Below are 57,671 nucleotides of genomic sequence, written 5' to 3'. Positions count from 1 at the left end.
CCGCACTTGCTGCGACGACTGAACAGCCCGCCGGCCTTGACCTCGCCGCTGCCCGCACAGTTGGGGCACTCCACGGCCTCCCGCCCGTCGGGCTCGGTCCCGCTGCCCTCGCAGCTCTCGCACGCGCCCCGGCCTTCAAAGCTGATCGTGTGGCTGGAGCCGAGCACCGCGTCGGTCAGCTCGACGCTGAGGGTGTAGCGGATGTCGCGGCCCTTGCGTCGATCGCTGCGTCGGTTGCCGAACACGTCGCCAAAGATGTTGGCGAACAGCTCGCGCGCGGTCGCCACGTTGGGTGGTCGGGTGAGGTCGAGGCCCTCGGGCAGCAACCGCGAGCTGTCGTAGCGGGCGCGCTTGAGCGGATCGCTGAGCACCTCGTAGGCCTCGGACGCCTCGCGGAACCGCTCGTGGGCCTGCTCGTCATCGGGGAAGCGATCGGGGTGGCTCTCGAGCGCGACCCTGCGATAGGCCCGCTTGATCTCACCCTCGTCGGCGCCACGGGTGACCCCCAAGATCGCGTAGTAATCAGGACGCGCCATGAGCTTGAATGAGTATCAGGAGCCAGCCCACGTGGGGGGAGCTCAGGACTCGGGGTCCTCGGCGGCCGCGAGCATCGCCTCGTAGATCTGGTGAGACGAGGTCTCGAGCGCGCTGAGGTGGTCGCGGATCGCCATGGAGTCGACCTGCGCGAGATCGAGCGCCGACCGAAGCTGGATCAGGTCTTTCTCGATGTCGCCGCGGTCGGTCGCGCTGAGCCCCCCACCGAACGCCTCGAGCGAGCGCTCGCACGTGTAGATCAGGGTCTCGGCGCGGTTGCGCAGGTCCGCGAGCTCGCGGCGGGCGACGTCCTCGGTCTTCTTGTGCTCGGCCTCGTCGGACAGCTCTTCGAGCTGGGCCTGGGTCAGGCCGGAGGTCGGCTGGACGTTCATGCCCGCCGACTTGCCCGTGCCGAGATCCTGCGCTGAGACCGCGAGGATCCCGTCGGCGTTGATGTCGAAGCTGACGCGGATCTGTGGGACGCCACGCGGCGCGGGCGGAATGTCGGTCAGCTGCAGCCGGGCGAGGCTACGGTTGTCCTCGGCCATCTCGCGCAGGCCCTGCAGCACGTGGACGGGCACGACCGGCTGATTGTCGACGCTGGTGCTGAACACTTCGGACTTGCGCGTGGGGATCGTGGTGCCCTTGGGGATCAAGGTGGTGAACACGCCCCCCGCGGTCTCGACCCCGATGTTGAGGGGCACGACGTCGAGCAGCACCACGCCCTCGACCCCGCCCTCGAGGATCCCGCCCTGGATCGCCGCGCCGCAGGCGACGACCTCGTCGGGGTTGACCCCGGTGTTGGGCTCGGTCCCGAAGAACTCACCGACGAGCTTGGCGACCAGCGGCATGCGGGTCTGACCGCCCACGAGCAGCAGCTCGTCGATGTCCGACGCGTCGAGCTCGGCGTCGTCGAGCGCGGTCTGGCAGGGGCCGAGCGTGCGCGCGACCAGGCTGCGGGTCAGCTCCTCGAGCTTGCGCCGGGTCAGCGAGAGCTCGAGGTGGACCGGCTGCCCGCCGACGGCGGCGATGAAGGGCAGGTTGAGGTCGGTGTCGAGCGCCCACGAGAGCTCGTGCTTGGCCTTCTCGGCCGCCTCTTTGAGGCGCTGCTTGGCGAGCTTGTCGTCGCGCAGATCGACGCCGTGCACGGCCTTGAAGCTGGCCGCGGCCCAGTCGACGATCGCGTTGTCGAAGTCCTCGCCGCCGAGGAAGGTGTCGCCCGAGGTCGAGAGCACCTCGAACGCGCCCTCGCGCAGCTCGAGGATCGAGATGTCGAAGGTGCCGCCGCCGAGGTCGTAGACCGCGACGGTCACGGTCTCGTCGCTCTCGCGCCCGATCCCGTAGGCCAAGGTCGCGGCCGTGGGCTCGTTGATGATGCGCTCGACCTCGAGCCCGGCGATCTTGCCGGCGTCCTTGGTCGCTTGCCGCTGCGCGTCGTCGAAGTAGGCGGGAACGGTGATCACGGCGCGGGTGATCGGCTCGCCGACAAAGTCCTCGGCGCACTCCTTGAGCATCCGCAGCACGGCCGCCCCGATCTCGCTGGGCGAGTAGCTGCGGCCCTCGACCTCGATCCACGCGTCGCCGTTGTCCGACGCGACGATGTCGTAAGGCAGGAACCTGGCGAGCTCGCTGACCTCGGCGTCCCCGAACTTGCGGCCGATCAGCCGCTTGGCGGCGTAGACCGTGTTGGACGGGTTCGTGATCGCCTGGCGCTTGGCGATCTGGCCGACGAGCTGCTCGCCCTTGTCGCTGACCGCGACGACCGAGGGGGTGGTACGCGCGCCCTCGGCGTTGGGGACGACCCTGGCCTCGCCGTCGTCGAGGACCGCGACGCAAGAGTTCGTGGTCCCGAGATCAATGCCGATGATTCGCTCGCCCATCCGTGTCTCCGCGCTCACGCCGTCGCTGCTCGCGCCTGACTGAAGCGCCAGATTCTAACCTCAGATTCTAACCTCAGTTGGGCCCGTTGTCGCCAGTCGCGCCCGGACCCGAAGCCGAACCCGAAGCCGGACCCGAAGCAGGCCCAGAAGCTGGACCAGATGCAGGTTCTGCCGACCCGGCGCCGGCATCATCTGCGCCCGCGGCGTCGCTGTCGGGAGCGGGGACGCCGGTCGAGCCGGGCCCGGCGACGATGACCCGGGCCGGACGCAGCAGCTTGTCGCCGCGCGCGTAGCCCTTTTCGTACTCGATCATGACGGTGCCCGGGGCGTAATCGGGCGAGTCCATCTGTTGCAGCGCGTCGTGAACGCTGGGGTCGAAGGGCTGACCCACGCTCTCGATCGGGGTGATCCCGTGCTTGGTCAGGGCGCTGAAGAACTCCTGGCGGACCATCTCGAGCCCCTTGATCAGCGGCACGAGCGACTCGCCTGCGTCGGCTGGTGCGACGCTCAACGCCCGCTCGAGGTTGTCACCGACCGGCAAGAAGTTGCCGAGCAAGCCCTGGACCGCGCGATGGATCGCGTCGTCGATGTCCCGCTTGACCCGCTTCTTGTAGTTCTCGTGGTCAGCGACGGCGCGCAGCCACTTGTCTTTGAGCGCGGCGGCCTCGGCCTCGGCCTCGGCGAGCTTGGCCTCGAGCTCGCCATAGTCGTCGACGACCTCGATGCCATCGTCGCTGTCGTCGGCTTCAGCGATGTCGTAGACGCCACTTTGCGACTCGCTGCGGACCTTGTCGACGGCCTCTTCGGCCTCGCGCATGGCCTGTTTGACCGCGTCGTCCTGGTCTCGGGAATCCTGATCTGGGCTCATTTGGGGTTCCGTGGTGGTGCGCTGGGTGCTGGCTGCGCCTCGTGTTGCGAGGGTCGACGGTGTCGTGGTCGTCGTCGCACGAGCGCAGCGCGGAAATTAGCCGCGAGCGGCCATCGCTCGCGCGGCGTACTCTACCAGAGGAATCACGGCCTCGTAATCCATCCGGGGGCTGCCGAGCAGCGCCACCGCCCCGGTCGTCCGCGACGTCGAGTCGTGGCCAGAGTCTGAGCCGGGCCACCGCAGCCGACAACCCACCAACGTGAGCCCGCTGGCCCTGGACTCCCGTTCACGATCCGAGACGACATGAACGAGCGGCGTCCCCACGCCAGCGCCCACCCCGGATCCCACTCGGCCCGGCTCGGCGCCCGAAACGGCCCCCAAGCGCTCGAGCGCGAGATCCACCCGCACCGAGACCCGCGGATCGGCGTGGGCGTCGGGCAGCAGCTGACACAGGATCTCCGCGACGCGCTGGTAGTCCTCGAGCAGCGTGAGCACCTCCGCGACCGACTCGCCCTCACCGCTGCCGTGGGGCGACAGCAGGCTGCCGCGGCCCGCGACCTGCATCCACAGCGGATCGAAGGCGGTCACACACAGCAACAGTCCGATCCGCAGCGCCTCGGCGACCAGCCGATCGACCCGCTGCGCCTGCGCGTCGAGCAGCTCGCGCAAGACCTGCCGGGCCCGCTCCAGCGTGTGCCCGAGGGTCAGCTCACGCAGGAGATCCTGCAGCCGGCGCATGCCCCCGTCCTGCGTGAACAACTCCGCGTCGATCTCGATCGTGCGGACCGAGCTCGAGCCATCTTCGAGCCCCATCAACACCAGCGCGCGCCGGCGTGGCACACCGGGCCGGCCGACGTCGGTGCCGCCCGCGAGCGGCACCAGCTCGAGCGCGCGCACGACCCCCGGCCGGGCCTCGCCCAGGAAGCCGATCGCCACACAGCCCGAGATCTCCGACAGCACCCGCGCGGTCGAGCGCAGCCCCAGGCGTGGATCGCTGCCGCTGTCGCCCAGGCTCACGTCGACCAGGCGTTGATGCTCGGGCCGCGGTGCCGAGCGCGGCAGCGACTCGACGTAGATCCGCCAGCCCTCCGCGGTCGGCACCCGCCCGCTCGCCGCGTGCGGCTTGTGGACCAACCCCGCCCGCTCGATCGCCGCGAGCTCGTTGCGAACCGTCGCCGAAGACCACTCGAGCCCGGCGCTGCACAGCGCCGCCGATGCCACCGGCCGGCCCCCGAGCACGTACTCGCGGCACAGCGCGATCAGGATGCGTCGCTGTCGCGCGCTGATGGTGTCGTCGGACACTGCGACACTATTTATACCCTCATCGACGTCGTGCACGTCGCCAAAGCGCACGGTTGACGCACGCTCGACCCGCGATCGATCCCCGCCCACCGCGGCCAGCGCGAGGTCGCAGCGAGGCCGCAGCGAGGATTCACCCGAGCAAGTCCACGCCGATGCTGTCGTGCCACAGCCATCGCCCGTCCCCGACCCGGAGCACCCTCCCCTGCTGGTCCCAGACCAAATTCCCCAGCTCGACCTGCCGAGCAACCCGCGCGTCCACCCACGCGCGCGCGACCAAAAACCGCCGACACAGGCGCTCGACGTCCAGCCCCGTCAGCCGCCGCAACCCCAGCCACAGGCCCTCGGCCGCGGCGTGGTCCCGCTCGAGCCGCTCGTGCGCTGGGGCCCCACCGTCGAGCCAGGTCTCGATCCCGCGGGCGTTGACGCGGCGCTCGACCGCGCCATCTGCGTGGCGCACGGACGCGGCCGAGGGCCCCAGCCCGACGACGTCGGCCCAGCTCCAGTACTTGCCGTTGTGGATCGCCTCGGCGCCCGGGCGAGCGTAGGACGCGACCTCATAGTGAACGAAGCCACGCGCGAGCAGCTCGCGCTCGACGAGCACCAGCAGATCGGCCTGCAGCTCGTCGCTGGGCAGGACCCGGAGCCCGCGGCGCACGAGCTTGGGCCACGGCGTGTCCGGCTCGATCGTCAGCCCGTAGATCGACAGGTGCTCGACCCCGGCGTCGACCAGCTCACCCAGCTCGCGCTCGAGCAGCGCGGGGGTGTGACCGGGCCAGCCAACGATTAAATCTGCGCTGGTCCGCAGGCCCCGGGCCACGCTGTGGGCCACGCTGGCGAGCGCCTGATCGGGGGTGTGGGCGCGACCGAGCTGGCGCAGGCCCTCGGCGCTCCGGCTCTGGATCCCAAGCGAGACGCGATCGATGCCGATCTCGGCGATCACGTCGAGCAGCGCGGGCGTGGCGTGCTCGGGGTTGAGCTCCATGGTCCGCTCGCGCAGCTGGGTGGGCGCGACGCCCAGCCCCTGCTCGAGCCACATGAACAGCGCGCGCAGACGGTCGGGCGAGAGCGCGCTCGGGGTCCCCCCACCGATGTAGAGGGTGTCGAACGACTGGCCCTCGAGCTGCGCGGCCCGGGCCTCGCGCTCGCGGTCGAGCCCCGCGAGCCACTGCCCTGCCCGCTCATCGAGCTTGGGCCCGCGCCCGACCTCGAAGTCGAAGTCACAGTAGGGGCACGCGCGGGCACAAAACGGCACGTGGATGTAGAGCCCGGCTGCGCTGCTCGACTCAGGCAATCAACGCGCTCAGCTGTTCGCTGCTCGGCAGCTGCGACCAGATCTCGACCTGATTGGGATCGTGGACGCTGGCCGCTCGCGCCGCGACGCCGCGCCACCACCACGAGGGCAGGCCATCGACGTCGATGCCGCCGTCGCGCAGCAGGTGGGACTGCTCTTCGAGGGTCTCGACCATGGACGTGTGGAACGGCTCGCCCCGGCCCCGCAGCTGCGCGCCGAGCCGCCGGGCCGAGCGCTGCATCGTCTGCTCTTCGTGGCTGTCCATCGCGCTGCGGACCGCCTTGCGGACGACGCCCATGTCGGGGAATTCGTAGACGCGCCCGCTGATCGGCAGCGATGCGCCGCTGATCAGCGCCATCCGTGCGGACCAGCTCGAGATCAGGTGATCGTGGACCTCGAGTGACTGCCCGACCTCGTGGACCGACTCGCGCCGCAGCACCACGATGGTCTCGTCGGGGTTGGCGTAGATGAACGACACCGACGGCGAGAGGATCAACCCGAGCCCGGCCCGCAGCATCATGACCGCCAGCTCGGGATCGAGGGCTGCTTGCGCGGGGGCCCGCTCGGCGAGCATCTGCTCGACGGCTGAAGGGTCGGCGGAGATCCGTACGACGAGCGAGAAGCCGTCCATCGGAACATGGTCACCGAACACCTGAAATGCCGAGAATGCGTTCCAGGACGACTGCACGAACATGAAAGGTACCCCGTCGCTCACTTGGCGGTCAAAATCGTGTAGCCGAAGTAGGCCAGCGCGCCGAGGATCACGATGACCGCGATCCACACGAGCGGGTTGCCACGCTTGGTCTGTTCACTGACGACCCCCTGGCCAAACGAACCGGTGACCCCGGCCTCGAGCGCGTTGGTCGAGAGCGTGTGGCGCGTGGTCGCTGCTGGCCGAACGACCGGCCGCGACGACGAGCCGGCCGCGAGGCCCCGCGGCGCGCGACTGGATCCGGACCGTGCCGCGCGCGGGCTCTTGGACGAGCCCGGTTTCGCCGCCGCCGACTGGGCTGGCGCCTCGGCGCGAGCGGGCGAGCGAGCCCCAGATCCCGTTCCAGCTCCTGCGCCAGTCCCAGGCGACTCGGCTGAGCGCCCACCGTCCGAGGCCGCCGCGTCGTCCGGCTCCTCTTTCTTCATCGTGGCAACCAGCTCTTCGAGGTTGCCGATCGTCATCGAGCGGCGGCGCTTGGGGGTGCCGGCGTCGTCCGAGCTGCCCTGCAGATCCAAGCTCTTGGCCCAGTCGGGCTGATCATCGTGGCCGCCGCCCTGGTCGAGCTGATCGAGCTGATCGAACTGGTCGAAGTCCAGCGCCTCGTCCTCGAGGTCGTCGTACTGATCGTCGTAGTTGACCTCGGCCGGCGCGCCCTCGCCGAACATCTCGTTCATGAACGCGCTGATGCGGCGTGGCGTGGCCGCGAGCCCGTACTCCTGCATGAAGGTGTCGAGCTCGCGGTACATGTGATCGCAATTTTGGTAGCGATCATTGCTGTCGATCTCGAGCGCCCGCATGATGATGGCCTCGAGCTCGGGCGGGAACTCGGGGTCGACGAAGGTCGGCGCGGGCACGTCACCGGACAAGATCCGATCGCGGACCTCGGCCGGCTTTCCGCGAAACAGGCGCCGGCCCACGCACATCTCGTAGAGGATCACGCCGACCGCGAAGATGTCGGCGCGACCGTCCAGGTTCTCGCCGTGGATCTGCTCCGGCGCCATGTACGACAGCTTGCCGGCGAACTGCCCGGGGCCCTTGGACACCGCCGTGGCGCGCGTGGCCGCGATCCCAAAGTCGACGATCTTGCACAGCCCGTCATAGCCGACATGGATGTTGGTGGGGTTGATGTCGCGGTGGACGAGGCCGAGCGGCTGGCCGGTTTGATCGGTCTGCGCGTGGGCATAGTGCAGGCCCTCGAGCGCCTGCATGATGATCCCGATCGCGAGGTCCATCGGGATCATGTGCCCGGTCGTGACCGCCCGGCGCAGGACCGCGACGAGCTCCTCGCCGACGAGCAGCTCCATGGCGATGAAGTACTCGCCGTAGAGCTCGCCGAGGTCGTAGGTATGGACGACGTTGTTGTGGGTCAGCGTGGCCGCGACGCGGGCCTCGTCGAGGAACATCTGAACGATCTCGGGGCGCTCGACGAATTCCTCGCGTAGCCGCTTGACGACCAGCTCTTTGGCAAAGCCCTCGATGCCCGTGTACTGGGCTCGATAGACTTCGGCCATACCGCCGGTGGCGATGTGCTCGACAAGCAGATACTTGTCGCCGAAGGGCGTCGGCTCGATGTTGCTCAAGACGGGCAAAGCTTAGACGATCCACGGAACGGGCGACAAGGGCACGGGCGCGCGGATGCGCGGGTCCAGCCCACCCATCTGGCCGCCAGCCTGGGCGCCGGGACCGTCGGCCGGGACCCCAGATCCGACGCTGATGGCCGTCGGAGCCCGATTCCGCCCCCGAACCACGCCGCGCTCTCCGCTCGCTCACGCCACCCAGCGAGGGTCTGACGCGCGATCCATCCCGCGATCATCGGTTGAATCCCCGCCCAGGGTCGCAAATTGCTAGATTTGGCGCGACTCGGAGAAGCTCGATGAACAACAGCGTACGATCTTGGTTTAGTGGTCCGCCATGGGCCTTCTCATGTCTCGAAGCTGGGCTGCTGCTCGCGGTTGGGATCGCTTCGGCGGCGCCGGGCTGTGCCAAAGACCAGGTCAATGTCGACACTGCCGGCGAGGAAGACGACGACACGACCGGCGACGGAGACCCCAGCGCCGAGTCTGCCGACTCGAACATGAGCACGGGCGACGGCGACGGCGACCCCGGGACCACGACGGGCTTCGTGCCCATGACCGACGGCGTCTCGACCAACACCTGCGATCCGGCCCAGCAGGACTGCCCGGAGGGCGAGAAATGCACGGGCTACGTGGTCGAGCCCGGCTACTGCTGCGTCGACGCCAACAAGTGCGTGGACGTGATCGGCAACGGTCAGCTCGGCGACCCGTGCGTGCGCACCGAGGACAACGACGACTGCGCGGTGGGACTATTTTGCATGACCGTGACCTCGGGCTCGACCGGCGACGGCGTGTGCCTGGCATTCTGTGACGTCGGGGCTCAAGACTGCAGCGAGGACGGCCTGCCGGACGCGACCTGCATCGCGTTCAACGACGGGATCTTGCCGCTGTGCCAGGACAGCTGCGACCCGCTCACGCAAGACTGCGACGGTCAGCTCGGCTGCTACGGCGTCGGCGCCCAGGGCTTCGTGTGCTCGGTGCCCGGGTACGAGGACGGGCTCGGCAACGACGGCGACGCGTGCTTCACGATCCAAAGCTGCAAGCCCGGGCTGGGCTGCACGGCCGCCGAGGTGCTCGATGATTGTGGGGGGTCGCGCTGCTGCACCCCATACTGCGATCTCTCCGATCCGGATCCCTGCACGGCGCCCGAGCAGTGTGTGGGCTACTATGAGGACGGCACCGCGCCGCCCGGCTACGAGACCGTCGGGTTGTGCGCGATCCCTGCCTGATCCCTGCCTGATCACAGCATGAGTCAGACAGGGCCGCCAAGACTCGGTCCGCTGAGAGCCACAGACCTCGTGTCACGCAAGCCTGCAGTCGGAGCGCACGCCGGGTTGGTCGCGTGCTTGCTACTCGCGCCAACCGGCTGTCAGCGCGACGGCGAGTCGACCGACGCGTCGCCGCGCGCGGACCAGTCGACCCTCGCCAGCGATCGTCTCGCAACTGGATCCGCCGACGATCGTGCCGGGCCTGATCCAAGCGGTGATCCCTTCGCCAGCATCGAGCCGCTGCGGGCCCGGCCATGGGCCACCTGGCCGCTCGAGAACATCGACCTCGCGGGCTACGACGGCTGGCGCATCGACCCGGTCCACGGCGGCTTCGAGCTCGAGCATGGGGTGGTGTTCGCGAGCGATCCCGACGCGTTCGTGCTGGCGATCGCCGACGCGCGCGTGGTCGAGATCACACCGATCGACCCCTCGAGCGCCGCGCAGCCGGAGTTCGAGCTGCACCTCGATCACGGCCAGGGGATCGAGAGCCACGTCGGGCCGGTCTCGGACACGCTCGTGCACGCGGGCCTGCCCGTCACGCGGGGCGCCGCGATCGCCCTGGCCGCGGGCCGCTCGCTGCGCCTGCGGGTGACCGTCGACGGGCTCGACATCGATCCGCTGTTGGCCCTGCGCCAGCCGCTGCACCGCTGGCCGGGGCAGCTGCGGCGGCTTCCAGCTCCACCGGCAGCTCCACCGGCAGCTCCACCGGCAGCTCCACCGCCCCCCGGGTAGCTCAGCGCCAGCGCAGCATCCGGCTGATCGGCGTGCGACCGCCGGCGCGGAGATACCGGAGCCGCGCGCGGCGAAGATCCTGCAATCCTGGCCACGGCGTGGGCTCGAACCGGCGCGGGAACTCGTGCTCGAGCGCGTCGAGCAGCTCGATCGGGTAGTCGATCGGCGCGCGGGCGACGTAGAAGCCGCCCGCCTGATCCGGGACCAGCCGCAGCTCCCACAGCCCCGCCGGCTGGTCCGGCTCGGCCGGCGCAAACGGCCCGACCGCGTCGAGCAAGCGGACGACCACCCCCGAGATTCGATCGCGGGCCCAGGTTGGCTCGCCCGGGTAGATCTCGAACAGCCCGACGATCGACCGGGCCGCGGCGGTGCGCAGCGGCGACGGGACAAAGCTGTGATCGGCGACCTCCCCCCGCAGGGTTCGCCATGCCCAGGTGTCTCCCGGCGCCGCGTCGGGGGTGGCTGGCACGTCGCACAGCGCCCAGTCCATCCGCGTGACCTGCAGCAGCTCGAAGTCCGGATCGTCGGGACCGAGCACGCCGACCTCGCGATCGAAGCGATCGAGCAGCGGCGCGACCCGAGCTCGGCCCCGCGCGGTCGAGAACGCCGCCGCCGCGAGCACGTCGATCGCCTCGCCAGCCGCGCTGACGCGCTCGGTCGTGACCCGAGCCAAGACCGGGGCGCGGCGCGGCGGATCGGGATCGGGCTGCCGCTCCGCTCGCGGGCGGGGGACCACCGGCCGGACCCGTCGCAGCGATCGCCAGAACCCCACGGGGTCTAGGCCCCCGCGCTCGACGCCTGACGGTGCTCGCGGACCGCGTCGACGAACCGCTGAAACAGCGCGTCGGAGTCCTGAGGACCGGGGCAGGCCTCGGGGTGGTACTGCACGCCGAACACCGGACGACCCTCGAGCTCGACGCCGGCCACGGTGCGGTCGAACAGGTTGATGTGGGTCAGCTTCACGCCGTCGCCGAGGCTGTCGACGTCGACCGCGAAGCCATGGTTTTGCGAGGTGATCGCGATGGACTTGTCCCGCTCGTCACGCACGGGGTGGTTGCCGCCGTGGTGACCAAACTCGAGCTTGTAGGTGCGCCCGCCGAGGGCCAGACACAGCAGCTGATGGCCCAGGCAGATCCCGAAGATCGGCAGCTGTCGCCTGCGGGCATCGGCGCCACCCACGAGCTCGCGCAGCTGGGCGATCACGTGCTCGACCGCGGCCGGATCGCCGGGTCCGTTGGACAGGAACACGCCATCGGGCTCACGCCCGAGCACCTCGGCGATCGGCGTCGAGGCCGGGACGACGGTGGTCTCGATGCCCCGATCCCGCAGCTTGCGCAGGATGTTGCGCTTGATCCCGAAGTCGTAGGCGACGACCCGAGCGTCGATCGGCGCGGGCGCCTGCTTGCCCCAGCTCGGCGTGGTCCAGGTGTAGGGCTGGTCGGTGGTGACCGCGTCGACCAGGTTGCGACCCTGCATCGGCGGCGCCCCAGCGGCGAGCTCGCGCAGGCTCGCGATCGAGCTGGGGCTCGCGTCGGTCACGTGGGCCGGATCGGTCGTCAGCGCCGCCATCACCGAGCCGTGGTCGCGCAGGTGCCGGGTCAACGCGCGGGTGTCGACCTCGGCGAGACCGATAACCCCCCGGCCCACGAGCCAGTCGTGCAGACTCGTGGTCGCCCGGTAGTTGGACACGACCGGGGACAGCGAGCGGATCACCAGCCCGCGGGCGGCCGGCTGCTCGGACTCGTCGTCGTCGGGGTTGGTGCCGACGTTGCCGATCTCGACCGCCGTCAGGCACACGATCTGCTCCGCGTAAGAAGGATCGCTGACGATCTCTTGGTAGCCGTAGAGCGCCGTGTTGAACACCAGCTCGGCGACGACCGTGCCCTTGGCGCCAAAGCTCTGGCCACGAAACACCCGACCATCAGCCAGCACCAGCAGCCCCGGACCGTAGTAGCGGCTCACGGTCGACCGCATATCACGATCACAACAGTCCGACTACGGGCCAAAACCAGCTACCATCGCGCCGCATGTCCGACAGCCGAGCCAAGGCCGCGATCCTGCTGATCGGCAACGAGCTCTTGTCGGGCAAGATCCGCGACGAGAACGGCTGGTACCTGACCCAGGTGTGTCGTCGACGCGGTCTGGCGGTGCGTGAGATCGCCGTCGTGCCCGACGAGCACGAGGCGATCGGCGCGGCGCTGCTGCGGCTGCTTCAGGAGGTGCCGCTGGTGTTCACCTCGGGCGGGGTCGGCCCGACCCACGACGACGTCACGATGGAGGCGATCGCGCGAGCGACGAACCGGGCCTTGGTCCGCGATCCCCAGATGGAGGCGCTGCTGCGCGACCACTACAAGGAACGGGCGACCCAGACCGCGCTGCGCATGGCCGATGTGCCCAACGGCACCCAGCTGCGCGCGCTGCCTGGCTGGCCGGTCATGCGCTTGGACCTCGCCCGCGGCGAGCGGTTCGAGCCCCACCCGCCCCTGGCCCACGACGCGCGGCTGTACATCCTGCCCGGGATCCCCGCGCTGCTGCGGGCCAAGATCGAGGCGCTCGAGGGCCTCGCCGACGAGCTCCCACCCGGCCGAGACTGGGCGCTGGTCGCCCTCCACACCCGCCTGGACGAGAGCCGGCTCGCGCCCTCGCTCGACGCGACCGTCGCCGCCTTCCCCGACATCGAGATCGGCTCCTACCCCAGCTGGAACCCCGATGAGAACGGCCGGCTCCAGGTCCTGGTCAAGGTGACCTTCGAGGGCAGCGACGCGGCCCGAGCCCAGGCGGCCCGCGACGCGCTCGCGCTGGCCCTCGACCCCGCGGATCTGCTCGCGGAGCCGCCGAGCTCCGATCCTGCATGATCATGCATGATCATGCGGACCCCGCTCGGGTCTGGCTCGATCGCGCCGGTTCGCGACCCGTGATAGGGTGCCGCCCATGCGAGCGACCAGTGCTCTGGTGCTGACCGCGGCCGTCGCCTTCGGGCTCGCGGCCTGCCTGCCCAAAGATCACCCTGACGTGGAGTGGATGAAACCACCCAAGAGCTACGACCCGGTCGAGACCGAAGGGCTGACCTTCAACAAGGCGGGGATCGACGCGCTCACGCTCACCGACGGCGATGAGCGCGACGCTCACATCACGGCGCTGCAGGCGGACGGCACGTTCAAGGGTCAAGCGAAGTGCCAGAGCGGCGCGGGCACCGGCGACCTCGAGCACTCGGCCTGGGGTGACTACGAGCTGACCTGCGACGCCGGTACGATCCTGTTCGACATCGAGTTGAAGTACCACCTGTTCACCAGCCGCGAGGTTGGCAAGCCGCTGAGCGCGAACGCCTATGTCGAATTCGGTGGCACCTTGGTAGAATTCGACTATCACGACGAGTCCAAGCCGCGCTCGATCACCGCGAAGGTCAAGGTCGGTGACGATCTGAAGCGGCTCGAGTAGCCGGCCGACTCGGGGTCCCACGGTTCCACAGATCTCAGGCATTCGGCGTCCGGCATCCCCCACGCGTCTCAGGACTTCACCACTTGGGCTTTGAAAGCGTCGGATCACCTCTGCTCTGGGGCGCCTTCCTAGTCGGCGTCCTGTTCATGCTCGCCCTCGATCTCGGGGTCTTCCACAGCGACACCCACCAGGTGTCCTCGCGGGAGGCCCTGATCTGGTCGTGTGTCTGGGTCACGCTGTCGCTGTGCTTTTGCGGCTTCATCTGGTGGCACTTCGACAGCAAGCACGCGCTCGAGTGGCTGTCGGCCTACGTGATCGAGAAGTCGCTGAGCGTCGACAACATCTTCGTCTTCATCGTCATCTTCCGCTACATGAAGGTCCCCCGCGACCACCTGCATCGGGTGTTGTTCGCGGGCATTCTGGGCGCGCTGATCCTGCGCGCGGCGTTCATCTTGGTCGGCCTCGGCCTGATCGAGATGTTCACCTGGTCGCTGTACCTGTTCGGCGGGTTCTTGATCTACACCGGCCTCAAGCTGCTGATCTCCGGCGACGGCGAGCCCGACGAGGGCGCCGGCGACTCCTGGGTCAAGCGCAAGGCCGAGCAGTGGCTGCGGGTCACCAGGGACTTCGAGGGCCCCAAATTCTTCGTCAAGAACAACGGCAAGTGGTTCGTGACGACGCTGTTCGTGTGCCTCTTGATGATCGAGACCGCCGACGTGATCTTCGCGCTGGACTCGATCCCGGCGATCTTCGGCATCTCGCGCGACCCCTTCATCGTGTTCACGAGCAACGTGTGCGCGGTCCTGGGCCTGCGGGCGATGTTCTTCCTGCTCGAGAACGTGATCGATCGGTTCCGCTTCCTGCCCTACGGGCTCGGGATCGTGCTCGCGTTCATCGGCGTGAAGATGGTGCTCGCAGAGGGGATCGGCGGCATGGGGCTGTACGCGCTCGGGGTCGCGCATCAGGCCTGGCTCGACCCGTTCGAGGTGCCGATCGGGCTGTCGCTGGGGCTGGTCGCCGTCGTGCTGGTCGTCTCCGTGCTCGCGAGCCTGCTGATCCCGGCCCCCGCTGGCGACCCGAACGACGAGTAGTCGGCGCGCGGGTTTGCGACGACCAAGCGGCCGCAACCACGATATGCTGCGGGCCCGTGGCTGATCTCGATCGCTACCTGCGGTACCTCCAACGTGACGATGTCACGGAGTTCGTACTCCAGACCGACAAGGTCGCGGCGCTCAAGCTCAGCTCGGGCCAGCTGCACCCCGTCACCAAGACGGCGCTGGGTAGCGAGCACATCGTCACCCTGCTCGAGGGCGTCGGCTGGGGTCCCCTGGTCCCGCGCGAGGACACGGGCGGCAAGGAGCAGGCGGCGTCGAGCAACAGCGTCGACTATGTGGTCCGAATCGCGCGCCGTGCTGACCAGCTGCAGGTGCGCGTGGTCCAAGCTCCCCAAGCGCCGCGCCGCGTCACACCCGATCCCGCGCCCGCGGCTGCGCCCAGGCCAACCCCGAGGCCAACTCCCAAGCCAGCTCCCAAGCCAACTCCGAGGCCATCCGCAACCCCATCCCCGACCCCGTCGCCGACGGAGGCGCTCATCGCCAACGCGGTGGCGTCGATCGACGCCATGCGGGGATCGGCCCCCGCGACTACGCCGTCGTCGTCCGTTCGTCACAGCCCGCGCACCCAGGCGAGCCCGTCGTCTGGGTCCTCGTCTGGTCCCTCGTCCGGTCCCGGCGGCGTCGACTTCACGACCCGCCCGCCCCGATGCACGTGGGACAAAGGCGGACCCGAAGCCCGGATCCGTGCGTTGCTGCGCGAGGCTCGTGAGAGCGGCTGCACCGACGTCCACGTGATCGGAGGCCAGCCCGCGCGCCTGCGTCGGCTGGCCGAGCTCGAGCCGGTCGGTCCGGTGCTCGATGCCGCCAACGTCGAGCGCATGCTGATGTCGCTGCTCGAGCAAGCTGGCGAGCTTGCTGCCGCCCAGCTGCATGAGCTTGGCTACACGGACTTCGCCGTCGAGCTGCCCAACACCGGTCGCCTGCGAGTCAACTTTGCCAAGGGCCAGTCCGGGCTCAAGGGCTGCTTTCGGCTGATCGTGCTGCGCCCGCCCAGCCTCGACGCGCTCGGCCTGCCGATCGAGCTGCACAAGGTCGCCCAGCACCATCAGGGCCTGGCGGTGGTCTCGGGTCCCAGCGGGCAAGGCAAGACCACGACGATGTCGGCGCTCGTGGATCTGGTCAACCGCACCAAGCCGCACCACATCATCACGGTCGAGGATCCGATCGAGGTCGTGCACCCAATCCGCAAGGCCGTGATCAGCCAGCGACAGGTCGGGCTCCACACCCAGAGCTTTCACCACGCGCTCAAGGGGGCGCTGCGTGAAGACCCCGACGTGATCATCATTGGCGAGCTGCGCGATCGCGAGACCGTCGAGATGGCGCTGCAGGCGGCCGAGACCGGGCACCTGGTCATTGCGAGCATGAGCACCCCCTCGGGCGCCAAGACGATCGAGCGGCTGATCGACATGTTCCCGCCGGAGGACCAGGCCCAGGTCCGCTCGACGCTGGCGGGCGCGCTCAAGGTCGTGGTCTCGCAGCGCCTGGTCCCGACCGCGGACCGCTCGAAGCTGGTCGCCGCCGCCGAGCTGATCACGGGCAACGTCCCGCTGTGGAGCCTGATCCGCGAGAACAAGCTGTTCCAGATGTCCAGCCTGCTGCAGCGCGGGCGCAACTACGGGATGATCAGCGCCGAGACCTCGCTCAACGAGCTGCTCGCGCAGGGCGTGATTACGGAGGAGACCGCGCGCAGGCACGCCGACGATCCGCGCGCGATCAACCCCGGCGGCGTCAAGCCAGCCGCCACCCCAGAGGCCGCCGGCCCAGACATTGGCAAGGCGGCGCTGGGAGCGATGCGCAACATGTTCGGTCGCGGTCGCAAGGAGGACGGATAGCGCATGCCAGCCCTCGACAGCTACTTTGGCGTCATGCTCGACACTGGCGCTTCGGATCTGCACCTGAGCGTGGGCTACCCACCGATGCTGCGGCTCAAGGGCGACCTCGTGCCCCACGGCCACCAGCCGATCGACGCGCCGACCATGCACAGGCTGCTCGACGAGCTGCTCGACGAGCCGACCCGCGCGCGCTTCCACAAAGAGCGCGATCTCGACTTTGCGTACTCGCTGCCGGGGCCGGGCGCGGAGGTCCGGGCCCGGTTTCGCTGCAACTATCTGTACAAGCACACCGGCCCCGGGGCGGTGTTTCGGACCATCCCCTCGAAGATCCTCAGCGCCGAGCAGCTCGGCCTGCCCACCCAGGTGCTCGAGCTCGCCAAGCGACGATCGGGGCTGGTGATGGTCACCGGGCCGACCGGCAGCGGCAAGAGCACGACCCTGGCCGCGATGATCTCGTGGATCAACCATGAGCGGGCCGGCCACATCCTCACGATCGAAGATCCGGTCGAGTTCGTGCATCAGCCGGTCAATTGCCTGATCACCCACCGCGAGGTCGGCTCGGACTCACCGAGCTTCGCCGACGCGATCCGCTCGGCCGGCCGCGAGAACGCCGACGTGATCCTGGTCGGCGAGCTGCGTGGGCCCGAGACGATGCGCCTGGCCTTGCAGCTGGCCAGCTACGGCGTGTTGATCTTCGCTACGGTCCACACCAACTCGGCCGCCGCGACGATCGATCGCTTCATCAACGTGTTCCCGGCCGGGCAGCAGCCGGCGATCCGCGGGATGCTCGGCGAGTCGCTCGCGGGCATCGTCGCCCAGCAGCTGCTCAAGCGCGCCGACGGCAGCGGTCGGATCGCCGCCCACGAGATCTTGATCGGCACCAACGCGGTCTCGACCTGCATCCGAGAGAACCGCACCTCGATGATCGACAGCATCATTCAAGCAGGGGCCCGCGACGGCATGCAAGGCATGGACGCGACCCTCGATCGGCTGGTCCGCGAGGGCACGATCACCGCGCAAGACGGCCTCGACAAGGCGCTCGACAAGGCGACCTTCGCCAAGCAACCGCACGTCAGCAGCCAGCTCGACATGCCGATCGAGTGAGGAGCGGCGCATGTGCGGTCGCATGAGCCTCAGCGCGCCCAACCACCGGGCCGCGGCGCTGCTGCTCGCCGACGCGGTCCCGGGCTTCGAGGCGGACGGCCTCTCGCAGTGGCTCGCGCAGTCCGAGTACCGGCCGCGCTACAACATTGGGCCGGGTCAGGATCACTTCATCGTGCGCGGGCGAGCGGGCCGACCGATCCTCGATCGCGGCAGCTGGGGGCTGCGCGGCCCCGAGCGGGCGGGCAAGCGTGGCAAGCTGGTGATCAACGCCCGGGCCGAGACGGTGATGGGCCAGCCGCTGTTTCGCGGCCCGTTCGCGACCGGGCGCTGCTTGATCCCGGCGGATGGGTTCTTCGAGTGGGCGCGCCGCGACAGCCAGCGGCTGCCGTGGTGGTTTCACCGACGTGACGACAAGGCGCTGCTGTTCGCGGCCGTGCTCGGGCCCGAGGGGTTCTCGATCATCACGGTCCCGGCCGCCCCGCAGCTACAGTGGATCCACGCGCGGATGCCCGCGATCCTCGAGGCTGACGAGGTCGCCGACTGGCTCGGTGGCGATCAGCGTCGCGCGCACGCGCTGCTGCGCAGCAGCGAGGTCGCCCTGGCGTCGATGCGCGTGTCACCGAGCTTCAACTCGGTCGCGCACGACCAACCGATCGAGCCGCTGCCCGAGCTCACGCCCGGCGGTTGAGGCTGCGGTGGATCGGGGCGTTCTTGGCGTAGATCTGCAGGTACGCCGCGAACTGCCGATCGAGGATCTCGCGGTGCTCGGGGTTGGGCGTGAACGAGCTCGCCACGCCGACGCGGCTGGGGATGTCCTCGACCTGCAGGTGCCCAAGCCCGATCGAGGCCAGCAGCGCGACCCCCCGCGCGTTGCAGGCCCGCGGCTCGACGACCTGGTGGATCTCGCGCTCGAGCACGTCAGCCATGACCTGACACCACAGCTGCGACATCGCGCCGCCGCCGATGAACCGGATCGGATCACAGCGCGCGCCGACAAATCGCTCGAGGTACTTCAGCAGCCACTTGGTGTTGAACGCGACGCCCTCGTAGATCGAGCGGATCAGCTCGGCGCGACCGGTCCGCAGCGACATGTTGTGAAAGCCCGCGCGCAGGGTGTCATCGGCGACGGGGCAGCGCTCGCCGTACAGCCAGGGCGTGAAGATCAGCCCGCCGCTGCCAGCCGGCGCGGTCTGGCCGACCTGCTCGAGCCGCTGCCAAAAATCTTCGGGCGCCGGGCCGGTCCCGAGCGCGTCGTCGGCGAACAAGAAGTGATCGCGCAGGTACTCGAGGCACACCCCCGCGCTCTCTTGCGCGGCCGCGACGAAGTAGCGGCCCGGCAGCGGCGAGGGCAGCGAGGCCATGTTGTGGAGCACGTCGGTCTTCTTGTAGCGGACGTGGCAGGTCGCCCACGACGAGGTCCCGACGTAGATGTGCGCGTGACGATCGTCGACGGCGCCGGATCCAACCGCGGCCGACTGTACGTCTGGGGTCCCGCCGATCACCTGGATGCCGTCGGCCCCGACCGCACCGAGCCCGAGCGCGGCCGCGGCTGATTCGGTGAGCGTGCCGATGACCTCGGTCGCGCCGCACAGATCTGGCAGCTTGGCCCGCGGGACCCCGATCCAGTCGAGCAGCTCGGGGTCGTAGCGGATCTCGTCGATCTCGCGGTTGTCGGTCACCCAGTGAGCGGTGATCGAGTCATGCGTGGCCGCGAACACCCCGGTGAGCTTGAAGTTGAGCCAGTCCTTGGGCTCGAGGAACATGGCGGCCTTGGCGTAGAGCTCGGGCTCGTTGTGGCGAAGCCACAGCATGTGCGCGACCGGCTCCTTGCCCGCGAGGCTGGGGACCCCGCCGGTCAGCCGAACCCACTTGGCCAGCTTTCGAACCCCGTAGCCCTCGACGCGGATCAGGCCGTCGCAGATCTCCGGCACATATCGGGACCCGCGCGAGTCCAGCCAGATGATCGCCGGCCGCAGCGGCGCGCCCTCGCCGTCGACGGCCACGGTTCCACACCAGTGGCAGGTCACGGCGACCGCGACGATCCGCCCGGCCGCGCCGGTCTGCTCGAGCACCGCGGTCGCCGCCTCGCTGATCGCCCGCCACCAGTCGGCCGGATCTTGCTCGGCGCCGCCGCCCGCGAGCAGCGACAGCTGGACCGGCCGCGTCTGCCAGCCCACGACCTCCGCGTCGAGGGTCACGACGGCGACCTTGGGGCCCGAGGTGCCCAGATCGATCGCCAGCACGCAGTCGCGTGAGCCCGTCACCCCCGCAGTGTCGCGCAAGCGCCGGGCGACCACCACCGCAGCATGGGTGGAGTATCAACCCCTCATGCCACGCTACCGCTGCGGTGTCCTCGATCAGTCCCCCGTCGCCGAAGGGCGCGGCCCCGCCCAGGCCGTCGCCGAGACCGTGGACCTGGCGATCCGAGCCGAGCAGCTGGGCTACGCGCGCTACTGGCTGGCCGAGCACCACGCGACCGACAGCTTCGCGGGTCCCTGCCCCGAGATCCTCATGGCCCACGTGGCCGCCAAGACGCGGTCGATTCGGGTCGGATCCGGCGGGGTCATGATGATGCACTACAGCGCGCTGAAGGTGGCCGAGCAGTTCAACATGCTCGCGACCTTGCACCCCGGGCGCATCGATCTGGGCGTCGGCCGAGCCCCGGGGACCGACAGCCAGGGCGCCCGCGCCCTGTGCCCCAACGCCGCCCCGCCCGACCTGCAGCAGAAGCTGTTCGAGACCAAGCTGCGCGACCTCGGGACCTACCTGCACCCGGCCGACGGAGGCGGGGCTCAAAAGTGGCTGCTCGGGTCCGGGACCGAGAGCGCGACGCTCGCGGCCAGGCTCGGCTGGGGGTTTTGCTTCGCCCAGTTCATCAGCGGCGCGTCGGGGGCGACCGTGGTCGACGCCTACCGCGAGGCCTTCGTCCCCTCGCCATGGCTGGCGCGACCCCGGGTCGCCGTCGGTGCCTTCATCTTGGTCGCCGAAGATGACGCGGAGGCCAACCGCCTGATCAGCAGCACCGAGCTTTGGTACCTGAGCCTGCAGCAGGGCCGGCACGTCCCGTTTCCGGCCCCCGAGCAGGCGCTGGCCTACGAGTGGGGGCCCGCCGCTGCCGCGATGCGTCGGCAGCTCCGCGCTCTGCGGCTCCACGGCGGGCCCCAGACCGTCTCGCGCGGGCTCGATCGCCTGGCGCTGCTCTATGACACCGACGAGTTCCTGGTCGTGACGATCACCCACGATCACGCGGCACGGGTGCGCAGCTACGAGTTGCTGGCCGAGATCGCCCAGCTCGACCCACCAGGCGCGTGAGCTGACTCTAGATCCAGGCCTGGGGCGAAGCGCGCACACTTGTCCTGAAGGCCAGCTCGCTCGGGTTGACGGCCCTTCGGCCGACCCGACCTGTCCCTGGGCCCAGCAACGTGATAGCCGCCGAATGCGGTTGGTTTTCAAGCCCTCCTGCAGTCGTGCTAACCTCGCGTCCACGATTAGCTGCCTGGTGTTTTCATGTCTTTACCCCGTCGCCTAATCCCCGTGTTCGTCCTGCCCCTCGCATTCGCATGTGGTTCGTCCACAGATGATCGCGAGGATCCAATGTTCTCCAATGGCGAAGCGGGCACCAACGCCGAGGGCGGCACCTTCGACGAGAGCGGCGGCGACATGGGAACCGGCGACGGCGACGGACCCACGACCGGCGACGGCGATCCCAGCACGGGCGATGGCGATGGCGATCCCGGCACCACCGGCGATGGCGATGGCGACCCCGGCACCACCGGCGACGGTGATGGCGACTGCGCGACCGATCCCGCCACGGTCGGGTCGAGCTGCGGGCAAGGCAGCGCCTACCACGGCGCGTACCCGATCGGTGAGGTCAGCGCGGACATGCCACTCGGCGCGATCCTCGAGACTGACAACGGCCAGGGCAACGGCGCCGAAGACTGGTATCAGGTCGACTTCCCGCTCGATCCCGGCACCCGCCCGATGGCCGGCACCGCGATGATCCAGTTCCTGACCAACGAGAATGACGACTATCGGTTCGAGGTCTACCGCGACTGCGGTGCCCAGGCTTACGGCCAGGGCCTGGCGGCCGAGTTCGGCGCCAGCGCGCCGCCGCTGACGGAGTGGAGCTTCAGCGACCTCAACCCCGACATGGAGCAGCTCGAGTACATGGACAACTTCCCGTGGCCAACCACGGTGTGGGTCCGCGTGTTCAGGTTCAAGGACAGCCCGACCTGCACGGGCTACCAGCTGCAAGTCCAGCGCGAGTAGCTGATGGTCGGTTGATGGTCAGCCCGGATGGGCGGCCAAATAGCTGTTGATCCACTTCGCGCTGTTGTCCCAGCCGTCGAGGGTGTTCTTGGCCGCGGTCTTCTCGACCAGCGTGCCGATCCCAAACATGTTGGCGTCGACCTCGAACTGCACGACGCGCCGACAGTGCCCGACGCCGTGGGGGACCAGGCGCATGGTCCCCGTCACCCGCAGCTTGTCGCCGAACGCGGCCAGGACCAGCCGCCACCGATACACGCCCTCGCTGCGGACCCAGTCGCCGATCTCTTCGTAGCCAACCCGATCGCCGACGATCTTGGCCACGGCCCTGGGCATCTCGAGCTTGGGGGTCATCGCCATCCGGCGAACCAATTTTTCACCGTCATCGCGGCGCTCGAGGATCTGGCACGAGGGGAAGCCCAGACCCCGCTCGTACATCTCGATGTTGAACGCGTCGTCGAAGTACAGCGGCCACATGCGCTCGGGCGTGCAGCTCAGCTCGTGGTCCATGTCGTGGCGTTGCATGCGGCGAACCTCAGGGGGGGCCCATGGACCCGTCGGGATCGACGAAGCTCTGCATCGGCGCGCTGTCGTCGAGCACCAGCTCGATGAAGTCGCCGAGCTGCCAGTCGCCGACGTCGGTCAGGCCGAAGTCGATGATCGACGCGCAGTGGCTGTCATTGATGTTGCGGAAGTACGGCAAGAAGTACGCGAGGTTGTCCCGATCGTCGTACTGGTCCATGAGCAGGATCGTGTCTTCCCAGAATTTCTGGTGAATCCCCTCCTGGTCAATGCCCTCGTAGAAGCGCTCGTAGGAGTAGCGCGAGTAGTTGTAGTCGCGGATGAAGTAGGTGATCGCCAGGCGATCCTCGGGGAACAGGTCGGCCATCTCGGCGTTGATCGAGCCGAAGTCCTCGGTCAGCGCGGCGGCGATCGGGGTCTCGTCGATCACCGTATCGAGCCCCCACGCCGACTGGATCAGCTCGTGCAGCGGGGCCGAGTTGACCGAGTCGGGGAACAGCGGACCCGAGTCATTGACGAGGTAGCCGAAGTTGGGGGCGATCGCCTCGCGCAAGAAGAAGTAGTTGACGTTGGAGCCGGCCCCGCCCGCCGAACAACCGCCCGCGTACAGCTTGTCCGTGTCCTGGAACTGCCAGCCCAGCCACTCGCTGACCGCCATCATGTTGTCGTGGCCGACGTGCTTGTAGGCGAGCTGCTTGGTGCCGTCTTCGCTCTCGTAGGTGGCCGAGCGGCTGCCAGTGTGGACGTCGCCCGTGCAGTACGACACGAACACCATGTTCCAGTCACGCATCGGGTTTTGGCTGCTGTCACGACGCACCAGCGGCGAGTGGACCGCCCACGCGTCCATGTGGTTGTCGGAGATCCCGTTGGGGTTGGCGGCCCCGAGCTTGCCGAGCTCACCCGAGCAGCTCTCATAGTCCCAGCACGCGCCGCCGGGCTCGAAGATCACCATGAGATCGTCGGCGCCCTCATGCCAGTTGACGAAGAATTTGTACTGGCTGCCGTCGCTGCAATAGGTGTCCGGCAGCTCGATCGGGACCCACTCGTCGTAGGCCGGAGGCGGCGGGGCGGGCTCTCGTTCGTCGCCGGTCTCGCCCGTCTCACCGGTCTCGCCCGTGTCACCGAGCTCGGTCCCGCTGGTCTCCGGCTCGCCAGAGCCGTTGTCATCGGCGGCGTCGATGGGGTCACCGCAGCCAAGCGGGGCGGTGACGAGGCAGATCAGGAGTGACGAACAGAACAAACGACGTACGGACATCAGGCTTCGACTCATGTGGTTGAGCGCGATCAAACGACTCGCGGACAGCTTGTCTCATCGTATGCGGGTGGACGGCAACAGACAACGCAGCGCCGGCCGCTAAACGGCCGCCAAACGGCCGCCTCCGGCCGCAATATCGACCCCGCGCGGAGCTTGTGGCCGCCGCGTGCAGCGCCGCCGTCACGCCTGGCATCATCCGCCACATGAAGGACTCGTTCGCATCGCCCGCCTTCACCCACCTCGCCAGCGCGTTCACCCGCCGGCGTCAATACGGCGATCGCAAGCTCCCGCCCGGGCCCGATGGCCTGCCCTTGCTCGGCAGCATCGTCGACGTTCGGACCGACGCGCTCGAGATGTTCGAGCGAGGCCGCCGCGAGCACGGAGACACGGTCCGCTATCGATTCGGACCGTTCGACATGGTGGCGATCCACCGACCCGAGGACATCCGCACGGTGTTGCTCGAGCGCGCCGACGACTTTCACAAGAGCCCATCCTACACCGGCCTCGAGCTGGTGATCGGCAAGGGCCTGCTGACCAGCGAGGGCCCGTTCTGGAGGCGCCAGCGCAAGCTGATGACGCCCGCGTTTCACCACAAGCGCCTGCTCGGGTTTTGCGACCACATGGTCCGCTGCTCGAGCGATCTCGCCGACGAGTGGGAGCGGCTCGCCGGCCAGCGCGGTGACACCCTGCCGGTCGTCGATCTCCACGCACAGCTGTTGTCGCTGACCTTCCGCATCGTCGGGCTCACGCTGTTCTCGACCGAGCTGTCCGACAAGGCCGGCGGGATGGGCCCGGCCCTGGCCGTGGTGCTCGAGCACGCCAACCACCTGGCGGTCTCGATGTTGCTGGTCCCGCCGCCGTGGCTCCCGACTCCCCGCAACCTTCGCTTCAAGGCCGCGATGAAGGTCGTCGATGACGTGGTCATGGGCATCATCACCGAGCGCCGCCGCGGCCACGAGGACACGGGCGACCTGTTGAGCATGCTGATGGCCGCGACCGACGAGACCGGTGATGTCCGGATGAGCGACCGCGAGCTACGTGACGAGGTCGCGACGCTGGTCCTGGCCGGACACGAGACCACCGCGCAGGCGCTGACGTGGACCTTCATGTTGCTCTCGCGCCACCCCGAGGTCGAGCGTCGGGTCGTCGCCGAGATCCGCGAGGTCTGTGGCGATCGGCCACCGAGCATGGGCGACCTCGCGCGCCTCGAGTACACGGGGCGCGTGATCGACGAGGCCATGCGCCTGTACCCGCCTGCGTGGTTGATCGAGCGCCAAGCCCTGGTCGACGTCGAGCTCGACGGCTACAGCATCCCGGCCGGCACCCTGATCGCGATCTCGCCGTGGACGCTGCATCGCCACCCCAGCTACTGGCGCAACCCCGAGGGCTTCGATCCCGATCGCTTCCTGCCCGAGCACGTTGGCACGCGGCCGCGCTACAGCTACCTGCCGTTCGGCGGCGGGCCGCGCCAGTGCATCGGCGTCAACTTCGCCCTGTATGAGGCCAAGCTGGTGCTCGCAACCTTGTTGCAGCGGTTCAGCGCCGAGCTGGTCCCCGGTCAGGATCACAGCCTCGAGGCCGCTGTGACCCTGCGGCCCGCAAACGGCATGAAGATGTGGCTGCGGCCGCGCGCGTGAGGGATACCCAGGCCATGCCCCCTCGCCTGTTTTGCTTTGGACTCGGCTACAGCGCCGAGCGACTGGCCCGGCGCCTGGCCGCCCAGGGGTTCGAGATCGCCGGCACCACCCGAGACGTCGACGCGAAGGCTGCGGCGCTCGCTCAGCCCAGCTGGACCCTCCACCAGTTCGACGGCACGGCGCCGCTCGCCGATCCCGAGCGAGCCCTGGCTGGGACCACCCACCTGTTGCACTCGATCATGCCGTCCGTGGACGGCGACCCGGTCCTGCGCTGGCACGCCGCCCTGATCGACGCCCTGCCCCGCTCGCAGCTGCGCTGGATCGGCTACCTCTCGACCACCGGGGTCTACGGCGATCACGGCGGCGCGTGGGTCGACGAGCACAGCCCCAGGCGTCCGACCAAGCCCCGAACCCAGCGCCGGCTCGTCGCCGAGGACGCGTGGCTCGAGCGCGGCGCCCGGGTGTTCCGACTCGCGGGGATCTACGGCCCCGGTCGCAGCGCGCTCGAGCGCGTCGTGGCCGGCACGGCGACCCGCGTGATCAAGCCCGGCAAGCTGTTCAACCGGATTCACGTCGACGACATCGCCGCCGTGCTCGCCGCCTCGATCGAGCGCACCACCGAGCCCCAGCGCCCGCTCGAGGGCCGCGCCTACAACGTCTCCGATGGCCACCCGGCCAGCAGCGCCGACGTGCTGGCCTACGCCGCGGAGCTGCTCGGCGTCGAGCCACCCCCGGCGGTCGCGTTCGAGGCCGCCGAGATGTCCGCGATCGCCCGCAGCTTCTGGCAAGACGATGTGCGCGTGGCCAACGAGCGGATCAGGACCGAGCTCGGCGTCGAGCTGCGCTACCCCGACCACCGCGCCGGCCTCGAGGCGCTGGCCCGCGAGAGGTAGCGTTCAGACCGCCAAGAAGCCCAGCGCCATCATCAGCAAGCCAGCCACGAACATGATCCCGAGGTAGGTGATCAGCGTGGTTGCGATGCCGATCCCCCAGGCCCAGTTGGCCGACGAGCAGGGATGGTGTCCGAGCGCGCGATACTTGCCGCGGATCTGGCTGCCAAAGTACCAGCCCAGCGGTCCCGTGATGAAGCCAAAGCCGAACCAGAACCCGCCGGCCGCGACCATCAGCCACAGCTGGCTGTCGTCGGCCAGCTTGCTCAGCTCGTTGGCCTGATGAACCCCGGGCGCCGGGTGGTACGCGTTGGGCGGGGCGGCGCCCTGGCCATAGCTGACGTATCCGGGCTGCTCGTAGTGGGGCGGCGGCGCCTGCCTGGGCGGCGGTGGATACGAGTAGCCCGGCTGTGCGTACTGCGGTGTCGGCTGCGGATAGCCGGGCTGTCCGTTGCCCGACCCCTGGTTCAAGTTGCCGTATGGGTTGTTCATGGCGCCCTCAGATTGTACGCGATGACAGCGGCGCCGGTCACAGCTGTCAGCTCGGGCCAGGCTCCTGGCCCGCTTGCAGGCCCCTCTCGTAGACCGAACCGCTCGTCGGCAGCGGGACAGCTGGGCAGGACCGCTGGTAGCATGGCCATGACGCGGGTGCGTCCAGATGTTCGCGCTGACCTTCCTCGGGCATCAAGGCTGGCTGATCGAGACCGCCTCGACCAACGTGCTGCTCGATCCACTGCTCGGCGATCGCTTCGGGCATGGCGGCCTGCTCGGCGAGATCTACCCGCCCCGCGCGCTCGACTTCGGTCGATTCCCGCGGATCGACGCGGTGATCCTCAGCCACGAGCACGACGATCACTTCGACATCCCCTCGCTCGCGCGCCTCGATCGCGCGACCCCGATCTACCTGTCGAGTCGGGCGTCGGTCGCCGCCCGCGAGCTGCTCGCACACATGGGGTTTTCGGCCGTGGAGTTGCTCGAGCCAGAGGCGGTGGTCGAGCTCGGCGAGCTGCGCGTTCACAGCTTCTCGACCGATCACCGAGGCGGCAAGCAAGCCGACGAGTGGGACGTCGTCCCGCTGCTGATCCAAGATCGGGGCGGACACGGCAGCGTGTTCACGTCGATCGACGTGCGCCCGCGCGACGGCGATCTCTCGCGGCTGCGCGAGCTGGTCTCGGGTCGGCTCGGGATCTGGGTGGTCGCCAACAACTGCTCGCGCGCGGCGTTTCAAGATCTGGCTCGACCGCGTGATCCAGTGACTCGGGATCCTGCGGATCCCTCGCTGGACGACACACCCGCGCTCGCCCGGGCGCTCGAGCGCCGCCACGTCCAGCTCGCGGCCAGCTGCGGCGCCCCGCTCGCGACCTGGATCTGCGGCGGCGGCTGGAGCTTCGATCGCGAGCGCGCGTGGATGAACCACCACCTGTTTCCGATCGACTCGCAGCGGCTCGCCAGTGCCCTCGGTCAGCTCACGGGGGGGCCACACGTGCGCGCCCCCAACCCGGGAGCGGCGCTGGTCATGCGTGACGGCGCGATCGTCTCGACCCTCACCGAGCGTGCCTTCATCCGCGCGCGCCCGCCCGAGCGCTGGCCCAAGCGGGACTACCGAGGCGACGGCCCCCGGCTGTTGGACTATGCCCCGGCCTGCGCACGGACCCGGATCGGCGCAGACGGATCCGAGCGGCTCGCGACCGAGCTGGTCGACCTCGCCCGCTACCTGTACGGCGGACCGCTGTTTTGCGAGATCCATTCGCTGCCGACCAAGCTCGACAGCGGCGCGTGGGCGCGGCCGTGTCTGTCGCTGCGAGATGACGACGGGCCGTCCGTCTTGGCCTACGAGCCGAGCGCGTGCGCGTTCGTTCGCCACGCCTGCACCGACCCCACCGTGGAATTCGCCGCGGGGATCGAGTGCTGGGCCAGCGACTTGCTCGCGCTGCTCGAGGGTGAGCTCAGCCCGAGCGCGCTGTGCTATGCGGGCCGGCTGCGGTTCTGGAACCACGAGCCGCATCGCCTGCGAGTCTCTCCGCGCGAGCTGTGGGACTTTGGCCACCCGCTGCGCCGACCCGACCGGACCGCGCGCCTGTATCGGCGCCTGCTCGCCGCCACAATTCACCCGTGAGCCACCCCTGAACCCAGGACCCGGCAGGTTTGGCGGGCCCGTCGGGTGGATTTGGCCCAGGCCACGCCTACCCAAGCTCGCCGCCGCCCGATATTCTCAAAGGTGCCCGAACGAGCCGACCTGAGTGTCCGCCTGCGTCAGATCGTTGGCTTGTTTGGCGACGAGGCGGGCGTCGCCGACGTCGACGCCGAGTCCCGACCGCTCGCCGACGTGGTCGCCGGGGCGCTGAGCGCGACGCTGGAGCGCTGGAGTCGGAGCCCGACCCTGCGCAGCGTCATCGGTGGGATCGAACGCGACGTGCTGACCAGCCCCGGCGAGTGGGTCGAGCTGCAGGCGACCCTCGGCGTCGCCGCCAAGCTCGGCACGGTGGTCCGCTTCTACCTCGACAAGCAGCTCGTCGCCGAGCACCCGATCGAGGATCGCAGCGAGGTCCGGGCGATGATCCGCGCGCCCGCGCCCGGGCGCTATCGGGTCGGGGTCGAGCTCGCAACCGCGACCGGGCGCGTGGGCCCGAGCGCCGAGCTGACGGGCAGCCGCACGCTGCAGGTCGCCGACGGCCGCCCGCTCGCGCTGGTTCACGCCGAGCTGCTGCTCCCGAGTCCGGCGCCGCGCGAGCGCCTGGGCCCCGACCTCGCGCTGCTCGACGCGCTGGCCGAGGCCGGGTTCGAGGTCGCGTTCTTCGACATCCACGAGAAGAGCCGCGCGCTCGCGATCCACGAGGCGATGGTCACCCACCAGATCCCCGCGACCGCGACGCTGATCTACGGCGGCCAGGAGCAAGAGCTGACCAGCCTCGGGGTCGACTTCGCCCAGATGTTCGGGCTGACCGCGGTTCGCAAGCTCCGCGCCAAGGGGGTGCCGGTCACCGCGATCATCAGCGAGCAGCTCCCGCCCACCGACCGCGACACCACCGAGCCGATCGAGCTGCTGTCACCCGACGAGGCGATCCGGCGGGCCAGGGCGGGCGAGCTGCAGCACATGCCCGCCCGCGCCCTCGCGTTTCGTGAGGCCTGGGCGCGCGCCGATCGAGACACCTGGCGGCTCGACCACGCGACCGGCTCGACCCTGGTCGAGGGCAATGAATTCCACGCCGAGCTCGACAACCTGAAGGCCCGCCAGCGCGTGTTCGAGCTGATCGACAGCGCGACGCACTCGCTGCACCTGCAGTTCTACATCGTCCGGCCCAGCGAGTTCACCGAGCAGCTGATCGTCGCGTTGATCCGCCGGGCCCGGGTCGGCGTCCGGGTTCGCCTGATGCTCGACGCGCTGTACTCGGAGGAGGAGCTGCTCGGCCGGGTCAACCCCTTGCTCAGCTCGCTCCGCGCCGAACCCAACATCTCCGTGCTCGCGGTCGAGCGGATCGAGTCGCGCCACGACGTCGAGGTCACCAAGCTCAAGCGCCGCGACCATCGAAAGCTCATCATCATCGACGGGCGCCGGGCGATCGTGTCGGGTCGCAACGCCAGCGACGAGTACTACACGGGCTTCGCCGAGATCCCGATCCACGACAACACCCGCCACGAGCGGATCCCCTGGCTCGACGCCCACGTCGAGGTCGCCGGGCCGCTGGTCCGCGAGGTCCAGCAGTCGTTCCTGCGGACCTGGCACGAGCAGGGCGGCGCGCTCACGCCCGAGAACGAGCCTGGCTTGCTGCCCGAGCTGCCCACGGCCGGGTCGGCGGCTGGCAGGCTGGTGGTCCATCACGGCCTCGCCGACGCCAACGGCCTGGCGATGTACGAGTCGATGCTCGAGCTCGCCAACGACCACGTGTACATCGTCAACGACTTCCCGATCGTCAGCGCGCTCGAGCGCTCGATCCGACGGCTGCTCGCTCGCGGGGTGCGGGTGGAGTTGCTGACCGGCAGCGCGGCCGCGCGCCGGGCCGACGGCAGCTTCTTCCCCGCGCCCATGCACCGGACCTTGTTCGAGCTGATGGTCAAAGCCCGGCTCGAGCCGCTGCTGCTCGCTGGCGTCCACGTCTACGAGTTCGAGCCGCCGCAGTCCGAGCAGGTCGTCGCCCGCGGCGGTCGATTTCGGCCCTACGTGCACGCCAAGCTGGTCACCGTCGATGGGCGCCTGGCCAGCATTGGATCGGCGAACCTGGACGCGACCGCGAGCTTCTGGGAGAGCGAGGCCAACGTCGTCGTGCAGGACGCCAGCTTTACCTCGGAGCTCGAGGAGCAGCTGCGCGTGCTGATCGCCGGGAGCGCGCCGCTCGATCCCGAGTCGGACTACTGGCGCAGCGAGCGAGCCAAGCGGGCGGTCGTGCTCAAGCTGTGGCCAGGGTCGCTGTACTCGTGACCGCGTGAAGCTCCCCCACCCCGCCGCGCAGACCAACTACCATCGGGGCATGCGATCGGTGACCGGCCCTCGTCTGTTGCTCCTTCCCACGCTCGGGCTCGCGCTCGCCTGCGCGTCACCCAAAGACGCGAGCGCCCCCGAGGCCGAGCAAGCCAGCGTCGACCCAGCTCAGGGCTCCCCGAGCGAAGCCGCAAAAGCCGAGCTCGCGCCATCCGCCACGCCCATGGCCGAGCCCGAGCCGGCAATGGACGCTGAGGCCATGGGTGAGGGAGAGAGCAAGCCATTGGAGGCCCCCGCCGCCAGCCGGCCGAGCCGAGACAGCTTCACTGGTCAGCTCGAGATCCAGGTGCCGATGATCAACGGCGGGCTCAACCGCGACATCATTCGCCGCACCGCCAGCGACCACGCCGACGACATCCGGACCTGCCACGGGCGCGCGCTCGCGGCCACCCCCGGGCTCGCGGGGACGCTCGTCGTCGCGCTCACGATCGACGCGGACGGCAGCGTGAGCGCGGCCGAGGTCGGCGAGCGCTCCGCGTTCGCCAGCCGCGACGTCGAGGCCTGCGTGGTCGCGCTCGCGCGGGGCTGGCAGTTCCCCAAGCCGAGCGACGGCGAGCGAGCCAGCGTCGAGCTGGCCTTCGACTTCGGCCTGTGAGCTCGCCCCCCCAGATCCCCCGCTCAGGCGCCGTCAGCGAGCGCAGCGTGCATGCGCTCGAGCAGCTCGCGGGCCTCGGCGGCATCGAGCGCGCCGGGCCGCCAGTCGATCCCGAGCCCGCGCTCCTCGAGCTTGGGGATCACGTGAAAGTGCACGTGAAACACCGCCTGATGGGCGCCACGTCCGTTGTTCTGCAGCACGTTGTACTCGGTCGCGCCGCTCGCAGCCATGACCGCGCGCGCGACTCGAGGCAGCACCCGGCCGATCGCCGCGGCGGACTCGTCATCGAGCTCGTGCAGGAACGTCTTGCGCTGCTTGGGGATCACCAGCGTGTGCCCCGGCGCGAGCGGAGAGATATCCAAGAACGCGAGCACCTGCTCGTCCTCGTAGACGCGATGGCAAGGGATCTCACCGCTGAGAATCTTGTCGAACACCGTGGCCATGTCGCTCATGATGGCCCGAGTGTAGCGGCATCAGGCTCAGCGTCCACCGCGCAAAAGCGCCGAGAACCCGCAGCTACGGCGCGTCTGACAAACTGTCGCAGATCGGGTGGGTTTGACCGCCTGGCACTGCGCGGCTATGGTCTCGCGCAATGATCCGCCTGCGCGGGCTCCGAAAAAGCTACACCACCAACAAGGTGGTCAATGAGGTCCTCAAGGGTGTCGACCTCGACATCGAAGCAGGCGAATTCGTCGCGATCGTGGGCCGCTCTGGCTCGGGCAAGACCACCCTGCTCAACGTCGTCGGCGCGCTCGACAGCCACTACGAGGGCTCGGTCGAGGTCGACGGCAAGCAGCTGCGCGAGCTCGATGACGCCTCGATCAGCGCCTACCGCAATCAGAACATCGGGTTCATCTTTCAGAGCTTCTACCTGCTCGAGCACATGACCTGCATCGAGAACGTCGCGCTGCCGGCGGTGTTCGCTCGCGGGGGTGACTCGCTCGAGCGCGGCCCCGCGCTCGAGCGCGCGCGCGCGGTCATGGCGGAGGTCGAGCTGTCCGACAAGTGCGACGCGCTGCCCAACACGCTCTCGGGCGGGCAAAAGCAGCGCGTGGCGATCGCCCGCGCGCTGTTCAACCGGCCGCGGCTGATGATCTGCGACGAGCCGACCGGCAACCTCGACATCTCCACCGCGCAGTCGATCCTCGCATTGTTTCGCCGACTCAACGAACAACAAGACATCACGCTGGTGATCGTCACCCACGACCACATGATCTCCCAGGCTTGCAAGCGGATCGTCCACATCGACCAAGGCTGCATCGTCGAGGGCGCGGGCGAGTTTCAGCAGCGCGAGGCTGGCTCCCCAGATGCCCCAGATGCAATGGGAGAGCGCACGGCATGAGGGCCAGTCGTCTGTTCCGCATCGCGCTCGATGACATCCGGCGCAACCGCAGGCACTTCCTGCTGGCGTCGATCGGCATCATCGTGGGGATCGCCGCGTTCACGTTCTTCTTGGCCCTCGGCGGCGGCGTCCGCAAGGTCGTGCTCGGCAAGATCTTCCCGCTCGACAAGCTCGAGGTCGTGCCCAAGAGCTTCGACGTCGACGTCTCGGTCCTGCGCGTGCCGCTGGGCAACGAGATCATCGACGACGCCAAGGTCGCCCAGCTCCGGGCGATCCCCAGCGTCTCGGCCGTGTATCCCAAGATGAAGCTGACCATCCCGTCGATGGTCTGGGGCGGGCAAAAGCTGTTCGGCAACAACCTCCGCGCCGAGCTCATCGCCGACGGCGTCGAGCCCGAGCTGGTCCGGGGGGACATCGCCAAGCGCCTGGTCTTCGAGGACTTCGAGGCCGACGCCGAAGGCTGGGACGGCTGGCAGTCCCTGCCCTCCGCGACCCCGTGCGAGACCAACGAGCAGTGCGTCGAAGCCCACGACGAGCAGTCCTACTGCTGGGGCGTGAGCGAGCTGGCCAGCTGGGAGAAGGCCGTGACCCGAGCCGCCAAGGCTGGCAAGCCGCCGCCGCCCAAGCCGATCGAGCAGCCGCGCTGCCGCAAGTACATCCCGATCATCATCTCGAACCACATCGTCGAGCTCTACAACGGCTCGGTTCGGCGCGCGCACGGGTTCCCGAAGATCAACCCCGACTCGGCCGTCGGCTTCACCTTCGACCTGACGTTTGGCGCGTCCATGGTCGACGCCTCGGCCAAGGACCACACCTACGAGGCCCGGGGCATGCTCGTCGGGTTCTCCGACAAGGCGATCAACCTCGGCATGACGTTCCCGGTCGGCTATGTCCGGCGCCTGAACGTGGAGTTCGGCGAGCCCGCGTCGGCGTCCATGTACCACTCGGCGGTCCTGCAGATTGAATCCAAGGACGACGTCGCCTCGGTCGCGGCGGCGGTGAAAGAGCTCAACCTCGACGTGACCGACACGGGCGCCGAGCAGGCCGCCCTGCTGATCACGATCTTCATGATGGTGTTCGGCTTCGTCAGCATCGTGATCGTCGGGATCGCCGCGATCAACATCATGCATGTGTTCTTCATGCTCATCTACGAGCGCCAGCAGGAGCTCGGGATCATGCGGGCGATCGGGGCCAGCCGCGGGGACATCCGCCGGATCATCATCAGCGAGGCCGCCGTCGTCGGGGCCCTCGCTGGGGCCGTGGGTGTCGCCCTCTCGATCGTCGCCGGCCGCGTGTTCGACTGGGTGTCCGCGAGCTACATCCCAGATTTCCCCTATAAGCCGCGGACCTATTTCGACTTCCCGCCGGCCTTGCTGCTCGCCGCGTTCGGATTCGCGATCGGGTTTTGTGTACTAGGGGCGTTCTTCCCAGCCAACCGCGCCGCCCGGACCGATCCCGCCCGCGTCCTGACTGGTCAGTAGCGCTCGCGTCCTCCGCGTTATTGCTGACACGCCCGTCCGGTTTCATGGCAGGCTCGTTGCCATGGGTCGCCGGATTGTCCTCGTTTCACTCGCCGCGGCTGTGAGCCTGGCCGGCGTCACCTTGTCGTGTGTCGTCGGTGATGACGAGGGTGATCAGCTCCGCGCCGACGTGACGCCGGCTCCCGACGCCTGGATCCCCGCGCCGCTGCCCGCCGCCTACTGTGAGATCCTGGTCGAGGGCAAGGGCATCAAGGACATGGAGACGGACTACCTCCCGCACGTGATCACGTGTGAGAACGGTGGCGCCAACCTCGAGGCCCTCAAGGCCCAGGCGATCGCGGCGCGCTCGGTCGCGTACTACTACATCGCCAACCAGGGCAGCGTGTGTGACAGCCAGGGCTGCCAGGTCTACACCTGTGGCGCCACGCCCTCGGCCAAGGCCTATCAGGCCGTGCAAGAGACCAGCGGTCAGTACATCAACTACAACGGCGTGCTGACCTATGCTTTTTATGTGGCCGGCGATCCCAACACGCCGCCGCCGGCCTGCGTCGGCAACCAGAACGTCGGGACCGAGCACTGGGTCACCTACAACGAGGGCCAGGCGGGCCCGGACGTCGAACAGACCGCGCTGGGCTGGGTGTTCGAGCCCAACGAGTCAGGGTTCGGCCAGAACCGTGGGTGCATGTCGCAGTGGGGCGCCCGCTGCCTCGAGAACAACCAGGGCTACGACTATCAACAGCTGCTCCGCTTCTACTACGGCGAGGACACGATCATCACCCAGGCCCAGGGCGAGTGCATCGAGGATCTCGGCGACGGCGACGGTGACTCTGGAGACGGCGACGGCGACGGTGACTCCGGCGACGGCGACTCTGGAGATGGCGACGGCGACCCCGGCGACGGCGACTCTGGAGACGGCGACGGCGACACCGGTCCAGGTCCCGACACCGACTGCGCGATCGGCAGCCTCGGCTGCGTGTGCACGATGGGCGGTGGCTGCGATCCCGGCCTGATCTGCATCAACGAGGCGTGTGTGCCCGAGGGACCCAGCGAAGCCGGCGACGACGGCGGCGAGACCGGGTTCTCGAGCGGGTTCCAGGACGACGCGTTCGCGACCGGGGACGGCTGCGCGTGCTCGGCGGGGACCACCGGAGCCGCACACGCCCTGGGCACGTTTGGCGTGCTTGGCATGCTCGGCATGCTTGGCATGCTTGGCATGACCAGCGTCGGCCGGCCCCGCCGACGCTCGCGCGGCTGAGGTTCCCGAATGCCGACGATCACCGTCCACGGCCTGCGCATCCGCTACCACGAGTTCCCCCCCGCGACGGCGACCGGGCTGTCGCCGGTGGTGTGCCTGCCGAGCACCGGTATGTCCGGTCTGCAGTGGCGCCGCCTCGCCAGGTCGCTGAGCAAGCGCGGCCACGTGGTGTTCGCCGTCGATCTGATCGGCTATGGCGAGTCCGAGGACTGGCCGCGACCGGGTCCGTTTCGGACCGAGTACGACGTCGACGTCGTCGACGCGCTGCTCGATCTGTGCGAGCGCCCGGCTCACCTCGTGGCCCACTCCTACGGCGGCCGCGTGGGTCTGCGCGCCGGCTTGCGGCGTCCCCAGCTGCTGCGCTCGCTGGCCCTCTACGAGCCGACCTGCTTCGGGATCCTGCGCTCGACCGGCGACACCGTCGGCCTCGCCGAGCTCGGTGACTACGACGCCGACGGGCAGTTCCTCGATGACGCCTTTGGTGGCAGCGAAGCATGGGTCGAGCGCTTCATCGACTACTGGAGCGGGCCCGGGAGCTTCGCCGAGCTCGACGCGGACGAGCGCGCCGCCTGGCTGCGATCGAGCCGCAAGATGTTCGAGGAGGTCCGCGAGACCGCGCTCGACGACCTGCCCCACACCCGCTACGCCGAGGCGCTCGGACACCTGCCGATGCTCGTGATCTCCGGCGCGACCTCGACCCGCGCGGGCCAGCGCTGCTGCGATGTGTTCGCCCAGGTCATGCCTCGATGCCGTCACGTCGAGCTCGCGGATGTCGGGCACATGGGCCCGGTGCTCGCGCCCGGAGAGGTCGCCGAGCTGATCGCGGGACACATCGCGGATGTCGAACCAGGCTGAGGTCGTGCTGGTGGGCCGGTGACGATGTTGCTCGCGATCGCGGCCGTGGCGGTGCTGGTCTGGATGTTCTATGCGCCGGGTCCCAGGGTCCGCGAGCCAGTCGTGACGCGGGCGCATCAGCCCGAGCTGCCGCCCGCGGACCAGCTCCCCGGCGGCGATCCCAGCCGCGCGATCGTGGTCGACTCGCCCGCGGTCATCGATCGCCACGCCGAGCGCTGGCCGTGCCCGGTGTGCAATGGCTCAGTCCGCTGCGAGCACCACCGCGCCGAGCTGATCGCCGGCCAGCGCCAGCGCGTCGCCCGGGTTCACTGCCCGCGCTGTGGGTTCGAGCGCGACGTGTACTTCGTGCTGCGCGGCTCATGAGCGCCCGCACCGATCCAGGATCGATCAGGCCCTGCACCAGCGTGGATCAGCGGCCTCCGCACGGCCGCCCAACCCATTGAAATCACAACAGTTATGGATTCGAACGGTGATTGCAGTCTGAGCCCGCGAGCGCAACGACGCGCGAGCAGGGAGAGCAAGCATGCGAATCAGCTTTTACGGAGTCCGAGGTTCAATCGCCACCGCTGGTGACGCCACCCGTCGCTACGGCGGCAACACCCCCTGCGTCGCCGTCGAGGTCGCCGGTCAGCAGCTGATCTTCGACGCGGGCACGGGCATCCGCGGGCTCGGCAGCGACCTCAACCGCGCGAGCGGAGCCGGCCAGGTCCACGCCAACTTGTTCTTCAGTCACCTGCACTGGGACCACATCCAGGGCTTCCCGTTCTTCGGTCCGGCCTACGTGCCCGGCAACCGACTCGACGTCTGGCACGTGCGCGCTGACGACGACGCGCCGTTCGTCCGCGAGGTCCTCAGCGAGCAGATGCGGCCGCCGACCTTCCCGGTCGGACTCGAGGTCATGGCCAGCGAGCTGTATTTTCACGAGCTGACGCCCGGCCAGGTCGTGCGCGTGGGTGAGGCCAAGCTCCGCCACGCCGCCGTCGATCACCCCAACGGCTGCGTGGCGTGGCGGGTCGAGCACGAGGGTCACGCGATCGTCTACGCGACCGACCTCGAGCACGATCCAGAGGTCCCGCCGCCCGCGCTCGTCGAGCTCGCGCGCGGAGCCGACGTGCTGATCTACGACGCGATGTACACACCCGAGGAGTACGCCGGGGTCGGCGGTCCAAGCCGCAAGGGCTGGGGCCACGGCACCTTCGAGGGCGGAGCCGCGGTCGCCGAGGCGGCCGGCGTCCGCAACCTCTGCCTGTTTCACCACGACCCCAGCCACGACGACGGGTTCATGGACGCGCTCGCGGCCCGAGCCCGGCGACGGTTCCGCGCGACCAGCGTTGCCCGCGAGGGCATGGTCGTCGAGCTCGGCGAGAGCCTCGGCCAGGCCCAGCTCGCCACGGCTCGCCGCCCCGCGTCGATCGCCGCGTGTGCTCAGTAGGCGGCGCGCGACAGCTTCGAACAGGAGTTGCCCGCCCGGAATTCGGCGATGACCCGCGAACCGACCTCGCCGCGTGACAGCGGCAGCTTTTCACGCCCACGCGCGTGGGCCAACCTTGGGCTGGTGAGCGGCAAGGACCAGCGCGCGTCGGCGCTCGAGCGGGACAGCGTCGCGCTCGCGGCCGCCCCGTTCCTCACCCGGGGGGTCGAGCTCGACGCGCTGCTCGTCGCGGTCGTCGACACGATCGTCGATCGGCTCGCGGCCGAGCGCGGGACCTTGTACCTGGTCGACGGCCGGACCCGCACGCTCAGCTCCGTGGTCGCGCACCTGCCCGAGCTCGAGCGGATCCGCCTCGACTTCGGTCAGGGCATCGCCGGGACCGTCGCGTCCGAGGGCAAGGTGCTCAGCGTCTCGAACCCCGCCGACGACCCGCGCTTCGACGCGACCTTTGATCGCCAGACCGGGTTCAGCACCCGCTCGATGCTCGTCATGCCGATCTGGGACAGCCGCCGCGAGGTCATTGGCGTGCTGCAGCTGCTCAACGCCGCCCGCGGACGGTTCGACGCCGAGGACGAGCAAAACGCGATCGTGCTCGCCAGCCAGGCCGGACAGGTGCTGGAGGCCACCAGCCTCTACGCCGAGCTGCGCGCGCGTGGGCCCGTCTCGCTCGACCTCACCGAGCAACCCCGGCCAGGCCCCAGCTACACCTTCAACCAGATCGTCGGGGAGTCCGCGGCGATGCAGGCGGTCTACGCGGTCGTGCGAAAGGCCGCGGGGACCGACGCCACCGTGCTGATCAACGGTGAGAGCGGGACCGGCAAGGAGCTGATCGCCCGGGCGGTGCACGTGAACTCGCCCCGCCGCGGGCAGCCATTCGTCAAGCTCGACTGCACGACCCTGCCCGAGGCGCTGATCGAGAACGAGCTGTTCGGACACGAGCGCGGGGCCTTCACCGGGGCCGATCGCAGCACTCGCGGCAAGGTCGAGGCGGCCAGCGGCGGCTCGCTGTTCATCGACGAGATCGGTGAGCTGCCGCTGGCCCTTCAGGCCAAGCTGCTGCGGGTCCTGCAGGATCACGAGTTCGAGCGCGTCGGCGGGACCCAGACCATTCACGCGGACATCCGGGTCATCTGCGCGACCCACCGCGACCTGCTTGCGATGATCGACCGCGGCGAGTTTCGCGAGGACCTCTACTACCGGATCCGCGTGGTGCCGATCCTGCTGCCGCCGCTGCGCGAGCGTGGGCGTCAGGATCTGCTGCGGCTCGTCGAGCACTTCGTCGATCGCTACGCAAGGCGCCACCATCGGGCGATCCGCCAGGTCTCCCCCGCAGCGCTCGAGCGGCTGCTCTCGCATGACTTCCCGGGCAACATCCGCGAGCTCGAGAACTGCATCGAGTCCGCTGTGGTGCTGTGTGACGACGCGACGATCGAGGCCGATGACCTCCCGCTCGCCGTGCGCCCACGGATGGGTTCGCGCAACTCCGCTCCGGTCGGTGACGGCCCACGTCTCGGCGATCCCGAAGTCTCGCTCGCCACGCTCGAGCGGGCCCACATCGACGCGGTCCTCGACGCCTGCGATGGCAACCAGAGCGAAGCCGCGCGCCGCTTGGGGATCGGCCGCAACACCCTGGCCCGCAAGCTCGATCGCGGCGCCGAGTGAGTCGGTCGTCTCGCCAAAGCTGGCAGTCGTCCTGACGGCGAGCGTGCAGTTTCCGACGCTCGCGAGCACCGACCCGAATGCGTGCATGGAACAACCGTAACGATCCGCCGGGTCGACTTCCGACGCTCCAGTCCGCCGAGGACCCGCGCGAGCGGCGCCGGCCCAAATGTGGTCATATGCCGGTGATAGCGTTTCGAGGTGACCGACGACGAGATCATCGAGGCGATGCGAACTGGCAGCACAGCCGCTGGTAACCTATTGGCCACGCGCTACCTGAGCGCGCTCAGGTCGTACTACCGCAAGCGGCTGCCGAGCGAAGACGCGGAGGAGCTGACGCAAATTACCCTGCTCGAGACGATTGGACGGATCGAGCGGTTCCGCAGCGAGTCCAGCTTCCGACACTACGTGTTCTCGGTCGCGCGGCGGGTCATGGCCGAGCGCCACCGCCAACTCAGGCGAAGGATCGTGACCGAACAGGCCCCCAGCAGCGAGCCGCCGGGGCTGCAGACCCCAGCAAATGAGCGCCTGGCGCGAGTCGAGTACCTTCAGCGCCTCACCGAGGCCGTCGAGCGGCTCGAGGAGCACTACAGGAATGTCGTCGAGCTCCACATCGATGGGGCGACGAACCGCGAGATCTCGAGCGAGCTGGACATCCAGTACAACACCGTCCGCAGCCGCCTGTCCCGGGGACTGCGCGCCGTTCGCGAGTACCTGCGCCCGTGGGTGGACGAGGTCCTTCGCGCCCAGCCGCCCGCAAACCGGGTCGAGACGACCTCATCGGGCAAGCGGACCAAGTGATGGCGGCAGCAGCCTCCGCCGGGCAAAGTGGCCCGGATCTGAGCCACCCCAATTTCGCCCCATCCCGGGTTGGTGCCCCCCGCCGGCAGGAGCATATGCCTGGTCCCGCCCAGACCCGCATCGTGGGCAGGCGGGCTCGAGCAGGATTCCGCGCGCTCAGAAACTGGTGTGATTCTCGACTGCCTTAATTGCATGCAGCGTCGGTCGCGGGAGCATTGCCTGTGGGCGGGCAGGTCTGCACTGAACATCGTGGTCCCCGTCCGTCGCCTGCCAAAATGTCATCCGGACCCTGACGCGCGTGCTGCAAAGACAGCTTGGCGGGACCTACGGCGCCAATTCCCTCCGCAAAAAGCGGTGGCACTCGGGTTGCATGAGTAGACGGAGCATGCATCGGCTCACCCGGCACTTTGGACTCATCAAGCTCTTCGCGGTTGGCTTGGTTGTGTTCTTCGCGGGGAGTGCACTCACGACATCCATTGCATCCAAGCTGCTCCTCGATGTCTCCGAGCCCGCGCAGGTAGCGAGCGACGAAGACGACCAGGCGGACGAGGATGACGACGAGGACGGGGATGACGAGGACGGGCCGGAGGCGCGGGCCGCCCAGCAGCGCGCCAACATCAATGAAAAGGCGCTGTCGGCGATGGCCGACAAGGGCACGATCAAGCAGACCACCGCCGACACGATCGTCGACCACAACCTGTTTTGCCCCACCTGTGTGCCGATCGAGGAGCAGCCGTTGCTCGCTAGCGCCGACGCCCCGTTCGTCGGCGAGGCGGCCAGCCAGCTGCGACTTCAGCTGCTGGCGACAATGGAGTCGGATGACCCGACCTGGTCGATGGCGACGATCCGCGACCTCGACAACAACAGCCTCGGTCCCTACACGGCCAATGATCAGGTCCGCCCCGGGGTCACGATCTTCGCCGTCGAGCGCGGACGGGTCGTGTTGCTCAATCAGGGTCGCCGCGAGTTCATCTCGCTGGGTGCCGAGCCGCCCCCGCCGGCTCCGATCAAACCCGCCGCCCCTGCCCCAGCCGCCAAGCCCAACGGTCGCCCTTCCGTCGCGCTCGATGGCGCCGAGCAAGCGATCGACTGCGCCAACGAGAACTCGTGCACCGTCGACCGCAAGTTCGTCGACCAGCTGATGCAGAACCCCCAGCAGCTGATGTCCCAGGCCCGCATGTACCCCGTCACCCAGGACGGAGAGACCCACGGCTTTCGGGTCTCCGGCGTGCGCAACGGCAGCCTCGCCACCATGATCGGGCTCAAGAACGGCGACGTCGTCAGCGAGATCAACGGCAGCAAGCTCGGGACCATCGACGACGCGCTGGCCATGTATCAGAAGCTGCGCCGGGCCAGTCACTTGTCGGTCACCGTGCAGCGCGGGGGCGCCGTGATCACCAAAGAGATCTCGATCAAGTAGGCCGCCGAACATCCACGGACGTAGTCCCACAGGCGCGAACCCAGGCGCCTGTTACACTCGGCTGGCCGCTGACGATGTCCGAGCCTCTCCAACTCACGGTGCTGCTTGTCGTCGAGGAGCTGCCGAGCGGTGACTTCCTGGCCTGGCCGTTCGCGGAGCCCGACAAGGTCGCGCACGCGAGCACCCGGGACGAGGTGCTAGAGCAGCAAGAGCTGTTCTTGCGTGAACACCTGGTCCGGGTGCCCGGCGACGCGCTGGCCAGCTACGACCCCGACCCTGCGGGCGAGCTGCAGGTCGTCGATGTGTCGCTGCAGCGCGACGACCTGCCCGAGCGCGTGTCGCTATCGGCGCCGCTCCCGTTCCCCTGCTTGATCGTGCCTGATGGCGCCGACGCGTGGGCGGTCGTGCTCAACCTCCGCCACGCGGTCTGGATCCCAGGCGGCGGCGGGCCCGATCCGCAGGTCCGCGCGCCCAGGATCCGCGCGGAGATCGAGCGGGTCGTGGCCGCGCGCGAGCTCGACGGCCACGCGTTCTTGGGTTTGCTGCGCGGCGCCGATCCCTTCGAGCTCGAGCGCCTCACGATCGAGGTCGAGCGGGCGGAGCGAGCGAGGCCGGCGGTCCGCGCGGCGGCTCGTCGACGCCGCGCCCGCGAGCGCAGCGAGTCCGACGCCCGCAAGTTGCTCGGTCGGGTCGGGACCGACATGGTCGAGGAGCTGCGCCGACATCGGCAGCCGCCCGTGCTCCACCGCGAGCGCGAGATCGCCAGCCTCGACGCGCTGCTGCGCGGACCGGAGCGGCTGGCCCTGATGCTCGTTGGCCCCGAGCTCAGCGGCAAGACAGCTGTGGTTCAGGGCATGATCCACGCGTGGCTGCAGGCCTCCACATCGCCGAGCCGTCTGCCGGACATCCTCGCAACCTCGGGTGCCCAGCTGGTCGCGGGTCAGTCTGGCTTCGGGCAGCTCGAGCAGCGCGTCAACGATGTCATGGCCGCGGCCGAGACCCTGGACGCCGTGCTGTACTTCGACAACCTCGGCGATCTGTTCGCGCGGACCAGCGGTGAGCTGGGCGACGTCGCGGCGAGCATGCGGCCGTGGCTCGAGCGCGGGCGCGTGCGCGTGCTCGGCGAGATCACGCCCGAGCTGCTCGAGCACCACGAGAAGCGCCACGTCGGGTTCTTTGCGTACCTCAACCGAATTTCGGTCGCGGCGCTCGACGCCGAGCGAACCCGGACGATCCTCGAAGCGCGGGCCCGACACGATCGCCGCGTCGACCCCGATCGGCCGACCCTGTCCCTGCCCCCGCAGCGCGACGCCGTGACCCCGCTGGTCGACCTCGCCGAGCGCTACTTCTCGTACCGGGCGTTCCCGGGCAAGGCCGTGCGCTTCTACGCGTCGCTGCGCGCGGCGCAAGAGGGCGAGCACGGCGACGGCGGCGAGCCGCGCGCGATCGGACCGGACGAGGTCTATCGCGGATTCTCGATCCACTCCGGGATCCCCATGTTCTTGCTGCGTGAAGATCGAAGCCTGGAGTACCAGCGGATCCTCGACTTCTTCAGCGCCCGCGTGATCGGCCAGCACCAGGCGATCGGGCGGGTGGCCGAGACCCTGTGCACGGTCAAGGCCGGGCTGCAGCCCGCCGCCAAGCCGCTCGCCACCTTCTTGTTCGTGGGCCCGACCGGGGTCGGCAAGACCGAGGTCGCCAAGACCCTCGCGCGGTTCTTGTTCCGCTCGCCCGAGCGCATGGCTCGGTTCGACATGAGCGAGTACATGGACCCGCTCGCGGCCGAGCGGCTGATCCGCGGCAGCGATCGCGACGACGGCGTGCTGACCCGCAAGGTCCGTCAGCAGCCGTTTTGCGTGCTCTTGCTCGACGAGATCGAGAAGGCCCACCCGGCCGTGTTCGACCTGCTGCTGCAGGTCTGCGGCGAGGGTCGGCTGTCCGACGCGCGCGGGCGCACGACCTGGTTTCACAACGCGATCATCATCATGACCTCCAACCTCGGCGCCGCCCACCGACGTCCGACTTCGGGCTTCGGCGCAGCTCAGGACGGCACGGGGACCGCGGATCAGAGCGCGGCCGAGCGCTACTACCTCGACCAGGTCGACATCCACTTCCGACCAGAGTTCGTCAACCGCATCGACCGCGTGATCCCGTTTCACCCGCTCGATCGCGCCCAGATCCACCAGGTCGCCGAGGTCTCGCTGGCCCGCGTGCGCGAGCGCGATGGGATCGCCGAGCGGGGCATCGCGCTCGAGGTCGCCAACCCCACCCTCGAGCGCCTCGCCAGCGAGGGCTACTCCAACACCTACGGGGCCCGGGCGCTGCGGCGCGAGCTCGAGGATCGCCTGGTCGCACCGCTCGCGCGGACCCTGGCCAAGCTCGGCACCCGCTGCGAAGGCGGCACGGTCCGGGTCCGCGAGGCCGGCGACGTCGAGCCGAGTGAGGCGCTGGCGGGCAAGCGCAAGGGCGAGCGGGTCCTGGCCGCCGAGGTTCAGGCCGAGCTCGCGCTCGAGGTCACCGTCCCGACCGGCCGCACGGCGCGACGAACCCTCGACGCGCTGGCCAGGGTCTCGACCCTGCGCCGCAGCGCCAGCGCGGCGCTCGAGCTCCCGCCCCTGCGCGACCTTCGAGACCGCCTGCGCGTGCTGGTGGCCGAGCTTGGCTATGGCGCCCACAAGCGCAAGGACACCCGCTCGGCCCACGAGCACGCCGCCGAGCTCGGGCGGCTGCGCGCGGAGCATGGGCGCATCGTCGGGACGCTGACCCGCCTCGATGATCTGCGCGAGTCGATCGAGTCGGCCGAGGAGCTCACGATCGCCGCGCTCTACGAGGGCGAGCCCGCCGACCTCTACCAACAGACCGCCGAGGACGCCCACCAAGCGCTGCAGATCGCCATTGTCGACGCGCTGCTGCTCGAGACCGAGCGCCACTCGATCACCGTACACTTGCAGGAACAAGACCCCCGCGGCGCGTTCTTGGTCTACCTGCTGCCGCTGCTCGACTGCCTGGACGACCGCGGCTGGACGGCCTGCTTTCACGTCCACGGCGACAGGCAGGCGCCCGACCCCGGCCAGCAGCCCTGGCCCGAGAGCCGGGAGTGGGGACCCCCGCGGACCCCGGCGTGGCTGCGTCAGAGCCTGCTCGCCGAGTTCGATCCGAACCACGATCCGAACCACGATCCGAACCACGCCCAGGCGGGCAAGCGACGGTTTCGCGACGTCCTGCTGTGTCTGCGAGGCCGTCACGCGGGCGCGGTCATGGACAGCCACCTGGGCCTGTTTCGCTACGACCACGGCTGCCAGCACGAGGGCCGCCGCGACAAGGATCAACGCCCCGCGCACATGCAGGCGCGCCTGATCTCGCGTGACGCCGTGCTCCAGCCGCAGGACTGGGACACCCCCAAGCTGGCGGTCGCCAGGGCCCTGGGTCGCAAGCAGCTCGACGCCACGCCCAAGCGCGCGCACTTCGACGACCACGGCCAGCTCAGCGGCAGCATCACCCCCGAGCGCATGTCGATCACCCCCGCCGAGTTCTGGTCGCGGATCGAAGCGGTGATGTTCACGGGGCTCGTTCGACACGCGTTCTTCGGCGACGACGAGGCCGCCTGATGGCCGTGCTCGACTTCTCCGTGACCGTGTTTCAGCGCAGCCTGGGCAATTTCAGCCAGTGGTGGTCGCTCGGGTTTGGCGCGCGCGAGGTCTGCGTGTCGGGACGGGCGTCGAGCAAGCTGCGCGACCAGTTTCTCGCCGAGTGCCGCGAGCGGGTCCGCCGGGCGCTGCCGGCCGAGCTGCCCGCGCTGCAGCTAGTTCGCGGCCGTCGGCTCCACCACGTCCAGCTCGATCTGACCGTGCGCAGCGACGATGGCCGGCTCCGGTTCACCGGTCGGGTCCCGGTGATCGTCGAGCCGCGACCGCTCGGGCTCAGCGCGGCGATCGAGATCGCCTACCACCCGATGCGCCCGCACGAGTGGTTCCCGCTCAACGACCGCCACACCCTGCAGGATCTGGCCAACACGGTGTTCCAGCGGCGCTGGACCGCAGCTGGGCTCGGCTCGGAACAGCTCGAGCAGCTCCGCCGCCAGGGCACCGAGAGCCTGAAGATCCTCGCGTTTCGAGCCGAGCCCAAGTCCTTGCTCTCGCAGCTGCCCCAGCAAAGGGGCCCCGAGATGGCGCAGATCGGGGCTCGCCAGCGCCGCCCAGGCACGACGCTGCTGAGCGAGCTCGGGTTCGATCTCACCCGCAAGGCCGTCGACGACGAGCTCTCGCCGGGCATGGTCCGGACGCCCTATCGTGAGCAGCTGCGCCAGCTGCTGTGTGGGTCCCGCAAGGCGCCGCTCCTCCTGATCGGGCCGCCCGGGGTCGGCAAGTCCACGCTGTTGCAGCGCGCCGTGGTCGATCTGCTCGAGGCCGACGGCTACGGGACCCACCAGAACCTCGATCGCGTCCACCACGTGTGGCAGATCGGCGGTCGCCGGATCATCGCCGGGATGAGCTACCTCGGGCAGTGGGAGAAGCGCTGCATCGAGCTGCTCGAAGAGACCTACGCCAAGCGGGTGTTGCTGTGGGCTGAAGACCTGCACGCGTGGGGCCGGATCGGCGAGTCGCGCCAGAGTGATCGCAGCTTGTCGGCGTTCTTCCGCGGGCCGATCGCCCGCGGCGAGCTCACGCTGATCGGCGAGTGCACGCCAGAGCAGTACCAGCAGCTGCAGGCCGACGCCTCGGGCTTCGCCAACCTGTTCACGACCATCCACGTCGAGCCGACCGACGCCGCCACGACCATGCGCATGCTGGTCCACGAGGCCCGCGAGCTCGAGCTCTCGCTCGGCTGCGGGTTTGATCCTCGCGTGTTTCGATCGATCTACGAGCTCTCGGGCTCGCTGTACTCGGGCAGCGCGTACCCGGGCAAGGCCCTGGAGCTCGTTCGCGCGCTGGGGTCGCGACGCAGGGTCTCGCGCGAGCGGGCGGCCAGCCTGGCGCTCGCCGAGATCCTGATGCAGGCGCCGACCGATCCGCGCGGGGGCGAGGACGCCGGGCGTCCCAAGATCGGCACCCCGGAGCTGATCGAGCTGTTGTCCGAGCGGACCGGCATGCCCGCGCTGCTGCTCGCGCCCGAGCTCCCGCTCGAGTCCGACGACGTGGCCAAGGGCTTCGCCGCCCAGGTCATGGGCCAGCCGCAGGCGATCGCGGTGATCCGCGATCTGATCGTGCGCATCAAGGCCGGGCTGTGCGATCCGGCCCGACCGTACGGCGTGTTCTTGTTCACCGGCCCGACTGGTACGGGCAAGACCGAGATGGCCAAGGCCCTCGCCGCCTACCTGTTCGGCGACGAGAGCAGGCTCGTGCGCCTCGACATGAGCGAGTACAACGTGCCCGGCGCGGCCGCGCGCTTGATCGGTGATCGCTACGCCCCGCAGGGCGTGCTGACCAGCCGCGTGCAGGCCCAGCCGTTTTGCGTGGTGCTGCTCGACGAGGTCGAGAAGGCCGACCCTTCGGTGCTCAACCTGATGCTGCAGCTGTTCGACGACGGCCGGCTCAGCGACGCCAGCGGCGAGGTCGCCGACTTTCGCCACGCGGTCGTGATCATGACATCCAACCTGGGCGCGGGCGGTGGCTCGTCCATGGGCTTTGGCGACGTCGATCGCCGCGCGATCCTGATCGACATCGCCAAGGCCGTACGCGAGTTCTTTCCGCCGGAGCTGTTCAATCGGATCGATCGGGTCGTCGAGTTTCGCCCGCTCGACGAGCAGGCGGCCGTGGCGATCGCACGCAAGGAGCTCGCCCACCTGCTCGGCCGTCGTGGGTTGATCGAGCGCAGCTCGTTCGTGCGCACGACCGACGCCGTCCTCGCCAAGATCGTACGCGAGGGCTTCAACGCGCGCGACGGCGCCCGCTCGCTCAAGCGCTGGCTCGAGGACAACCTCGGCTCGCTGCTGGTCGAGACGCTGACCCGCTCACGCGCGGCCAGCATGCGGCTGCTGTGGATCTACGAGGAACCACCCGCGCCACCTGCCGCACACCCGCGCGAGGATGGTCAGCGAGCGACGCTGCGGGTCCACGAAGAGGCCCTGCGCGAGGCCGATCCGATCCCCGAGGACAGCCGGCTCGGCGAGCTGCTCGAGCGCCCCAACGCCGCCCTGCTCGAGCAGGTCCCGCTCGCGCTGGGGTTCCTGCGCGGGCTCGAGCACAGCCCCCGGCTCGCGCAGCTGTCCAAGACCCTGGCCACGCTGCTCGACGCCTTCAACCGCGACGCCGCCGACGACCACGAGCGCAGCGGCAGTCAGACCGACGCGCTCTACAACCTCGAGGTCCTTCGCTCGGAGATTCACTCGCTGCGCGACGCCCTCGAGCTCCACGCCACCTATGATCAGCGCCTCAGCGGCCAGGTTGAGGAGCCGGAGGGGCCCCACGAGGGGCTCGGCGAGCAGCTCGAGATCGATCGGTTTCCAGCCCAGCAGGTCCGCGCCCAGGACGGCAGCGCGACCACGATCCGCCGCTTCGATCGCCGCCAGTTCAGCCCCAGCCTGCCCCTGCGCGAGCGCCAGGCCATGCTCCGGGCGATCGCCGAGGTGTGGTTCCTCGAGCGCGCGCTCGAGCGCGCCGATGATCCACGCCAGCACGTCGTGTTCCTCGAGCTCTCGCGGATCGGGGATCCCCGCCAGCGGCGGCGCTTCGAGGCCCGCGAGACCTCGCTGTTCGCCGAGCTCGCCCACGCCTACGCGAGCCGCGGGCGCGGTGAGCTCGAGGCCTACGCCGGGCTCCCCTCCGGCGCTCCGGCGACCGAGCTGACCTCGCTGCGGGCCCCGGATCAGGGCACCCGCGACGGCCAGTTCGCGCAGGGGTTCGCCCGCCTGTGCAGCGAAGACCCCGAGCTCGTCGTGCTGCAGCTCGTCGGCCCCAGCGTGCGCGAGTTCTTCGCCGGCGAGTCGGGCTGTCAGGTGCTCGAGACCCTTGGCGGCGGCCACGAGATCGTTCGCGTGCGCGTGCTCGACGGTGAGCCGCGCGACGACCCCGCGCAGCTGATCACGCGGACCCTGGCCCAGCGCCAGGCCTTCATCCACGCGCTCGAGGCCGGGACCGAGCTGCCCAAAAACCCCGACGCGATGCTCCCGATCATCCGCCGCTTCACGGTCGAAGAGCCCCGCGGCGGACGCTCGGCCAACATCGAGGTCGAGGACTACCCGCTCAGCCACGTCTCGAGCCACTCGGGCGCCCAGCTCGAGCCGGTGCTCACGCTGCTGTGGCTGATGCGGGTGGGCCTGGCGATCAGCCAAGATCGCGAGCGCCGCATCACCGACGCGGGCCTGGCCTCGGTCAAGCCGCCACCGGAGCGACCATCATGAAGAGCTCGCTGCGCGTGTACTTCGTGACCCACCACGACGGCAGGCTGACCGGCAGCTTGCTCGCGCGAGGCTGGACGCAGCAGCTACCGTGTGCGTTCGGGGCCAGCGAGGCCGAGGTCTACGCCGGGCTCGAGCAGATCGTGTCCGACATGATCGCCCGCGAGCACCCGCTCGACTCGTTCTTGTGGGACGAAGACCTCAACACCCGGACGGTGCGCGTCGAGGTCCACCCGCTCGCGGTCGTGCACAAGCGCTGGGTGATCGGCAAGCAGGCGATCCCGCTGCGGCTCGCGTTCGCCTGGTCGAAGCTCGACAAGGGCGGCTACCGGGTCGTGCTGCCGCGCTTCGACTGGTGGTTCATCCTCGAGGATCTCGACATCGCGCCGCAGGTGCTCGGCCAGGCGGTCAGCAGCGCGCTGCTCGGCGAGGCCGCGCGCTCGCTGTTCGACTTCCGCGCGCTCGGGACCGAGCGGATCGAGCCCTGGTCGCCCGCGGTGCTCGGTCGCCGCAAGCGCAAGCCGAGCGAGCCCGAGACCTGGGAGGTGTTCCCGACCCTCCACGCTGTCGCCGAAGAGCTGGTCCAGCACGCCCGCCGTCGACGCTCGCGCTTGATCGAGCCCGCAGATCTGCGGCCCCACGCGCACCTGTGGGAGCGCGAGACCCCGGCGTCGATCCTGCTGGTCGGGGGTCCGGGCGTGGGCAAGACCACCTGGGTCGAGACGCTCGCTCGCGAGTTCGCGCGCCACCGCCGAGGCTCCCACGGCGCCAGCGCGCGGACCAGCCTGGAGACCCGCCCGAGGACCAGCCCGAGGATTTGGTCGACCTCGGCCGAGCGCATCATCGCCGGCATGATGTACCTCGGCCAGTGGGAGCAGCGCTGCCTCGACATGGTCCACGAGCTGTCCCACGAGGGCGACTATCTGTACGTCGGGCAGCTGCCGCCGCTGCTCGACGTCCGCAGCGCTCGCAGCTCGATCGCCGACTTCTTCCTGCCCGCGATCGAAGCCGGCGAGCTCAGCCTCATCACGGAGTGTCATCCGCACGAGTACCAGCAGCTCAAGACCCGGGCCCCACGCCTGCTCGCCGCGTTCTCGACCATCAACATCGCCGAGACACCCTCGGCCGCGATGCCCGGCTTGCTGCGCGCGTACCAGGCCCGGATCAACCCCAAGCTCGCGCTGCAGCCCGAGGCCCTGCGCCGGGTCGTCCAGCACCTCGAGCTGTTTCGCCGCGACACCTGCTTCCCGGGCAAGGGCTTTCGGTTCCTCGACTGGCTCAACCAAGAGCACGGGTACGACGAGACCGCGGCGCTGGCCGAGCGCGCCGGCGCGACGGCTCCGGTCGGCGGCGGCACCGACACCAACACCGACACTGACCCCAACTCCGACCCTGACACGCGGCCTCCCAGCGACGCCGCGGAGATCCGGCCTGGCGGTTCCAACAGCTTCGGGCCCGCCAGCGAGATCACCGTCATGCGCGCCCAACAAGCGTCGGCCGCGTTCTCGCGCCACACGGGGCTGCCGCTCGAGCTGATCAGCGAGGACTCCGTGGCCGGACCCGCGACGATCGCCGCGCGGCTGCGAGCGGGGGTGATCGGCCAGGATCGTTCGTGCGCGACGGCGGCCCGGGTGCTCGCGCGGTTCAAGGCCGGCCTCGACGACCCCGAGCGCCCGGTCGGCAGCCTGTTCTTCGTGGGCCCGACGGGGGTCGGCAAGACCGAGCTCGCCAAGCAGCTCGCGCGCTACATGTTTGGCGCGGCCGAGCGAATGATCCGGCTCGACATGTCCGAGTTCATGCTCCCAGGGTCGGCCCAGCGACTCCTGGCGGTCGGGCCCGGGGTCGAGAGCCTGGTGGAGAAGGTCCGGCAGCAGCCGCTGTCGCTGATCTTGCTCGACGAGATCGAGAAGGCCCACGCCGAGGTGTTCGATCTGCTGCTCGCGGTGCTGGGCGAGGGCCGCATGACCGACGCGGCCGGCTGCCTGGTCGACTTTCGGATGACGCTGATCATCATGACCTCGAACCTCGGCGTGTCCGAGCGCGGCGCGGCCGGGTTTGGCGACAACACGGAGGCCGAGCAAGGGCGCAGCTTCGACGCGGCCGTGCGCCGCCACTTTCGGCCCGAGTTCTTCAACCGCATCGACTTCGTCGTCCCGTTTCGCAACCTCACGCCCGCCGACATTCGAGCGATCGTCGACCTCGAGATCGACGCGCTCGGCAAGCGCACCGGGCTCGCGCGCCGTGAGCTCCGCCTGGCGGTCAGCGACTCGGCCCGCGCGACCCTGGCCGAGTGGGGCTGGCATCCAACCCGCGGCGCGCGGCCGCTCAAGCGCGTGCTCGAGGAGCAAGTCATGGCCCCGCTCGCCGTGCTGTTGGCGCGCACGCCCACGCTGCGCGGGCGCAAGGTCCCGGTCGTGACCGCGGCCGAGCGCGAGGGCCTGGGATCGGGGCAGCTCGCCGTCGTCCTCCCAGCCCAGCGCCCTACAGTGGCACGCTAGAAACTGCGTGGGCGGCATGGACATCTTTGGCATACTCCCGAGGTGCGTGACTCGACCTTTGCCCTGACTTGCCGCTCTACGTTCACAGCGCTCGGCGCCGCGCTGGTGTTGACCGCCTGCCCGACCGAGGATCCGCCGCCTGTCAGCGACACCGGGACCGAGACCGGCGAGCCCAGCTGCCTCGACACCGAGTCGCCCGGCCCCGACATCGTCATCAACACCGACGCCGAGATCGAAGAGCTACAGCTGGGTGAGTGCGTCCCGGAGCGGATCATCATCACCAGCACCGTCACCAACCTGACCGGGCTCTCGAACCTGCGCGAGGTCGGGATCCTCGAGATCCGGTTCGCGCCCACGCTCACCACCCTGCTCGGGCTCGGCAACCTCGAGCGGGTCGACACGCTGATCATCACGGGCAACAACGCGATGCCGGCGCTGATCGAGTTCAAGCAGCTCGCGAGCGTCGGGTCGATCACGATCACCGGCAACAGCGGGCTCACGGATCTCGGCTCGTTCCCGGCCCTGACCTCGGCCCGGCGGCTCGAGATCGCCGGCAACGACGACCTGACGGACTACAGCGGGTTCGAGGCGCTGACCTCCCTCACCGGCAGCCTCGAGCTGTGGGACGCGGCGATCATCGAGAACTTCGTCGGCCTCGAGAACCTCGTGAGCGTCGGCGGTGACCTGCGGATCGAGGACAACAAGGTCCTGACCAGCTTTGACGGGCTGGGCGTGACCTCGATCGGCGGCGACCTGAAGGTCCTGACCAACGAGAAGCTGTCGGAGTGCCTGGTAGAGGACTTCGCGGCGGTCGTGGACGTCGGCGGGGCGACGATCCTCAGCGGCAACAAGGTCGCGCTGTGCGACTGAAGTCAGGGATCAGGGCGCGCGAGGGCTCTAAGTTGGCGCGCTCCGCTTGCGCGCCTTGAGCTTGGCGGCCAGGGCCTTGCCGAGCCAGCCCCCCTTGGCCCGCGCATAGATCTCGCGCATCTCGACGGCCATCTTGTTGTGGCTGACGCGAAAGTCGACGAGGTCCTGGACGAGCTGGCGCGACTGCCGGTAGCGCACGGCGCCGTCCATGAAGTCGATCCAGCCCTCGATCGAGGTCCAGAACTTGCCGCCCTTGGCCGCGGCCCCGCCGGCGCTGTCGAGCTTGGCGAGCTTCTGACGGTGGATCGCGTCGGCCTTCTCGCGCAGCGCGGTCCGCAGCGAGGCCTCCTGGCCGCTGCCCTTGGTCATCTCGGGCAGGCGCTTGACCATCATGCCCGTGTCCGTGAACCCAAAGTCCGAGTGGGCGTCGAGGCTGCGCAGGGCGTCGAGCCGGGTCTGCTCGTCGTCGCTGTCGAGCTTGTCGAGCCCGATGCACACGGCGTCGAGCGCCAGCCACCGATAGATGAAGTCGAGGCCCGTGCCCTTGATGTTCTGGGTGCCCATGACGGTGACGTGCACGCCAGGCGGGACCGCCCGCGCGCACTGATCGATGATCTGATCACCGGTCGCCCCCGAGTCCCACACGATGATCACCTGGGCGCGAAACAAGGTGATCCAGGCCCGCGTGAGCTCGGTGGTGAAGCTCTTGAGCGCGGCCGGGTTGCGGCCCTCGAGCACCGGCTCGAGCTTGGCGGCGAACCGCCCGGCGATCACGATCCGCGTGATCCGATCCCGCAGGTGCGCGAGCAGATCGTCGAAGTCGGCGGCGCGACCGACCTCGTGGGGGTGGATCAGCGTGGGCTCTTCGGCGCTGCGATCGTGCAGCGTGCGGACGGCCGCGTTTAGGTCTTTGTCGCTCGCGAGCTTGGCGACGACCGCCTCGAACTCGTGGCCGCCCTGGCTGTCGCGCAGCTTGGCGACCAGCGCTCGCAGGGCCTGGGCGTCGGCGCCGTCGGGATCGAAGCGCCGCCCGAGCGCGCCGAGCCCCAGCCGCAGCAGCGTGCACAGCTGCTCCCACCAGCCCTCCACCGGACCGCGAACCCGCCCGAACAGCGCCTTGAGCCGGCTGCGCGCCCGCTCGTGCCCGGCCCCGCCTTCGACGAGCGCGTCGGCGTCGACCAGCTCCTGCTCGGCCGCGAAGTTCTCGAGCGCGCGGTCAACGAAGATCTGCAGGCCCGCGAGGTTGGTCCCGATCAGCACGTGGGCGTCGACGGCGACGTCGTTGACGAGGATCCGCGAGAACACCTCCGAGCGACTCACCCGATCATCACGGTTGTTGACGACGGTGATGACCATCCGGGCCGGATCGCCGGCCGCCGCCAGATCCACGCAGCCCGTGCGCTTCCAGTTGTTCAAGAACCCGGCCCGCTCGTTGGCCGAGCAGCCGTTGACGAACGAGAGCGTGCGCCCGCGGACCTGGACGTCGGGGTAGAACTTGAGGACCCCGAGGTCGGGGTAGACGTAGTCGGCCATGCACACGATCGCCAGCTCGTCGTCGATCCCGAGCTGGCGCGCGAGCTCGGTGACCAGCGCGATGTTGCGGGGGTGCTCCGAGTACGGGAACAGCCCGAGCAGGTCGTCGGGCAGCAGATCACCCTCGTAGTCGCCGATCTCCAGCAGCTCGGCGTTGCGCAGCTTGGCCGAGTCCCGCAACACCGGGTTGAACGCGAGCTCGGAGCTGATCACCAGGTTGCCCTCGGGGATGAACCGGCCGATTACCGTCGCGACGTCGATCCCGGCCGGGCCCTGGATGTCCTCGTGATCCGGATAGGTGTTGGTGACGGTCGCAAAGTCGTCGCGCATCCAGCCGCGCTGCAGGATGTCGACGTACTCGGGGTTGAGCGCCATGCACTCCCACAAGAACACCTCGCTCTTGAGCCCGGCGGCGAGCACCAGCAAGTTGCGCTGCTCCCAGATCGTGGCCTTGCCGTAGGGTCGGAACGTGTAGATCTCGACCTGCGGACCGAGCGGGACCGAGTGGATGAACATCGCCTCGCAGCCGGTGGTCTTCGAGAAGGTTCGAAACCCGAGCCCGTGAAACAGCCCGGCCTTGAGCCGCTCGGTGCCCGACTTGCCCCGGGTCCCCCAGCCGCCGATCGACAGCGGGATCTCGGCGCGGGCCTTGGCGATCTTGCGGCGCCGCGCGTAGCCCGAGCCGAGGAACCAGCCCGAGAGCCCCAGCGCAAATAGCCCGAGCGCGTCCTGGCTGTTGCCCTCGAGGGTCAGGAAGTAGTGCAGGTTGTCGCGCAGCCACTCGTTCATGCCCGCGCGCAGATCCGGCAGCGCGACGCCGCCGAGCGGGAGGCTGGCGAGCGGGACCAGCGACGCGCTGGGTCGAGCCGCGTCGGGCGAGTCGGTGGCGACGATGATCGCGTCGCGCTTCGCGGGGCCGGGCTCGGTCGGTGGCTCGAGATCGGGCTCGGGATCAGTCTCGGGCTCGGGCTCGGGCTCGGGCTCGGGCTCGGGATCAGTCTCGGGCTCGGGATCTGACGCGGACGCATCGTCGAGCGCCCGCTTGCTCGGCGGGCCGGGGAACAGCGCGCGCAGCCGCGGCGGCACGGGTCGCTCGCCGATCACCGACGGGTGGGCCCGGAACTCGAGATCGACGCCGTAGCGGCTGCGCAGCTCATCGGCGAAGCGACGCCGCTCGCTCGGCTCGTCGGCCATCAGCGCCCGACGGCGCAGCTCGGAGAGCTCGGCGTACTTGAAGTTCAGCCGCCAGCGCGACCACAGTCGGCGGACCACGTTGCCGCGCAGGCGCAGGCTGGTCACGCCGTGGCTCGAGAGGATCTCGACCGGGTCGAGCCGAGGCCCGCGCAGCCAGTGCAGCCCCAGCAGGTCGTCGACGAGGGGGAGGTGGCGCCCCCAGCCGCCCTCGGCGTCGAGGTTGAGCCGCTCACCAGGGACCACCGTCGCGGTGACCTCGTCGAGCCGGCCCGGGTGCGCGCGCAGCTTGCCGACCAGGCTCCGGCCGACCGTGTGGCGGAACGCCTGGCGCTTGTTGCCGGCCGGGTGACGCAGCTCGTGAAGGGTTCGCCACATCCGGGTCACCCGACGATCGCCACGCCGCACCAACAGCCGCTTGCCCCGCTCGTCGACGTCGAGCCCCCAGTCGTTGCGGGTCAGCATTGGCAAGATCCGCGCGAGCTCGTCGTGACTGGGGTGCTGGCCCTCGTGAGTGGGCAGCGGGACCCTTCGTTGCCCGCCCGACGGGACCTGCTGGACCGCCTCGTCGAGGGCCTTGGTCCACGCCGCCCGCTCGCGTCGCAGCGCCGTGTCGATCTGCTCGATCGCAACCGACACGGCCTCGTGGATCGACGCGCTGCGGCTGACGTCGGCCAGGCAGGTGTGCAGGCCCTCGACGAGGGTCAGGGCGTGGCGCTGCAGCGCGGCGTCCATGCCCGGGGCCTCCGCGAGCAGCTCGCAGGTCGCCGCCGCCTGCTCACAGGCGACGCGCGCGATCAGGGGGTGGCTGACGCCGATGATCGTCGCGGCGAGCCGCTCGACGATGACCTCGGCGACCTGCTCGCCGGCCCGGGTGTCGCTGGCGATCCGCAGGCCACGAACCATGGCGAGGCAGGCGGTCGCGTGCACGCGCGGCATCTCGACCGCGGCCCCGTTGTCCCCCATGCGCGTGAGCAGCCGGGCAAACTCGTAGAACGATGAGGGTCGCTCGAGCGCCAGGACCTCGAGGGTCTTGGCGTGGGCGATGCGAACGAACTCGCTGGGATCGCCGCGCGTGATCGCCTGGGCCAGCAGCTCGGCCTCGGCGCTGTGCTCGAGCTGGGCGGCGAGCTGCTGAATCACCAGCCCCCGGACCAAGAAGTCGCGCTTGGGCCACTCGGGCGGGGTCTCGGCGTCGAGGCCCAGGCGCCTGCGCACGCACGCGCGATGGACCTCGGGATCGACCCGGCGCAGGCACGCGATCGCCCGGGCCTGAACCCACTCGTGCTCGTTGACGTCCTCGGCGATCGTCAGCAGGCCCGCGCGCAGATCCAAGACGCCGCGCTGGGGTGACTCGTTGCGATAGCCACGACGGGGCGGGAGCGCCGGGATCGCCGGCAGCGCTGGCAAGATCGGCAGGCCCAGACACGCGAGCGCGGCCTCGAGGCTCTCGAGGCAGGCCAGGCGCGAGGGCCAGCGGCGCAGCAAGCTGAGCTGGTTGAGCAAGAACGAGACAGGCTCGACCTGGGCGAGCACGGTTCGAACCTCGCTGTAGAGCCCGAGCGACGCGTCGTGGACGAACGACGAGCTCGCGTCCCAGTCCTCGGCGACCAGCGCCTGCTCGATCGCCGGGCCGATGATCATGATGCCGAGCTCGATCGCCACGACCAAGACCTCGCGCCGGTCGTCGTAGCGCTCGCGCAGCGCGTCGAGATCGAGGTGGCGACTGAGCGCGAGCCGATCGGCCCGGGCCGCGCGAGCGTCCGCGGCGGTCTCGTCGATCATCAGCTCGAGCCGGTTGCGTCGGGCGGCCTCGGTCTTGGCCCGCGCGTAGGCTTCGACGTGGTTCGCGACGTGTCGCTCGATCTCGGCGAGCTCGAATTGCAGCTGCGAGACCACCCGGACCGTCAGCACCGCGAGGCTGCCCAGCCGCAAGCCCAGCCGATCTTCGCCCGCGAAGTCGCGCGGATCGGTGAGCTCCGCGATTCGAAGCGCGAGCGGCTCGAGCCGATCACGGCGGACCCGGGCCTGCAGCGGCGGGAGCACCTGCTCGATCAGCTGCACCAACGCGGCCACGGCCGCGGGTGGCGGCGGTGCGCGGGTAAACGAGCCTGATCGATGTGGTGCCATGGAAGCGGCGGGGCACGGGAGCTTAACCCGAGCCTCGACCTCCGTCCCGCGAACGAAAGGCGCGTGATCGGCTCACGTGCCTCAAAACTCGCGCGGCTTCGCGAACTGGCGCGATTGGAACGCCTCGCGCCAATGCTCATGCGCCGATCGACTGGCGGAGACCTGTCGCCAATTGGCCCCAAGTCTGTCGTCCGCTTGCGGACGCCGCTGGGGCCTCGTCCGCTCGCGGACGCCGCTGAGGACTCGTCCGCTCGGTCAGCGCGGCCGGGCCAGCGCTCGCCCGCGACCTTGCGTGGAGCCGGCCTGGTGCTCGTCGTCACCCCAGCCGCGCGGGGCCCACGGCTCGCTGAACCACAGCTCACCGGGACCGTAGTCACGCAGGCGTCGACCAAACACCGCGTCGACGCGGATCCACAGCTCGATGATGTCGCGGATCGGGCTGGGCCCGTTCGAGAGATACACCTGATTGCGCAGCCCAAACGCGACTCGAGCCGTGTCGCGCGCCCAGACCCCCAACCCGAGCTCGGCGTCGACCCGGTGACGCAGGATCAGCATGCTGCGATCTCGATCCGCGAA

44 protein-coding genes (2 of these 44 running past the window's edge) are annotated in these 57,671 nt (G+C 69.4%); 28 read left to right on the top strand and 16 right to left on the bottom strand.

What is annotated here, in order from left to right; genetic code table 11:
• From dnaJ to ENSA7_RS13780, 7 genes are all read right to left on the bottom strand, one after another.
• Positions 1-536, bottom strand: the start of a protein-coding gene (gene dnaJ, locus ENSA7_RS13810) for a molecular chaperone DnaJ (RefSeq protein WP_106089746.1). Its footprint begins 574 nt before the window's first position; 536 of the gene's 1,110 nt are visible here — the first part of the coding sequence; its start codon is at positions 534-536; its stop codon lies off the left edge, out of view.
• Between the two features lie 42 nt (positions 537-578).
• A complete protein-coding gene (gene dnaK / locus ENSA7_RS13805) occupies positions 579-2,432 on the bottom strand; it encodes a molecular chaperone DnaK (protein ID WP_443655655.1) in 1,854 nt (617 codons plus the stop codon).
• A gap of 55 nt (positions 2,433-2,487) precedes the next feature.
• A complete protein-coding gene (locus tag ENSA7_RS13800) occupies positions 2,488-3,282 on the bottom strand; it encodes a nucleotide exchange factor GrpE (protein WP_106089744.1) in 795 nt (264 codons plus the stop codon).
• 96 nt (positions 3,283-3,378) lie between these two features.
• Positions 3,379-4,584 (bottom strand): hypothetical protein, encoded by a 1,206-nt coding sequence (locus ENSA7_RS13795; RefSeq protein WP_181233713.1) that lies wholly within the window; start codon positions 4,582-4,584, stop codon positions 3,379-3,381.
• A gap of 130 nt (positions 4,585-4,714) precedes the next feature.
• A complete protein-coding gene (locus tag ENSA7_RS13790; RefSeq protein ID WP_106089742.1) occupies positions 4,715-5,875 on the bottom strand; it encodes a coproporphyrinogen-III oxidase family protein in 1,161 nt (386 codons plus the stop codon).
• Entirely contained in the window at positions 5,868-6,563 is a 696-nt protein-coding gene (locus ENSA7_RS13785) for a hypothetical protein (protein WP_146157661.1), read from the bottom strand. Before ENSA7_RS13785 ends, ENSA7_RS13790 begins: the two co-directional genes overlap by 8 nt.
• A 23-nt stretch (positions 6,564-6,586) precedes the next feature.
• Positions 6,587-8,167, bottom strand: a complete 1,581-nt coding sequence (locus tag ENSA7_RS13780) for a serine/threonine protein kinase (RefSeq protein WP_106089740.1) — start codon at positions 8,165-8,167, stop codon at positions 6,587-6,589.
• A 293-nt stretch (positions 8,168-8,460) separates the two neighbouring features.
• Here ENSA7_RS13780 and ENSA7_RS13775 point away from each other — a divergent pair, with 293 nt between their 5' ends.
• Both ENSA7_RS13775 and ENSA7_RS13770 read left to right on the top strand, forming a co-directional pair.
• Positions 8,461-9,390 carry a ribulose phosphate epimerase gene (locus ENSA7_RS13775; protein WP_106089739.1) on the top strand — a complete coding sequence of 310 codons (930 nt, stop codon included), beginning with the start codon at positions 8,461-8,463 and terminating at the stop codon, positions 9,388-9,390.
• Between the two features lie 69 nt (positions 9,391-9,459).
• Positions 9,460-10,161, top strand: coding sequence for a M23 family metallopeptidase (locus tag ENSA7_RS13770; protein WP_146157660.1), 702 nt, complete (start codon positions 9,460-9,462; stop codon positions 10,159-10,161).
• 1 nt (position 10,162) lies between these two features.
• Here the strand turns inward: ENSA7_RS13770 and ENSA7_RS13765 are convergent, their stop codons facing one another.
• Together ENSA7_RS13765 and carA are read right to left on the bottom strand one after the other, a co-directional pair.
• A complete protein-coding gene (locus tag ENSA7_RS13765) occupies positions 10,163-10,897 on the bottom strand; it encodes a hypothetical protein (protein ID WP_106089737.1) in 735 nt (244 codons plus the stop codon).
• A 41-nt stretch (positions 10,898-10,938) separates the two neighbouring features.
• A complete protein-coding gene (gene carA / locus ENSA7_RS13760) occupies positions 10,939-12,123 on the bottom strand; it encodes a glutamine-hydrolyzing carbamoyl-phosphate synthase small subunit (protein ID WP_244923794.1) in 1,185 nt (394 codons plus the stop codon).
• Between the two features lie 65 nt (positions 12,124-12,188).
• Here carA and ENSA7_RS13755 point away from each other — a divergent pair, with 65 nt between their 5' ends.
• The 6 genes from ENSA7_RS13755 (at position 12,189) to ENSA7_RS13730 (ending at position 18,338) form a co-directional block, all read left to right on the top strand.
• Positions 12,189-13,016 carry a competence/damage-inducible protein A gene (locus ENSA7_RS13755; protein WP_106089735.1) on the top strand — a complete coding sequence of 276 codons (828 nt, stop codon included), beginning with the start codon at positions 12,189-12,191 and terminating at the stop codon, positions 13,014-13,016.
• Positions 13,017-13,092: 76 nt separating this feature from the next.
• Positions 13,093-13,599: a hypothetical protein gene (locus ENSA7_RS13750; RefSeq protein WP_106089734.1), complete on the top strand. Its 507-nt coding sequence runs from the start codon at positions 13,093-13,095 to the stop codon at positions 13,597-13,599.
• Positions 13,600-13,682: 83 nt separating this feature from the next.
• Entirely contained in the window at positions 13,683-14,690 is a 1,008-nt protein-coding gene (locus ENSA7_RS13745; RefSeq protein ID WP_106089733.1) for a TerC family protein, read from the top strand.
• Between the two features lie 56 nt (positions 14,691-14,746).
• Entirely contained in the window at positions 14,747-16,546 is a 1,800-nt protein-coding gene (locus ENSA7_RS13740) for a type IV pilus twitching motility protein PilT (protein ID WP_106089732.1), read from the top strand.
• Between the two features lie 3 nt (positions 16,547-16,549).
• Positions 16,550-17,650, top strand: a complete 1,101-nt coding sequence (locus tag ENSA7_RS13735) for a type IV pilus twitching motility protein PilT (RefSeq protein ID WP_106089731.1) — start codon at positions 16,550-16,552, stop codon at positions 17,648-17,650.
• Between the two features lie 22 nt (positions 17,651-17,672).
• On the top strand, positions 17,673-18,338 hold the full coding sequence (locus ENSA7_RS13730) for an SOS response-associated peptidase (RefSeq protein WP_181233712.1): 666 nt from the start codon (positions 17,673-17,675) through the stop codon (positions 18,336-18,338).
• On the opposite strand, the gene ENSA7_RS13725 is transcribed toward ENSA7_RS13730, so the two are convergent.
• The gene (locus tag ENSA7_RS13725; RefSeq protein WP_244923792.1) at positions 18,322-19,914 is read right to left on the bottom strand and encodes a xylulokinase; all 1,593 of its coding nucleotides are present in this window, start codon (positions 19,912-19,914) and stop codon (positions 18,322-18,324) included. The two genes, ENSA7_RS13730 and ENSA7_RS13725, sit on opposite strands and share 17 nt — an antisense overlap.
• Positions 19,915-19,978: 64 nt before the next feature.
• On the opposite strand from ENSA7_RS13725, the gene ENSA7_RS13720 reads away from it, so the two are divergent.
• Both ENSA7_RS13720 and ENSA7_RS43610 read left to right on the top strand, forming a co-directional pair.
• Positions 19,979-20,962 (top strand): LLM class flavin-dependent oxidoreductase, encoded by a 984-nt coding sequence (locus ENSA7_RS13720; RefSeq protein WP_146157659.1) that lies wholly within the window; start codon positions 19,979-19,981, stop codon positions 20,960-20,962.
• Positions 20,963-21,244: 282 nt separating this feature from the next.
• Positions 21,245-21,919, top strand: a complete 675-nt coding sequence (locus tag ENSA7_RS43610; protein WP_181233711.1) for a hypothetical protein — start codon at positions 21,245-21,247, stop codon at positions 21,917-21,919.
• 18 nt (positions 21,920-21,937) lie between these two features.
• On the opposite strand, the gene ENSA7_RS13705 is transcribed toward ENSA7_RS43610, so the two are convergent.
• Together ENSA7_RS13705 and ENSA7_RS13700 are read right to left on the bottom strand one after the other, a co-directional pair.
• Complete coding sequence (locus ENSA7_RS13705) at positions 21,938-22,441, bottom strand: DUF2505 family protein (RefSeq protein ID WP_106089727.1); 504 nt, start codon at positions 22,439-22,441, stop codon at positions 21,938-21,940.
• Between the two features lie 10 nt (positions 22,442-22,451).
• Positions 22,452-23,693: a pectin acetylesterase-family hydrolase gene (locus ENSA7_RS13700; RefSeq protein WP_181233710.1), complete on the bottom strand. Its 1,242-nt coding sequence runs from the start codon at positions 23,691-23,693 to the stop codon at positions 22,452-22,454.
• Between the two features lie 203 nt (positions 23,694-23,896).
• Between ENSA7_RS13700 and ENSA7_RS13695 the strand changes: the two genes are divergently transcribed.
• Positions 23,897-25,330, top strand: a complete 1,434-nt coding sequence (locus ENSA7_RS13695) for a cytochrome P450 (RefSeq protein ID WP_146157657.1) — start codon at positions 23,897-23,899, stop codon at positions 25,328-25,330.
• 14 nt (positions 25,331-25,344) lie between these two features.
• Positions 25,345-26,223: an SDR family oxidoreductase gene (locus tag ENSA7_RS13690; protein WP_106089724.1), complete on the top strand. Its 879-nt coding sequence runs from the start codon at positions 25,345-25,347 to the stop codon at positions 26,221-26,223.
• Positions 26,224-26,226: 3 nt separating this feature from the next.
• On the opposite strand, the gene ENSA7_RS13685 is transcribed toward ENSA7_RS13690, so the two are convergent.
• The gene (locus tag ENSA7_RS13685; protein ID WP_106089723.1) at positions 26,227-26,712 is read right to left on the bottom strand and encodes a hypothetical protein; all 486 of its coding nucleotides are present in this window, start codon (positions 26,710-26,712) and stop codon (positions 26,227-26,229) included.
• A gap of 166 nt (positions 26,713-26,878) precedes the next feature.
• Here ENSA7_RS13685 and ENSA7_RS13680 point away from each other — a divergent pair, with 166 nt between their 5' ends.
• The 3 genes from ENSA7_RS13680 to ENSA7_RS13670 all read left to right on the top strand — a co-directional run bounded on the left by ENSA7_RS13680 (position 26,879) and on the right by ENSA7_RS13670 (position 31,292).
• The gene (locus ENSA7_RS13680; RefSeq protein WP_106089722.1) at positions 26,879-28,336 is read left to right on the top strand and encodes an MBL fold metallo-hydrolase; all 1,458 of its coding nucleotides are present in this window, start codon (positions 26,879-26,881) and stop codon (positions 28,334-28,336) included.
• Between the two features lie 102 nt (positions 28,337-28,438).
• Positions 28,439-30,637 carry a phospholipase D-like domain-containing protein gene (locus tag ENSA7_RS13675; protein WP_106089721.1) on the top strand — a complete coding sequence of 733 codons (2,199 nt, stop codon included), beginning with the start codon at positions 28,439-28,441 and terminating at the stop codon, positions 30,635-30,637.
• A gap of 4 nt (positions 30,638-30,641) precedes the next feature.
• A complete protein-coding gene (locus ENSA7_RS13670; protein WP_106089720.1) occupies positions 30,642-31,292 on the top strand; it encodes an AgmX/PglI C-terminal domain-containing protein in 651 nt (216 codons plus the stop codon).
• 23 nt (positions 31,293-31,315) lie between these two features.
• Here ENSA7_RS13670 and ENSA7_RS13665 read toward each other — a convergent pair whose 3' ends face one another.
• Complete coding sequence (locus ENSA7_RS13665) at positions 31,316-31,744, bottom strand: HIT family protein (RefSeq protein ID WP_106089719.1); 429 nt, start codon at positions 31,742-31,744, stop codon at positions 31,316-31,318.
• Positions 31,745-31,884: 140 nt separating this feature from the next.
• Here ENSA7_RS13665 and ENSA7_RS13660 point away from each other — a divergent pair, with 140 nt between their 5' ends.
• From ENSA7_RS13660 to ENSA7_RS13600, 13 genes are all read left to right on the top strand, one after another.
• Positions 31,885-32,634 carry an ABC transporter ATP-binding protein gene (locus ENSA7_RS13660; RefSeq protein WP_106089718.1) on the top strand — a complete coding sequence of 250 codons (750 nt, stop codon included), beginning with the start codon at positions 31,885-31,887 and terminating at the stop codon, positions 32,632-32,634.
• A complete protein-coding gene (locus ENSA7_RS13655) occupies positions 32,631-34,115 on the top strand; it encodes an ABC transporter permease (RefSeq protein WP_106089717.1) in 1,485 nt (494 codons plus the stop codon). The genes ENSA7_RS13660 and ENSA7_RS13655 overlap by 4 nt, the downstream gene beginning before the upstream one ends.
• A gap of 61 nt (positions 34,116-34,176) precedes the next feature.
• Entirely contained in the window at positions 34,177-35,370 is a 1,194-nt protein-coding gene (locus tag ENSA7_RS13650; protein ID WP_106089716.1) for a SpoIID/LytB domain-containing protein, read from the top strand.
• Between the two features lie 9 nt (positions 35,371-35,379).
• Entirely contained in the window at positions 35,380-36,225 is an 846-nt protein-coding gene (locus ENSA7_RS13645; protein ID WP_106089715.1) for an alpha/beta fold hydrolase, read from the top strand.
• Positions 36,226-36,243: 18 nt separating this feature from the next.
• The gene (locus ENSA7_RS13640) at positions 36,244-36,588 is read left to right on the top strand and encodes a hypothetical protein (protein ID WP_106089714.1); all 345 of its coding nucleotides are present in this window, start codon (positions 36,244-36,246) and stop codon (positions 36,586-36,588) included.
• Positions 36,589-36,748: 160 nt separating this feature from the next.
• A complete protein-coding gene (locus ENSA7_RS13635) occupies positions 36,749-37,657 on the top strand; it encodes an MBL fold metallo-hydrolase (protein ID WP_106089713.1) in 909 nt (302 codons plus the stop codon).
• 48 nt (positions 37,658-37,705) lie between these two features.
• Entirely contained in the window at positions 37,706-39,319 is a 1,614-nt protein-coding gene (locus tag ENSA7_RS13630) for a sigma-54-dependent Fis family transcriptional regulator (protein ID WP_106089712.1), read from the top strand.
• 198 nt (positions 39,320-39,517) lie between these two features.
• The gene (locus ENSA7_RS13625) at positions 39,518-40,117 is read left to right on the top strand and encodes an RNA polymerase sigma factor (protein ID WP_106089711.1); all 600 of its coding nucleotides are present in this window, start codon (positions 39,518-39,520) and stop codon (positions 40,115-40,117) included.
• A 385-nt stretch (positions 40,118-40,502) separates the two neighbouring features.
• Positions 40,503-41,537, top strand: coding sequence for a type II secretion system protein GspC (gspC, locus tag ENSA7_RS13620; RefSeq protein ID WP_106089710.1), 1,035 nt, complete (start codon positions 40,503-40,505; stop codon positions 41,535-41,537).
• A gap of 74 nt (positions 41,538-41,611) precedes the next feature.
• Complete coding sequence (locus tag ENSA7_RS13615; RefSeq protein WP_106089709.1) at positions 41,612-45,145, top strand: AAA family ATPase; 3,534 nt, start codon at positions 41,612-41,614, stop codon at positions 45,143-45,145.
• Positions 45,145-48,876: an AAA family ATPase gene (locus ENSA7_RS13610; protein WP_106089708.1), complete on the top strand. Its 3,732-nt coding sequence runs from the start codon at positions 45,145-45,147 to the stop codon at positions 48,874-48,876. Before ENSA7_RS13615 ends, ENSA7_RS13610 begins: the two co-directional genes overlap by 1 nt.
• On the top strand, positions 48,873-51,371 hold the full coding sequence (locus tag ENSA7_RS13605) for an AAA family ATPase (RefSeq protein WP_106089707.1): 2,499 nt from the start codon (positions 48,873-48,875) through the stop codon (positions 51,369-51,371). The genes ENSA7_RS13610 and ENSA7_RS13605 overlap by 4 nt, the downstream gene beginning before the upstream one ends.
• Positions 51,372-51,413: 42 nt before the next feature.
• A complete protein-coding gene (locus ENSA7_RS13600) occupies positions 51,414-52,241 on the top strand; it encodes a hypothetical protein (RefSeq protein WP_106089706.1) in 828 nt (275 codons plus the stop codon).
• A 27-nt stretch (positions 52,242-52,268) separates the two neighbouring features.
• On the opposite strand, the gene ENSA7_RS13595 is transcribed toward ENSA7_RS13600, so the two are convergent.
• Positions 52,269-57,095 carry a hypothetical protein gene (locus ENSA7_RS13595; protein WP_146157656.1) on the bottom strand — a complete coding sequence of 1,609 codons (4,827 nt, stop codon included), beginning with the start codon at positions 57,093-57,095 and terminating at the stop codon, positions 52,269-52,271.
• A gap of 255 nt (positions 57,096-57,350) precedes the next feature.
• On the bottom strand, positions 57,351-57,671 hold the final stretch of the coding sequence (locus tag ENSA7_RS13590; protein ID WP_106089704.1) for a hypothetical protein. 5,478 nt of this gene lie beyond the right edge of the window; the window shows 321 of its 5,799 coding nt (coding positions 5,479-5,799); its start codon lies beyond the right edge, outside the window; its stop codon occupies positions 57,351-57,353.

The organism is Enhygromyxa salina (genome assembly GCF_002994635.1).
GTDB lineage: Bacteria > Myxococcota_A > Polyangia > Nannocystales > Nannocystaceae > Plesiocystis > Plesiocystis salina_B.
Note: the sequence above shows the minus strand (reverse complement) of the source record. Positions and strands in the feature narration are given on the sequence as shown.

Excerpts from the sequence above, each read along its gene's own strand:
- ENSA7_RS13800 (WP_106089744.1), bottom strand. The coding sequence starts at position 3,282 with ATGAGCCCAGATCAGGATTCCCGAGACCAGGACGACGCGGTCAAACAG.
- ENSA7_RS13775 (WP_106089739.1), top strand. The coding sequence starts at position 8,461 with ATGAACAACAGCGTACGATCTTGGTTTAGTGGTCCGCCATGGGCCTTC.
- ENSA7_RS13755 (WP_106089735.1), top strand. The coding sequence starts at position 12,189 with ATGTCCGACAGCCGAGCCAAGGCCGCGATCCTGCTGATCGGCAACGAG.
- ENSA7_RS13750 (WP_106089734.1), top strand. The coding sequence starts at position 13,093 with ATGCGAGCGACCAGTGCTCTGGTGCTGACCGCGGCCGTCGCCTTCGGG.
- ENSA7_RS13735 (WP_106089731.1), top strand. The coding sequence starts at position 16,550 with ATGCCAGCCCTCGACAGCTACTTTGGCGTCATGCTCGACACTGGCGCT.
- ENSA7_RS13730 (WP_181233712.1), top strand. The coding sequence starts at position 17,673 with ATGAGCCTCAGCGCGCCCAACCACCGGGCCGCGGCGCTGCTGCTCGCC.
- ENSA7_RS13720 (WP_146157659.1), top strand. The coding sequence starts at position 19,979 with ATGCCACGCTACCGCTGCGGTGTCCTCGATCAGTCCCCCGTCGCCGAA.
- ENSA7_RS43610 (WP_181233711.1), top strand. The coding sequence starts at position 21,245 with ATGTTCTCCAATGGCGAAGCGGGCACCAACGCCGAGGGCGGCACCTTC.
- ENSA7_RS13705 (WP_106089727.1), bottom strand. The coding sequence starts at position 22,441 with ATGCAACGCCACGACATGGACCACGAGCTGAGCTGCACGCCCGAGCGC.
- ENSA7_RS13700 (WP_181233710.1), bottom strand. The coding sequence starts at position 23,693 with ATGTCCGTACGTCGTTTGTTCTGTTCGTCACTCCTGATCTGCCTCGTC.
- ENSA7_RS13695 (WP_146157657.1), top strand. The coding sequence starts at position 23,897 with ATGAAGGACTCGTTCGCATCGCCCGCCTTCACCCACCTCGCCAGCGCG.
- ENSA7_RS13690 (WP_106089724.1), top strand. The coding sequence starts at position 25,345 with ATGCCCCCTCGCCTGTTTTGCTTTGGACTCGGCTACAGCGCCGAGCGA.
- ENSA7_RS13685 (WP_106089723.1), bottom strand. The coding sequence starts at position 26,712 with ATGAACAACCCATACGGCAACTTGAACCAGGGGTCGGGCAACGGACAG.
- ENSA7_RS13680 (WP_106089722.1), top strand. The coding sequence starts at position 26,879 with ATGTTCGCGCTGACCTTCCTCGGGCATCAAGGCTGGCTGATCGAGACC.
- ENSA7_RS13665 (WP_106089719.1), bottom strand. The coding sequence starts at position 31,744 with ATGAGCGACATGGCCACGGTGTTCGACAAGATTCTCAGCGGTGAGATC.
- ENSA7_RS13660 (WP_106089718.1), top strand. The coding sequence starts at position 31,885 with ATGATCCGCCTGCGCGGGCTCCGAAAAAGCTACACCACCAACAAGGTG.
- ENSA7_RS13655 (WP_106089717.1), top strand. The coding sequence starts at position 32,631 with ATGAGGGCCAGTCGTCTGTTCCGCATCGCGCTCGATGACATCCGGCGC.
- ENSA7_RS13650 (WP_106089716.1), top strand. The coding sequence starts at position 34,177 with ATGGGTCGCCGGATTGTCCTCGTTTCACTCGCCGCGGCTGTGAGCCTG.
- ENSA7_RS13645 (WP_106089715.1), top strand. The coding sequence starts at position 35,380 with ATGCCGACGATCACCGTCCACGGCCTGCGCATCCGCTACCACGAGTTC.
- ENSA7_RS13635 (WP_106089713.1), top strand. The coding sequence starts at position 36,749 with ATGCGAATCAGCTTTTACGGAGTCCGAGGTTCAATCGCCACCGCTGGT.
- ENSA7_RS13630 (WP_106089712.1), top strand. The coding sequence starts at position 37,706 with ATGACCCGCGAACCGACCTCGCCGCGTGACAGCGGCAGCTTTTCACGC.
- gspC (WP_106089710.1), top strand. The coding sequence starts at position 40,503 with ATGCATCGGCTCACCCGGCACTTTGGACTCATCAAGCTCTTCGCGGTT.
- ENSA7_RS13615 (WP_106089709.1), top strand. The coding sequence starts at position 41,612 with ATGTCCGAGCCTCTCCAACTCACGGTGCTGCTTGTCGTCGAGGAGCTG.
- ENSA7_RS13610 (WP_106089708.1), top strand. The coding sequence starts at position 45,145 with ATGGCCGTGCTCGACTTCTCCGTGACCGTGTTTCAGCGCAGCCTGGGC.
- ENSA7_RS13605 (WP_106089707.1), top strand. The coding sequence starts at position 48,873 with ATGAAGAGCTCGCTGCGCGTGTACTTCGTGACCCACCACGACGGCAGG.
- ENSA7_RS13595 (WP_146157656.1), bottom strand. The coding sequence starts at position 57,095 with ATGGCACCACATCGATCAGGCTCGTTTACCCGCGCACCGCCGCCACCC.